Below are 57,671 nucleotides of genomic sequence, written 5' to 3'. Positions count from 1 at the left end.
ATGAATTATTGAATTGATTTTTATGTACATCAAGTTCTTTTTGTGACAATGTAGTATATAACTTAGATTGATTAGCTTCAATAGTAATGTCTTTATTCCATTTTTGTAGCTCTTTACCTTCAAAATCTAATAAGCTAATTGTAAGTTTTGCATTTTCATTTTTGAGCGCATCTGTTGCTACGTACAACTTAATTTGATCCTCTTTCTTGTCAAAAGAAATGATAGTTTTCTTAAATGATTTTTTTACTCCATAATGTAACGCTTTCCACTTTCCATAATAATCGATACTAGACCAAGATGCCACTGGCCAACAATCGTTAATTTGCCAGTATAACGATCCCATGCAGCGATACCTATTTTTTCGATGTGCTTCTATACCAGTAGTGATTCCATAGGCTTGCAATAAATGGCTTACATACAAGAAACTTTCAAAGTCCTTAGGTTTTTTATAATGTCTTAACATGTACTCTTCAATAGTACCATTACCAATACTAGAGCGTTGATGCGATTTCATTACTTCAGAAAAAATATCATGATCTTCTACAGTAGCATACTTATTAACGGTTGATATATCTGGAAAAGATTGAAAACCAAACTCAGACATGAATCGTGGAATTTTCACATTGTAATTTTCAAATGGTTCTTTTCCCCACCAAACACCCCAATAATGAGCATCTCCATCGGTATGTGATTCTGGAACACCCAATTCACTACTTGGAGAAGAAGCCCAGTATTTTCGGTCTGAATCATATTCATTAACTACTTCAGGTAGCACTTTATGGAATATATCAGTATAAGCTTTCCAAATAGTATTAGCAGCTTTTTCAGACTGTTTTTCTGTTACTTGTTGTTTCCATCCCCAACGCTCCCAAGCAGATAAAACTTCGTTGTTTCCACACCATAAAGCAATAGAGGTATGATTTCGTAATCGTTTTACATTGTCTATAGCTTCCTGTTTCACACTTTCTAAATAATCTTTATCTCCAGGATACATGGCGCAAGCAAACATAAAATCTTGCCAAACTAACAATCCTTTTTCATCACATAAATCGTAAAATTCTTTACTTTCATAAACACCACCACCCCAAACTCTGATCATATTCATATTGGCTTCTTTGGCAGAATTTAAAATATGTTCGTAGTTTGATTGTTTAACTCTCGGCAGGAAAATATCTTGAGGAATATAATTAGCTCCTTTCATAAAAGTAGGATATCCATTGACTTTAAAATAAAAAGAACTTCCTATAGAATCTTTTTCTGTAACTAATTCTACAGTACGTAGTCCAATTCTATGCTGTATAGTATCTATATGCTTTTTACCTTTTACTTTTACAGATACATTATATAAATGTTGATCTCCCATACCGTTAGGCCACCATAAAACTGGATTTTCAATTTCAAAAGGAATTTGAATTTGATTCTCTCCAGTAGTTAATACTTTGTTTTCCGTTTTTACAAGCTGCTCACCAACATAAATTTCAATGGTAGCGTTTTCAACAGATTGTGTACAGTTAATTTCCAATTGTGCAGTTAAGTTTGCTTTTTCTTCAATACTTTTTTGACGGATAAAGGCATCTTCAATTTTAAAAGTATTCCAGCTCTTTAGTTTAACAGACCTCCATATTCCAGAGGTAACTAGGCGAGGACCCCAGTCCCATCCAAAATGATAACCAGCCTTTCTAGAAAAAATACTGACTTTTTTTTCACCTTCAACTTGTCCTATTTTAGCAAGATCATTATCTGAAACTGTAATTTGATAGTCAATAGCATCATATTTCTCAATTCCTTTTTTGATAGGAGATTCTAATACAATCCTTAATTCATTTTCTCCTTTATTGACAAAAGGTTTTACATTGACTTCATATTCACGGAACATATTGTCTGTAACTAAGATCTCTTTATCATTGAGGTAAATTTTACCATAGGTGTCAATTCCATCAAAAAGTAAATCAATATTTTCTCTATCAAATACGTCATTGGAGATGTTAAAATTAGTTTTGTATTCCCAATCACTTTTATCAATCCACTGAACATCATGTTCATTTAATCTGTAAAAAGGATTTTCAATTTCTTTAATGGCCAATAAATCTGTATGTACTGTTCCAGGAACTGTAGCAGGTTTCCAAGTAGAATCTTGCACTTTTTTAAAACTCCAGTTATTAGTAATTTCCATTTGGTGTACAGTTGAATCTTTGCATGCCCAGAAAGAAGAAAACATGAGAATGCATAACAACGAATATTGAAATAATCGCATATGATGTATAGTTAGTAATTTGGTTCGCTTTAAATGTAAAAAATACTAACAACCTGCAGTATTACTTTTATGACATAGTTTTAAAAAAAAATGACTAAAAAGAAGAGGTCTAAAAAATATCATCTGAGAAGACATCTTTTAAACCTCTTTTTGAATTGGAGCATTAATTAACTTAATTGTAAGTGTTTTTTAGCTTTTTCCAATTGGTATTGGCAACTTTTACCAACTTTTTATTATTGTTTTCTTTTAACCATAGTTGTTTAGCATCTAATTCTACGTTATTAAGAAAAAGGTAATATTTGCCATTGTGTACTAAGAATTTGTTTGGATCAACTCTAAACTTAGCTCCTGCATAAGTACCAAATGCGCAGTATCCTCCATACTGTGGTAAATACTTTTTAGGATTTTTATCAAAACTAGCTTTTTGTTCAGTAGAGGTGAAATAGTATACAACACCTTCATGAGTAGATTTATAATTTTTATTGCCTCTTTGTGCTAAATTTAAATCGAGATAAGAGACAGGGCTATAGCCTTGAAGCGCGATATTACTATTATCGATATTGTTAGCCTTTTTATCTTGGCTAAATGTTGACATACTCACTAAAAAAAGAGCAATAATTGTTAACGATTTTAAAATTTTCATGATGTTTGTAGTTTATAATTTGAGTTATTAAATACTTGTTTGTGGTTTGTGAGCGCTTACAACTAAAAGTACAGTGACTCCATTAATCCAGTAATAGTAGGCGTCAATGCCTTTAAAAGAAAGAAGAAAAGGAACTAATACAAATGTGAGTCCTACAATAAAGTCAACAGTTAAATGAAGTTTATAGGATACTATTTTAATAATGCCTAAATGATGATCTGTTAGAACAGTTAAAATAAAAGCTGCAATACCTGTGAGTACTGAAATCCATAAAGCAAGATTATTGGTTTGTCCTAATCCGAATAGAAAGGGTAATGCTATTAGTGCTATAGCAACTGGGTAATCTAAAAATGCGTGAATTCTTTTAGTAACAAATTTCATAATAATTAATTTTTAATTTGCATTGAAATATTCTTCTTTGATAACTTGACCTTGATCATTCCACTGACGTTGAATAATTTCATGCCAGTAAATTTTTGAACCATCTTTCATATTGAAATCAAAAGTGAATTCTGAGACAGAATTTTGACCATCAACTATAGTTTGGTGATGTGTTATACCATTAACATTTGCAATTGCACCTAAAAAGCCTTCCATTTTTTCAACCATTTCATTTTTAGTATTTGTAGTTGAGTTTTCATAATCCGAAGTAGTAGCATTTTCTGCAAAAAAAGTTTTCACTGCGTTTACAATATCTCCTTGAGATACCATATTATCCATACGTTGTACTTGATCTTTAATATTCATTTTAAAAAAAATTAAATAGGTTTGTAATTCTGATACAAAGATCAATCAGAAGGAAAAGGTAGAGGGTACAAAAAAGGAGCTACTTATTGTACTTTTTTAAAAATTGTGTAGGGGTAAGTGTAGTATGATGTTTAAAAAATGAAGAGAAATGGTTAGCCTCATCAAAACCTAAAAAGTAAGCAACAGTTTTAATTTTTTCACCATCTAGTAACATTTCTTTTGAAGTTCGAATGATTTCATATCGTATCAATTGTCCCATAGATGTATGCAACTTTTGACGTACTTTTTGAGCTAATGTTTTTTCAGAAATATGCATTTGATCTGCATAAAAAGAGAGTTTTTTTTCGGAAGTATGATATTCTTGAATCAGTTTAAAAAGATCATTTTCGAAATGATCATCAAGTTGATATCCTATTTGATCACGGAACTCACTAGGCGTAATTCCTGTGTTCTTTTTGAAGTTTTTGTTGAAATAAGCAACATCTTTATAACCTTGTTCATAAGCAATTTGTTTGATGGAACTATCCGTAAACGCTATAAGTTTTTGATCTTCTATTAAACGTTTTTTAGTTTCTAGCTTCTTTACCGTAATTCCAATTTTGTTTTTAAGTAAATAATTAATGTTGTTATTGTTTTTACTTATCTTTTGAATCAATTCTTGAACAGAAAGATGATTTTTAAATTCTTGATCGATTACTTCTTTAATATCAAAAATAATTTGATACTCTTTTTTATCAGCATTAAAAGGATTTTGCCAATACCATTGATTAATTGAAATATCTATGATATCTTTTGGGGAAGTAAATAATGTATTTTGTAAGTACTCCTGACAATCTTTACATTCCAAGTAGTCAATATATCCAAGAGAGACTAAATGTTTAAATAAAATTCGAACATCTTGATTCTGGAATAAAATTTCATTGTCGAATTCAATTTTTCTTACAACAAAAGAATCAGAAGAGAACTTAATATACTGTCCTTTTTCAAGAAAAATTAATTTATCATCCCAGTTCAAATAGTTTTTAAAGTCAACCTCTATAGTACCATTTCCCTCCAAAATATGAAATAGTGTATATTCTTTTATAAAATATACTTCATTAGCTTTAGGAGTTATTTTTTTTACCATAGTTAACAATAGAGCTCGTAAATAAGAAACTTAATTATACTATAAGAGTAGACCTAATGGTTTTATATTCTTTAAGCCTCTTATTTGTCAAACTTATTAAAACTATAAGAAAAAAGTAAAGTTTAAAAGCAAAATGTTTCCAGACATCAACTTCAAATATTATCTGAAGTTGATGGTATATGTATAGTTTGGTAGTCGTTTACTTACTCCTACAACTTCATTTTTAAAGCCTTTACAGTTATCAGGATATTCACAATCTCCACCTGTGAATTGAATATCGTTATAAGAATCTTTATTCAAGTCTACAAAACTCATTTTTTTATAGCTAAAACCCCCATCACTGCTTGCAGCAGATTCATGGAAAATATTTTTGTTAGTAACCAGATTATATTTTGGAATAAAATGAAGGTAAGTATCAAAATCATATTCGCTTTGTAAATAAATTCTAACCATATGAAAAGGAAAAGAAGTATCAGAATTTAATACTTCTTCAGCATGAAAATCTATATAATCAGAATGTTCAAACAGAGCTACTTTTTGTGCTTCACTTGAAGTTAATAGTACATCATTAAACAACATATTTTTATCAAGAACATACCCACGATTTGGAGTTTCTTTAAATTGAAAAGCTATTTTTTTATCCGATTGCTTTGGTATAATAGTATCTTGAATAAAATTTTTGAATGTAGAATCTGCAAAATTAAACTCAATATCAGAGATACATAAGTCAGCATACTGACTACCTTTTTCTATATCATTTACTCGAATCTTTAATGTTTTTACAAATTGATTTAATTGTAGAGTTTTAGATTTTTCAATTTCATGATCTAATGAATGAATTAATGTTTTCTTTCCATTTATATATAGAGTAAATGAGCTCATACGATTATTCCTTTCATAAGTCTCTTTAGATTTTTGATATCCGTTATGAATAGTCATATCCTTTATAAGTTGTGTTTTAAGGAACGTAATTTGAATCCATTCATTTGTTCCATCTCCTTCGTTACCTTCAACCCAAGCAGTAGTGATATCATTATCAAAAGCATTTTCAGGTGCATATTGACCATCAGATTTACCTGTTAATTCTGAAGAAGCGGTAACCGTATATGCTCTATTTTCAAAAGGAATGTTTGATGTGATAGTTTTGATATTTGAAGCTATCTTTTTTGATTCTTGTTTTTTGCATGAAAATATTAATAGCGCAAAAAAGAATATAATGTATTGGAATTTCATTTTATAGTTTTTGGTTTGTTGTCTTTTGTTGTAAATCATTCAAAACATAATTAATAGTGTTAATTCTGAATGAGTTACAAAACTATAGACAAAAAGAATCATTTAATTCACTGAATTCAGTGAAATCAAAGATCAACTGCAAAAAGAAACTATTTACATATGAAATTCATAGATGTTTTATCAATTTAATAACGTTAATAGGTTTAATGTAATTGTTGAATTTACATTAAAATAAGATTGTTAACTTATTAAATACCATATGATTTAATGAAGTGTTTTTGATTTTATTTGTTGAAGAAATAATTTAATAGCACCAAATATAATTGCGATAAAAGAAAATAAGAATTTCCAAAGCACTACAACTGCAGTTACTACCAATCCTCCAAAAAATATGCGTCCCCCTAATATCATAGTTACTATAGCCCAATAAATAACTAATAAACAGAGGATAGTTGCAATAACCATAGCAAGAATAGAGGCTAGATCATCTCCGCCGAATTTAGTTTTTAAACTAGCATATTTTAATCTTCCAATATTCAGATTTTCATCAGCTATCATGGCAATATTTGATTCAGGCGTGTAGTCTTTTTTTTGTTTTGTAGGATATATTCTATATACAGTATTTCCTTTTTGTAGTCGCTTAATCTCATTGAAATTATCATCATACATTATAATTGATGTATTTCTTAATTGGCACTTTTCCCATTTACAGGCATTTTCATAATCGATGTAACCTGTTTTATCTGGTGATATTTCAATAATTAACCATAGTATACTATTCTTAAATGTAGCATCAACCCAGTTCACAAAATCGCCCAAATTTAATTCACCGATAACATTAGAATCAGTAGAACTTGATTCGTAAATCTTTGTGTTTTCCAGTATAGTTGCTTTTTTGATCATAAATGCTTAATATTTATCAATAAAAATGGCTAAAACTTCATTCTAAGTTTAAGGTTTAAAACCCTGCCAGTCATAAAATTAGGAACACCAAATTGAGTGCTGCTGAATACATCTCTAACCCAAGTATTGGTAATAGAATTTTGTATATCAAACATATTAAAAAGCTCAATACCAGCTGTAAATTCCTTAAAATGACTAAGCATTCCACTAGTTGATTTTTTATTTGCATCTACAAAAACATAAGATACCCCTAAATCAGCACGTCTGTAATCTCTTAGTCTTCCTTGAAATTCATATGGATCAGCATAAGCAGGTGCTCCACCAGGTAAACCAGAATTGTATACAATATTTAAATATGCTTTTAAATCAGGTAAATTAGGTACATAATCTTGAAAAAGAACTCCAAACTTAACTCGTTGATCAGTTGGTCTAGCAATATAGCCTCGATTATTGATGTTCTCTTCAGTTTTAAGATAACCAAAACTCACCCAACTTTCACTACCAGGAACAAATTCACCATTAAGACGAACATCTAATCCATAGGCATACGCTTTAGTAATATTATCTGCTCTATATCGAATACGAACATTATCAACCTGATATGCATTAACATCACTTAAATCTTTATAATATAATTCTGTAGTTAATTTAAAAGGTCTATTCCATAAGGTAAAACTGTAGTCGTTACCTAATACAGCATGTATAGATTTTTGAGCTTTTACATTTGGATTTAGTTTTCCATCAAAACCTCTTAACTCTCGGTAAAATGGAGGTTGTGAGTAAAATCCACCAGAGATTCTAAATAACATATCTTTTTCCCAATCTGGCTTTATTGCCAATTGTGCTCTAGGACTCACAATAAATTGTGCTACAGGGGAGTTTTCTAAAGTATTGACAGACCAATGTTGAGCTCTTACACCAAGATTAAACCAAATTTGATTGTCTCTCCAATATGTTTTTCTACTAAATTGTAAATAACCAGATACTCTACTTATATTAACTTCATTTTCCGCTCTTACACTCTGAAATGGTTCTATTGGTCCAGTAAAAGGAGCATAAGGTTCTTCATTTATAATATTAGTAGCAGGAGGTCTAATTGAAAAACCAACACTATCTATAATTTCCCACTCGCGAACTCTATCTTTAATATTCTCAGTTTGAATTTTAAATCCTGCTCGCCATTCATTATTATTATCTTTTAGTACTGCGCGTATTTGCGCATTACTAATTAAAGCATCTAAATCATTTCTAGCATGATTAATTTGTGAACCAATGCCTTGAGTAAATTCAGCTTCTCCAAAATTTTCATCACCAATATTAGTATTTACTTCACCTAATCTATATGCAGCAGCAATATCAAAACGTTCTTCTTCTTGTGTATTGAATGAAGAAACCGTAGTGGTAATAGTTAAATTATCGGTAGGTTTATAATCCAAAGAGAATGCTCCAAAAAGGGTTTGAAAACGATCCCTTTCTTGTCCGTTATAAAATATAGCAAGTTCTACTGTATTTACAACAGTTCCAAAACGAGTTCTTCTTACTAAAGGCTTATAATTGTAATTATTTAAAGAAAAGTTACCTAAAAAGTTAAGATTCATTTTAGAGCTTAATTTATAAGATAGATACGTTTGTAAGTCTGTGAAATTAGGTTGAAAGTCTACTTCAGTTTCTTTATTATTAACTAGTAAACTATTATCTCTATGTCTGGCACTGAATGTAGCACTTAACTTATTATTAAGTAATAAATCTTCAACAGTTAAACTAGCACCTAATAAGCTTAAATCTACTTGAGTTTGAAATTCTTTAGGTTTCCTGTAGGTAATATCTAAAACAGAAGATAACTTATCACCATATCTAGCTTGGAATCCACCTGCTGAAAAATCAATATTTTGTACCAGATGTGGATTTATAAAACTTAATCCTTCTTGTTGTCCAGAACGAATCAGAAAAGGCCTATATATCTCAATTCCGTTTACATACACTAAATTCTCATCAAAATTACCACCTCTTACATTATATTGTGTACTTAGCTCATTGTTATTGCTTACACCAGGCAAAGTCATCAAAACATTTTCTACTCCAGCATTAGCTCCAACAGCCGTTTGAACAGTTTTAACATCAATTTCAGTAATCCCTTTTACTTCCTTTTTCCTGTTTTTAATAATTACTTCTTCTAAGTTCTCATTTTTTATCGTAAGAGTAGGAGAGTAGTTAATAGTTCTTTTACCTCGGGTAGTAAATTTTTTGGTAACTGTTTTATAAGATACATGCGAGAAGGTAACAGTAATAGTTTTACGAATTGGAATTTGAAATTCATAATTTCCGTTTTTATCAGTAATAGTACCTTTTTCCAAATAAGAAATAGCTACACCTTCAATAGGATCTTTAAATTTATTGATAATTTTTCCTTTGACAGTTGACATTTTCTGAGCAAATATCAATGTGGGGAACAGAATGAGAAGTAAAAGTTTTTTCAAAATGATTTATTATGGTTTACGATAAAATGTTGAAGTATATTCTTTTGTATTACCAACATTATCTGAAACTACAATTTTAAAAATATGTTTGCTACCAACCAATTTTTTATCGGAAAAATCATAAGTTAAAATTCCTTTTTTATGATTATACTCCATTAAAACCCAGCTATTATCTATATATCCTCTAAAATCTTTAATTCCAGACTCGCTATCTTTTATTTTAACTTTCAGGGTTTTATTTTTAGAAATCCATTGTTCACCTGAAAAATTAACAGGAGTAACTGTAGGTAAAATAGAATCTAACTTTAATGTATAACTTCCTAAAGTCTTTTGATTTGTATATACTTTATTTTCCTTTTTCTTAGTCCTAACATACTTAGGATACTTTTTATTGTTCACATTAGCGATATAAACTTGTTGTTTTTCTTTAGATGAAAGTGTTGAAGTATCAAATGTGAGCGTAAATTTTTTATCTAAAGGGATAACTGGTTCATGAATTTTAGCAGTATCATTCTTTACTTCAAAATCAAGATAAGTATCATAATAAAATGAATTTTTAGGAAAAGCTATGGATACTCCGTTTTGTTCAAACTTATTGAATTGACTAGCAGTGATTTTATGTGCTGTAGTGTCTTTTTCTATAAATATTTGATTACTTGCAACTCCTTTAATTGGAATTCGTAAGACTGAAGCGTTGCCTTCAAAATCTTTGGCAATAATTTCAACATTATAATTTTCTTGAGGTTGAATAGTTAATTTTCCATCATCAATCAAATCCTGATATAAGCTGAGTTTATTTTTTTCTACTTTATGTGTTTTTTGAAAACGAGTTTTGTATTTACCATATTGTTCATAATCAATTAAAAGGTTGATGTATTTACTTTCAGCAAAAGAAAAAGTTTCTACATCATGGTAGTATACTCTTTTTCCATTCACATTCATTTCTAAACTATAAATTCCATTTCTGTTCATAGCCCCATCTTGTCTATCAAAAGTACTAATACCTAAACCGATACTACCACTAGCATTGAATCGTTCAGCGACATATTTTCCTTTAGATAGTTTTTTGATTGGAATAGTAGTTTTCTGATAAGAATTATTAATTCTAGAATCCGAATCTAATGGAAATGCCATTAATTTCTCTATAATAGGGTGTCTAGTATCGGCAGCAACTAATCCAAAATGCATTGGATTTATAATCTTATCAGTTTTAGAGTTGCGTATTTCATAATGTAAGTGCGGACCGCCAGAACTTCCTGTATCACCAGAATATGCTATAACTTCACCTTTTTTTACAGGAAATTTTTCTGCTTCAGGAAATAAATTCCCTGTGTAATAACTCTTTTTATTGTACTGAATATTTTTAACGTACTTCTGTATTTTAGGAGCAAATCTTTGCAAGTGTGCAAAAACAGTCATATAGCCGCTTGGGTGCTTAACATAAAGTACTTTTCCAAATCCATATTGTGCTACTTTAATTCTGTAAACATATCCATTAGCCGGAGCTAAAATAGGGATACCTTCTTTTTGCTGAGTTTTAATATCAATTCCTGAATGAAAATGATTGCTTCGTAATTCTCCAAAAGTTCCAGCAACAACTATTGGAATATCCATAGGATTAGCAAAATAACTTTGAGGATATTTTTTTTGAGCATAGCTCAGCTGGATACTTAAAGCTAAAAATAAAATAAAAAAATGTTTCAAGACACGTCAATTTGTAAACGAAAGTACTAAAATTATACCAGAATTGTATGTGTTTGAAAATGAGTATAATTGATAAAAAAGCAATAAAGAGTTGTAATTGTTAAAAGAGATTGTTAATTTTGTTGAAATAGTTTATTTTCACTAGTAAATGAATAATACATTAGAAGCAATTCATCTATTGGAAGTTAAGTTGAAAGAGTTGCTTTCTAGATATGAATTTCTAAAGGAAGAAAATGAGATTTTGCTTCAGCAGAATGGGAAGTTACAAATTTTATTAAGTGAAAAGGAGCAACAGATAGATGATCAAAAAAAACAATTTGAACTTTTAAAAGTTGCCAAGACTATGGAAGGCAGTAATGAAGATACGAGAAATACTAAACTCAAAATAAATGCTTTAATTCGAGAGATTGATAAATGTATTACACTCTTGAATTCGTAAAGTTCTTTTAAATGGAAAAATTAAAAGTTAACGTAGTAATAGCTGGTAGAACCTATCCATTAATAGTGGCTTCAGAACAAGAAGAAGAGGGAATGCGAAAAGCAGCGAAAAGCATTAACGATTTAATTTTAAGTTTCGAACAAAGCTATGCAGTTGCTGATAAACAAGATGTTTTAGCTATGTGTGCTTTGCAATTTGCATCAAAATTAGAGATTAATGCTCTTAAAGCATCAGATGAGTCGGTAAAAATAACAAATACATTAAGTGAACTAACAAGTTTGTTAGATCATCATTTAAAATAAGTTCATTACATAATAATAAACATACTGCCTACATTAGTATTATAGTTTAATAAACTCAACACTATACTTTTAAAAAGAATGAGTCTTGGTTAGTAAAGCGCGCCGATTATTCGGATTCTTGATCAACCAGTTAGTTCTAAACCTGTTTTTCAGGAGTTTATAAAACACCACTACTAATGTGGGCTTTTTTTTTAAATCAAATAAAGGAATTTATTCAAATCATTGACATGGAAGATTTAGTTATACCAATATTGGTTGGTGTTGTTGGAATTATAGTAGGCTTTGTTGTAGCGAAAATGTTAGAAAAAACAAAGGCTAATAAATTACTAAAAGAAACGAATAAAGAAGCTAGGAATATATTAAAAGAGGCTAAAGTAGAAGCTGAAGCAATCAAAAAAGACAAAATATTACAAGCAAAGGAAAAATTCATTGAGTTAAAAGCAGAGCATGAAAAAGTAATTTTAGCTAGGGAGAAAAAAATGTCTGATGTTGAAAAAAGAATCAGAGATAAAGAGTCTAGAGTTTCTTCCGAATTAGATAAAAATAAAAAACTATCACAATCTTTAGAAAAGAAAAGTGCTGATTTTGATTATAAATTAGACTTTTTAGATAAAAGAGAATCAGAAGTAGAAAAACTACATAAACGCCATGTAGATATGCTTGAACAGATTTCTGGTTTTTCTGCTGATGAAGCAAAAACGGAATTAGTAGCTTCTCTAAAAGAAGAAGCTAAATCTGACGCTATGAGTTTTATTCAAGAGACTGTTGAAGAAGCAAAAATGACAGCACAACAAGAAGCTAGAAAAGTTGTGTTAAATACTATACAAAGAGTAGGGGTAGAGCAAGCTATTGAAAATTGTGTTTCAGTATTTAATTTAGAGTCTGATGATGTTAAAGGGCGTATAATTGGTAGGGAAGGTAGAAATATTAGAGCATTAGAAGCGGCTACCGGAGTAGAAATTATAGTAGATGATACGCCAGAAGCAATTATTTTATCTTGTTTTGATCCTGTTAGAAGAGAAATAGCTCGTTTATCTATGCATAAGCTAGTAACGGATGGTAGAATTCACCCTGCTAGAATTGAAGAGATTGTTCGAAAGACAGAAAAACAAATCAATCAAGAAATTATAGAGGTTGGTAAGCGTACTGTTATAGATTTAGGAATTCATGGTTTACATCCAGAATTGATTAAAACTGTAGGAAGAATGAAGTATCGTTCATCATATGGACAAAACTTACTACAACACTCTAGAGAAGTTGCTAATTTATGTGGTATAATGGCTGCAGAAATGGGACTAAATGCCAAAGCTGCTAAAAGAGCTGGTTTACTTCATGATATTGGTAAAGTGCCTGATACAGAGAGTGAATTACCACACGCTTTACTAGGGATGCAATGGGCAGAAAAATATGGTGAAAAGAAAGATGTATGTAATGCGATTGGAGCTCACCATGATGAAATTGAAATGAAGAGTTTAATAGCTCCAATTGTTCAGGTTTGTGATGCTATTTCTGGAGCACGTCCAGGAGCACGACGTCAGGTGTTAGATAGTTATATCCAAAGATTAAGAGATTTAGAGGATATTGCTTTTGGATTTAACGGTGTTCAAAAAGCATTTGCAATTCAAGCAGGTAGAGAATTAAGAGTAATGGTGGAGAGTACAAAAGTAAATGATGAGAAAGCTGCTGAGTTATCATTTAATATTTCTCAAAAGATACAAAATGATATGACGTATCCAGGTCAAGTTAAAGTTACAGTAATTAGAGAAACAAGAGCTGTAAACGTAGCAAAATAAGTTTTCTACACGTAATAAAATAAAAAAGGTACAAGCATTTGGTTTGTACCTTTTTTATTTAATATCTTGCTCCAAAATTAAATTGTATAATTATGAAGAAGCTATTCTTATTATTTTCTATTGTTTTATTATCAACTTTTAAAGGTTTATCTCAAACGTCTTATGGAGTATCTGCAGGGTACCACAATTTTATACTTTCTGCTAGTGTTGAAGGTCTTCCTGGAAGTGGTTCTGAAGGACTATCAGGTTTTTATGTTGGTTTTTATGTAGATATAAATGTAGCGAATAAATTAGCATTTCAGCCTGAAATACAATTTGCACAATCGCATAACCAAGGACAAGCTACTGAATCTATACTTTTTCCGATGCTATTTAAGTATTCAGTATTGGAAAGATTTAATGTTCAAGCAGGACCTATATTTGACTTTGTTTTGGATGATGAGCAAGATGTGTTAAATAAATTTGGAGTAGGTTTAGCATTTGGAGCTGCGTTTCGTATTGTTGAAGATTTATCTTTAACAACAAGGTATAGTGTGGGGCTAAATGATAGGTTTAAAGAAAGTGTTTTCGATGGTATCACTGACTTTGAAGTTAGCACTAGATTCGATTTTTTCCAAATAGGTTTAACATATAACCTGAATTAGAAATAAGTATTTCAAATAAAATTTTACTTAGAATAAAAAAAGAGTCGTTTTAAAACGACTCTTTTTTTATTTATCTTCTAGGTTTTCTACCTCTATTATTATTTCTTCTTCTATCGGAAGATGAGTTATTTTGATTTCTAACTCTACCAAATCCTCCTTTATTTGAAGAATGTCCTCCTCTTCTTCTAGAGCGTTTTCTATCTTTACGTTCTTTGGTAATTTCTATATTCACTCTTCTACCATTAAATTCTGGAGAATTGGATTCAAAAGCTTCTAAAGTAAATGATTCGAACTCACGGTCAATTTCAAAGAATGAAAAGGTATCTAAAATATCAATAGCTCCTATTTCTACATTTTTATTAATTCCTTGTTCATTGATTAAGCCCATTAATTTTGGAGGGTTTAATTTATCTTTCCTACCTAAATTAATAAAGAATCTGGTCATATTTTCACGAGAAGATCTACCTGACGAACCACCCTCTCTATCTCTAGAAGAGATATTATTTAAATCAGGTGCATTTTCGTAATATGATAAAAATGAATTAAACTCTAGTGATACAAATTTTTGAATTAGCTCTTCTCTAGAAAAATCATTTAATTTCTCATATATACTTGGTAAAAAGCTATCAATTTCTGAAGTATTCACTTCTGATTTATGAATTTTATCAATCAAGTGAAAAAGTTGTATTTCACAAATCTCCTTTCCTGTAGGAATAGCAGTTTTGATAAACTTCTTCTTTAAAGTACGTTCTATAGGATGTAATTTTCCTTTTTCTTTTCTATTTACTAAAGCTATAGAAACTCCTTTGTTACCAGCTCTACCAGTTCTACCACTTCTATGGTTGTAATTTTCGATTTGGTCTGGTAGTTTATGATTAATTACGTGGGTAAGATTGTTAACATCTAATCCTCTAGCAGCAACATCAGTAGCTACTAACATTTGTATATTCTTTTTACGGAATTTATCCATAACAGCATCACGTTGAGCTTGTGACAAATCACCATGTAATGAATCAGCATTATATCCGTCTTGAATTAACTTATCTGCAATTTCTTGAGTTTCTCTTCTGGTTCTACAAAAAACAATAGCATAAATATTTGGGTTAACATCAGCTATTCTTTTCAGTGCTGCATATCTTGTTTTTTCAGTAACTTGATAAAATTCGTGAGTTACATTATCTGAACCTTGATTTTTTTGTCCTGAAGTAATTTCAACAGGATTATGCATGTAATTTTTTGCAATAGCTTCTACTTCTCTAGGAAAAGTTGCAGAGAATAATAAAGTTTGCTTCGTATCTGGAGTCGCTTCAAGAACTTGATCAAGTTCGTCTTTGAATCCCATATTCAACATTTCATCAGCTTCATCTAATACCAACCATTTGGTATTGCTTAATTTTAAAGCTTTTCGTCTTATTAGATCAACAGTTCTACCCGGTGTACCAACAACTATTTGAACTCCCTTTTTTAATTGTCGTATTTGTTGCTCAATATTGGCACCACCATAAACGGTTGTAACCTTTAAATTTGGGATGTACTTAGAAAAATCTTCAATGTTTTTTCCTATTTGTACAGCTAATTCGCGCGTAGGTGATAAAATTATAGCCTGAGTGTTTTTATCATTTTCATTTGCTAACTCAACTATTGGTAAACTAAAAGCTGCTGTTTTACCTGTACCTGTCTGTGCAAAAGCTTTTAAATCTTCGTCGGAAGAAAGGATTTGAGGAATTGCTTTTTCTTGTATTAAAGTTGGGTTTTCATAACCTAAATCTATTAAAGCATCATTTATAGGCTGCTTTAAACCTAAATCTGAGAATGTTTTAGACATACTGTGAAATTAAGTGAATTCACAGATGCCCTATCTATGAACTCTTTAATATTATTTACTTTTTGGACGCTGCAAAAGTAGTTATTTCTTTGAGAATAGGAAATTTAAATGGTTAAATTATAAATCAGCGATCTGATTTTCAATTTTTTTGGAGTTTAAATTACAAAATCCGTTAATAACTCTCCCAGAATCATTGACTAGAATCATTCTTGGAAATTTACTGGTTAAGAATTCATGTGCTTCACTATCTCCGTTTAAATAAAACTGATGTTTAATTCCTAAATCCTTAATGTATTCATCTTTGTTATCGTTAATATTTACGACCAAAAACTGAATTTCAGGATTGTTATGAATTAGATAGTTCATTCTAGAAGCTACCCAACTATCTGAAGAAAATCTCTTATTTCTAAAATAAATAGCTGTACTTCTTTTTTTTAGAACCCGATGTATTGAAACTTTAGAACCGTCAGGAGAATTCAACTTGAAATCTGGGATAGAAGTATTTTTTTTAATCTTTTTAGCATCTTTTAAAAGTAAAGCTATCTCTTTCTTATCATCTTCATTTGTTGAAAAAGAAGAAAAGGTTTCAAAAGCTTTTTTATTGATAATACAACTAGATTTATTGTAAAAATGACGTATTGTAATCTTCTTTAAAAGATTGTTTTTAAACTTTTGCGATGAGATTTTTGTATTAATTGCATTTAGTAATGCGATAGTAAAATCATCACTTTCATCATGAATGTTTTGCTTGTATATATCGCTATATAGATTATTATATACATAATCTCTGTAAGGCGAATAAAACATTAAATTTTCATTATTCAGTGTAGCTACATTTCTATGGCTGATAAAAGACTTGTCTAAAACCTCTGGTTGTGCTTTTAAACTATTGTCTATAATAAAACTCTCTAGTTTTGTATATAAGGGATAATGTAAAGCAGTTTTTAAAATTGATAGAAAGTTTTCAGAAGTTTCATTACTTCTTAGTTTGTAGTTTTCTAAAAATGCTTCTTTGATAGTACTTAAAGAATCGATTTTACTTTTAAACTCTTTTGCTGGAAGTTTGTAGTATTTATAAAAATTCCTATGTTGCTCTTCATTAGACAGAAAAGTTTCGATTAATAGGTTATTCCTAGTAGCATTGGTACCACTAAACACTAGTGATTCATCAAAATCCCAAGTATTTAGACGGAGCAACAAGCTGTCTTTAGGTTCCAAATAAACGTACTGCAACTCTGAACCGTGCTTAAAATAATATAAGCCAGACTTAATGTTTTCTAATTTTCCTAAAAAAGTGTTGTCTTTACTTAATTCTATTGAATCGATAACCTTTTCATTATCATCAAAAACAATGACATGATCATCTTTAGGATTGATAATTTTCCCACCAAAATAAGTGAAACTCTCATCTTTAGAGGCAGTACAACTTATTAAGAAAAATGGAATTAAAGCAAAAATATATTTAATCATATTTTGTTAAAAAGATGTATCTATACAGCCATCAAAAATAGAAATATGAACCAAATCATGATGTTAATTCAATGTTAATATTAGTGAAATTAAGGGATTTTTAACGTCGTAAATAATTTTGTTGAAATGCCTGAAAAGCCTTTAGATTTCATACTTTTGCATCGAAATTTAAAAAGCTAAAAATGTTATCAGTTTCTAATCTTTCTGTTCAATTCGGGAAAAGAGTTTTATTTGACGAAGTAAATACAAAGTTTACACAAGGAAATTGTTATGGAATTATTGGTGCCAATGGTGCTGGAAAATCAACATTCTTAAAAATATTATCAGGTAAGATAGATCCTACTTCTGGAAATGTACATTTGGAACCCGGTAAAAGAATGTCTGTTTTATCACAGGATCACTATGCATTCGATGAGTTTCCTGTATTGGAAACCGTAGTAATGGGAAATAAAGATCTTTATAAGATAAAGAAAGAAATAGATGCTTTGTACGCAGATTATACTGATGAAAATGCAGAAAAAATAGGAGAATTACAGGTTCAATTTGAAGAAATGAATGGATGGAATGCTGATTCTGAGGCTGCAGCAATGTTATCTAACCTAGGTATTAAAGAAGACTTACATTATTCTTTAGTTAAAGATTTAGATGGTAAGCAAAAAGTACGTGTACTATTAGCACAAGCATTATTTGGAAGTCCCGATGTATTAATTATGGATGAGCCTACCAATGATCTTGACTTTGAAACAATAGCTTGGTTAGAGAATTTTTTAGCAAATTATGATAATACTGTTATTGTAGTATCTCACGACCGTCACTTTTTAGATGCAGTTTGTACTCATATCTCGGATATTGATTTTGGAAAAATTAATAATTATTCAGGGAATTATACGTTCTGGTATGAGTCTAGTCAATTAGCTGCGAAACAAAGAGCACAACAGAATAAAAAAGCAGAAGATAAAAAGAAAGAACTAGAAGAATTTATTCGTCGTTTTTCTGCTAATGTAGCTAAATCGAAACAAGCAACATCTCGTAAGAAGATGATTGAAAAGTTAAATGTTGAAGAAATTAAACCTTCTAGTCGTAGATATCCAGCTATTATTTTTGATAGAGATAGAGAAGCAGGGGATCAAATTTTAAATGTAGAAGGACTTTCTAAAACAGATGCAGAAGGAGAATTGTTATTTTCTAATATAGATATTAATTTAAATAAAGGAGATAAGGTAGCTCTAATTTCTAAGAACTCTAAAGCAACAACTGCTTTTTATCAAATTATAGCAGGTAATGAAGAAGCAGATGCAGGTAAATTTTCTTGGGGAGTTACTACTACACAGTCATATTTACCATCGGATAATTCTGAATTCTTTCAAAATGGAGAATTGAACCTAGTAGATTGGTTACGCCAATATGCTAAAACAGAAGAGGAGAGGGAAGAAGTATTTTTAAGAGGTTTCTTAGGAAAAATGATTTTCTCTGGAGAAGAAGCATTAAAAAAGAGTAATGTTTTATCAGGAGGAGAGAAGGTACGTTGTATGCTATCTAGAATGATGATGACAAGAGCGAATATTTTAAAATTAGATGAACCAACGAATCACTTAGATTTAGAGTCAATTCAATCATTAAATAACTCATTAATCAATTTCAAAGGAACAGTTTTGTTTACTACTCACGATCATGAGTTTGCACAAACAGTTGCGAATAGAATTATTGAAATTACACCGAAAGGAGTAATAGACAAATATTCAACTTTTGATGATTATTTAGATGATCCGAAAGTAAAAGAATTAAGAGAGAAAATGTATTCTTAATTCATTAGATGTATTAAATAAAAAAGAGAGCTTTTGCTCTCTTTTTTATTTAATTACTTCGTATAGGACTTATAATGTCTACATCACTAAAAGCAATAGCACCTCTAATGATTCCATCAATATTGGATTTTAATGCTTCAATCAATTGCATTTTTAATTGAGACTTATGATAAATAAGACTTACTTCTCTTGCAGGAGGTGGTGTGTGAAACTCTCTTAAGTGTTTTTGATCTTCTTCTGCTAAATCTAATGTATTTAAATAAGGTAATAACGTCATGCCTAAGCCATCCTTAGATAATTTTATAAGAGTATCAAAACTACCGCTTTCTAAATGGAATTTTTTATCCTCGTCCTTCTTATTCATCTTACACAAATTAATCACACTGTTTTTAAAACAATGTCCATCTTCAAGTAATAGGATATCTTCTAGTTCTAAGTCTTGAACTTCTAACTTAGATTTTTCAAATAATCGATGCTCTTCAGGTATTAGCCCAACAAAGGGTTCATAATATAGTACACGTTCTTTAATAGCTTCATTACTTAAAGGTGTTGCTGCAATAGCTGCATCAATATGACCATCGGTAAGCTTTCTTATAATTTCATCTGTAGTTAATTCTTCAATAATAAGTTGAACTTTCGGATATGTTTTTGTGAAATTCTTTAAAAACATAGGAAGTAATGTAGGCATAATAGTAGGTATAATACCTAATTTAAACTCACCACCGATGTAACCTTTTTGTTGGTGAACTATATCAATAATTCTATTACTTTCATCTACGATTACTTTAGCTTGTTCTACTATTTTTTTTCCAACAGGAGTTAATTCAATAGGTTTTTTAGATCTATTAAATATTTTAGCATCCAACTCTTCTTCTAATTTTTGAATTTGCATGCTTAATGTAGGCTGCGTCACAAAACAATATTCAGCGGCTATAGTAAAATTTTTATGCTCAGCTACAGCTAGAGTATATTTTAATTGTGTTATCGTCATTGATAATAATTTTCGATAAATATATTAAAACTATCAATTATACTAATAGTTGAAGACGTTTATTTTGAAGTAATTTTGAGTAAAAATTTAAAACAAAATTTATGAGCGTTACAATATTAGGTTTAGATCAAGAAAAAACAATAAAAGAAGTAAAAGAATTAAATAGATTACTAGCTAATTATCAAATTTTTTATCAAAGTTTACGTGGTTTACATTGGAATATAAAAGGGAAGAACTTTTTTGAATTACATGTAAAATTTGAAGAATTATACTTAGATGCACAAGATAAAATAGATTTAATAGCAGAACGAATTTTAACCCTTCAAGGAACACCAATTCATACTTTTGAAGATTATATTAATGAATCTGAGGTTTTAGCTGGGAAAAATATAAATAATGATGAGACAGCTGTTCAATTAATTATAGATTCAATAGCTGTTCTATTAAAAATAGAACGTACTATTTTAGAACTATCAGATGAAATATCTGACGAAGGAACAAATTCTATGATGAGTGATTTTATCTCTGAACAAGAGAAAACCTTATGGATGTTTAGAGCTTGGTTAAACTAAAAATAATTATATATTTGATAAAAAAGTCACTAGTGAAAAATAACTATTGGCTTTTTGTTTTTTTAGAAAATAGATCTATTTAAATTAATTCTAATTATTAATATTTACATCATATAGGTAACTTTTTAGTAAAAAGAAATTAAAATAGAATACACCTAAAGTTTAAAGATGAATCCTTGTTTTGTACTCGAATATATATTAATCAAAAACTAAATAAGGACACATGAAAAATTTAAAATTAAGCCTATCGATATTATTGGCTATGTCTATAGCTTTTACATCGTTTGTATCTTGTGAAGATGGTACAGATGGTTTAGATGGTATCAATGGTAAAGATGGTAATGACGGTCAAAATGGAACTGATGGTCAAGATGGATCTGATGCTGAAGTATTCTTAGCATCTTCAAAAACTCCAAACTTTTTAAAAGTAACTAACGAATTTTTAGGATTAAAAATTACTCCAATTTTATCTTCTGAAGATGTTATTCCTAACACGCCTGATTTCGTATACGGATCTATGGCTGATGGGGCTGGTTTATTAGCTGAAGCAGATGGAACATTTACTTTAATCAACAACATTGAGGCTGATTATTCTATCGCAAGAATTAAATTAAATAAAGATTTAAGACCAATTGCTGGAGATTATATCTTAAATGCTGCAGCTACTGCTGAAACTGCACAATGTTCAGGTTCTATGATCACTATGGAAGAGCATGGTTTCGGACCATTATACTTATCTGGTGGAGAATGGGGTGGAGCCTCTAAAGGAGTTTTCGTAACTGATCCTTATAAAGACGCTTCTGAAGCTGGTACTGCTAAAATGTTAACTGCAATGGGACAATGGTCTACTGAAAATGCTGTAGCAATAGGTAAAGATGCTTATGCTGGTAAAACTGTAGTTTTCATTGGAGATGATGATTCTGATGATAATGTACCTCAAGGTCATTTAGGTATGTATGTAGGTGATCAAGGAGATTTAGAAGGTGGAGATCTTTATGTATTAAAAGTAAGTGATGCTGGTATTACTTATGAAATGGACATGGTTGAAGGAACTGAGTATAACGCTGAGTTTGTTAAAATGTCTGAAACTGAAATTGACGCTTTAAACACTGAAGCTATGACCGCTGGAGCTATGGGATTCTCTCGTTTAGAAGATATCGACTGGAGAAGAGGTTCTGGAGCTAACCAAAGAGAGATTTACTTTGCTGTAACTGGACGCGAAAAGCCAGGTTTAGTAGGTAAAGGAACTGCTGCAGGAAGAATTTATAAAGTAACTTTAAATGATACTGATCCTACTGGAGCTGCAAAAATTACTTGTGTTTTAGATGGTGATAAAGTTGGTGGTAAAGCTCAAGGTTTCCACTCACCAGATAATATCTTAGTAACTGAAAACTATGCTTATATCCAAGAAGATCCTAACGGAATTTCTACAGCTACAGCTGGAGTATATGCTAAATTATATCAGTATAACTTAAATACAGGTGACTTAAAAACTGTTTTAGAGTGTGACCAAGATAGAGCTGCTGCTTTAGGATATGGACCTAACACTAGAAACTGGGAAATCACTGGAATGATTGATGTAACTGAAACGGTAAACAACGGTAAAAATACATTCTTAATCATTACTCAAAATCACGGATGGGAGCCTGCAGATGGTACTTCATTCACAGATCCATTAGCTAATCCTGATTTAGCAAGAAGAAAAGAAGGATCTGTTTTACATATTTTGACTGGATTAGAAAGATAAAAATGAAGGACTTATTATATAGTCTAGCTAAGACATACCTTTGTGTATGTCTTTTGCTTTTCATAGTTGCTTGTAATAATTCCAAAGGAAAATCATACGATTCTATTGATAAATCTCCTGAGGAAATTTCTGCTTTATATAGTGATTATTTAGTTAAGGCAGTTAGCAATTTAGATAAAATAGACATAAGCAAAATAGCAAAAGAAGATCAGAAGAAATACTATAAAGAAGCTAGAAAATATTTTAAATTACTAGAGCCTATTTTAGCATATTCTGATAAAAATAACTACAAATCTCTTAATGCACCTAATATTATTCAAGTAAAAGGAGAAACCTCAATGGATACTAGAGTTATGGATCCTATAGGTTTCCAAGTGATTGAAGAGAATTTAGATGAGGAGAAAATAGATACATTGACATTAAATAGAGCAATTAATGTAACAAGTGCTAGATTAAAACTGATTCATAAAAATTTATCTCTTTCTTTAAAGGATCATAATATTATTTGGTTAATAAGAGATCAGATCGTTAGAATAGCAACTACTGGAATTACAGGTTTTGATTCTCCAGTATTAAACCAATCATTATTAGAAAGTAAGTATACATATCAAACATTAATTGATATTGTAAATATATGTCAAGCTAAATTTTCTTCAAAAGAGATAAAAGATAAATTCATTGTTGCATTAGAAAGTGCTCAAAAGGATTTAGATCATGATTTTGACACATTCGATCGTTTTAATTTTATAAAAGATCATACAAATAATCAATTAGCATTATTGGTTGAAGTTCAAAAAGATTGGAAGGTGAAATTCCCTTTTGAAATGGCGTTGTCTAACACAATGACTTCCTTGTTTTCAAATGATGCATTAAATGTGTATTATTTTTCAGATCATTTAAATGATACGACAAAGATTGTTGAAAAGCAGCAGTTTGGTAAAGAATTATTTAATGACGTATCACTTTCTAAAGAGAATAATATGGCTTGTGCTACCTGTCATGTTAAAGATTTAGCTTTTACTGATGGAAGAAAAACGTTTGACAAAAATCAAACAAGAAATACACCAACGGTAACATATGCTGCATATCAACAAAGTTTTTTTATGGATGCAAGAGCAGGAAGTTTAGAAGGGCAAGTAGTTGGAGTGGTAAAAAATCATAATGAGTTTAATATGACTATGGATTCTGTTGTGAATAGAGTGCTTAAAAATAAATCGTACAAAAAGAAAATAGCAGATTTATATAACAACAAAAGAATTGGATTAAATATTAGACATGCCATAGCTTCCTATATTAGAACTTTAAACACATTCAGCTCAAAGTTTGATAAAAACATAAGAGGAGAAGAATCTAATTTAACTGAAGAAGAAAAATTAGGATTTAATGTGTTTATGGGGAAAGGATTATGTGCTTCATGTCACTTTCCACCTGTTTTTAACGGTACTGTTCCGCCAAATTATAATGATACTGAGTTAGAATTTATAGGTACACCAGATTCTAAAGATACTATTAACCCAAAATTATCTTCAGATTTAGGTAGATATCTTTTGTATAAAACAGAAGAAAAAAAGCATTTCTTTAAAACACCTACGGTTAGAAATGCTGCTGTAACAGCGCCATATATGCATAATGGAGTATATACAAATCTTGAAGAAGTAGTTGATTTTTATAATAAAGGAGGAGGAGCTGGTTTAGGTATAGCAAATGAGTATCAGACGTTACCTTTTGATAATCTTAAACTTACTCAAAAAGAAATTGACGCAGTAATTGCATTTATGAAAACGCTTACTGATGAAGAATACTAATGGTAGTTTAGTATTTGAAAGCTTAATATATTGTTGTAAAAAGTCTCATTTAGAATTTGAATGAGGCTTTTTCTATTTTAAATGAAAAGAAAAAATATAAATTGTAATTTTTGAATAAACCTTTCGACTGATTTTTGATAAACTATAATTAAAATGAAAAAACTAATCTTACTTTCGGTATTATCTTTAGCAGTAATATCATGTAAACAAGAAGCCAAAAAAGAGGCTGAAACCCAACCAAAACAAGAGGAAACCAAAAAAGTAGATAATTTTCCAAAAGCCTTAGGAGAAGTATTTGAAAAACATGGCGGAATCGATGCTTGGAGAAAAGCAAAAACATTATCATATAAAGTAAAAGGAGAAACACACTCTGTAGATTTACATTCTAGAAAAACAGTAGTCAATGCTGATAATTATTCTTTAGGTTATAATGGTAAAGACACTTGGTTAAGCCAGAAAGATTCAACAGCATTTAAAGGAAATCCTGAGTTTTATTATAACTTATATTTTTACTTTTATGCAATGCCATTTGTATTAGCTGATGATGGAATTATATATGAAGATGTTGATGCAATAGAGTTTGATGGGGTAAAATATCCTGGGTATAAAATTTCATATAAACCAAATGTGGGTATCTCACCAGATGATAATTACTTTGTATATTATCACCCAGAAACAAAACAAATGGCTTGGTTAGGGTATACTGTAACCTATTTCACTAAAAAGCCATCAGACAAGTTTAATATTTTAAGATATAATGATTGGGAAAATATTAACGGTTTTGTTTTACCAAAATCTATAACTTGGTACAAAAAAGATGATAACGGTAAGCCTGTAGAACCAGCGAAAGAACCAACAGTATTTTCAGACGGTTTAGTAACCCAAGCACCATTAGCAGACAATTTTTTTGAAAAACCAACGAACAATTAACTTTAGAACAATTTAGTATGAGTAAAAAGTATATATGGAAAAAAGAGTACACAGCTGTACTATTAGCCAATTTAATTTATATTGTCATCTTTTTTATCATAACAAACGTATATACTAAATAACATTACTCATGCAAACTTTAGATTGGATTGTACTATCTATTACTTTATTGTTTATAGTGCTTTATGGAGCTTGGAAAACAAGAGGTAGTAAGAATGTAGAACAATATATTAAAGGAGGAAACGAAACAAAGTGGTGGACTATCGGTTTGTCAGTTATGGCAACACAAGCTAGTGCCATCACTTTTTTATCTACCCCGGGTCAAGCTTTTCACAGTGGAATGGGATTTGTACAATTCTATTTCGGTTTGCCTTTGGCAATGGTAATTATATGTTTAGTGTTTATACCTATTTATCATAAACTAAATGTATATACTGCTTATGAATATTTGGAAAGTAGGTTTGATCTTAAAACCAGAACTTTAGCTGCTATTTTATTTTTAATTCAAAGAGGATTAGCAGCAGGGATTACCATTTTTGCTCCTGCAATAATATTATCTGCAGTTTTAGGTTGGGACTTAATAACCTTAAATATAACCATTGGACTTTTAGTGATTATTTACACCGTTAGTGGAGGAACTAAAGCGGTTAGTGTTACTCAAAAACAGCAAATGGCGATTATTTTTTCGGGAATGTTTATCGCCTTTTATTTGATATTACAGTATTTACCAGACGGAATTACATTTTCAAAAGCATTAGAAATTGCTGGGGCTAGTGATAAAATGAAAGTCCTTGATTTTTCTTGGAATTTAAACAATAGATATACAGTTTGGACAGGTTTTTTAGGAGGTACTTTCCTAATGTTATCTTATTTTGGAACTGACCAAAGCCAGGTCCAACGATACTTATCTGGAAAGTCAGTTAGAGAAAGTCAATTAGGATTAATCTTTAACGGATTATTAAAAGTACCAATGCAGTTTTTTATTTTATTGGTAGGGGTAATGGTGTTTGTGTTTTATCAGTTTAATGCATCTCCCTTGAATTTTAATCCAAAAGCACAAGAAGCTGTAATTAACTCTGAATTTGCACAAGAATATCAAATATTAGAAAAAAGACATAAAGAAATTGAAAGTGAAAAGAAGTCTATTATACTCAGTGGAATAACAGAAACTAATAGATATAAATTACTCCAATTAAATGAAGAAGATAAGTCTTTAAAAGAAGAAGCAAAATCAATTATCAGTAAATCCAATCCTAAAGTAGAAACAAATGATAAGGATTATGTTTTTATTCATTTTATTTTAAATAATCTTCCAAAAGGGTTAATTGGTTTACTATTAGCCGTTATTTTATCGGCAGCTATGTCTTCTACTGCGTCAGAATTAAATGCATTAGCTTCAACTACTGCCATTGATTTATACAAAAGAAATCAAAATGAAGAAAAGAGTGATCAGCACTATGTAAACATGTCTAAATGGTTTACTCTGGGATGGGGAGTATTAGCCATTTTAGTTGCTTGTGTAGCTAACTTGTTTGATAATTTAATCCAATTAGTAAATATTATCGGATCTATATTTTATGGAAATGTATTAGGTATTTTCTTATTGGCCTTTTTCATAAAATTTGTGAAATCTAATGCTGTTTTTATAGGAGCCATTATTACTCAATTCATAATAATAGTAGTTTGGTATTTAGATTGGTTACCTTATTTGTGGTTAAATTTATTAGGCTGTGTATTGGTAATGTTAATAGCCGCTATAATTCAGAAATTTTCGCAATTAAAAGAGCCTAAATAACTTAGATTTGAGGTAAGTCATAGGAAGGAAAAGCATATTACTTTCAAGTTAAATTTTTGATATACTTAATGTTAATTTCAAGAATGAGAATCTTATTTAATTATGAGACTATCACCTCGAGTTAAATTCATTAAGGTAGGGCGGAAATAAATTTTGTATTTCGACTATAGCCAGTAAAGCTATAGAGAAGTAAAAATAGTGTTTTCGATAGTTCCGCTTAACTGTATTCAGTATAAATTAACTTCATTATAATTCCATAAAATCACTCGAACTGATAATTAGATCATTAATGTTGAAAATAATAAATTCAGCTCCTAATTTATTACATTGAACCTCCTTAAAATAAGTCGTTTTTCATCAACTTATTTTAAGGAGGTTTATGTAAACTAACTTTTAATTTGTAATAGACTTTATTTTTTCAATATCCTATAAGTGAAATTACCCTTATTAGAGTATATCTTCACAAAATATAATCCTGTATTTAAGTCATCTACAAAGATTGACGAACTGTCTTGAATTCTTCCAACTACTTTTTTTATGAGTTTCCCTGACTGATTCAATACATCAATTCTGTTTACCTCTATATCGTTAGATAATTTGTAAGAAACAAATAATTCATCAGAAACAAGGGTTGGATATATTTCAAGTAATTCAGAGTTAAATGCGAAATCACTATTGGGTACAGCTATTGTTCGATTATTTGCTGTGGTACATTCAAATGTTTTTGGATCTAATAATTTCCATAACTGATTGTCTTGGTTATTCTCATCTAAAACTATAGCATTACCATTAGGGGTAGATGTTAAAAAACGTGGATTAAATTTTCCTTTTATTTTAAAATAACCATTTCCATAATCTATAATCTCCCATTGTTGCCAATCTTTATTATTAGAGGCATAAATAGTAGCATCATCGCCATTAGATGGTCTCTTTGTCCATGCTTCTAAAGCACGATCGGCAAAATTATTTAAAATTTTATGAAAACCATTCCCTCTATCTGATATCGTCCATACTTGACCCTGATGTAAACAACCTCCTAAAGTTACACTTGTTCTATTAGCTGTTGTATTTACTTGTAAGGTCTTATTTTCGTTAGATTTTGCTACTAATATAGCTTGTTGATTAATTGATGGCGGAGCGATAACATCTCCCTCAATATTAATAATTATAGCTGAAGATGTTCCTTCATTTACACGTTTATCTGGGCCAAATACAAATTGATTTAACACATCTACATCATAAGTGAAAGATGCTGTATTCCCTACAAAACCAGATGATGGCGTAAACACAACTTTGTCATTTACTATCTTTACCGTACCATTGATTGCATTGCCAACATCTGTTAATGCTATAGTAACTGGTCCACCAAAATTACTAGCTGTATCATTAGCTAATAAATCACTAATTGCTATTGAAATTGGTGTATTAACGTCTGTTGTGTATGGTCCATCTATTCCTAAATTTAATTCATCGATAACATCTATTATAGTTAGAGTTATTAGTGCACTTGATGTTTCTAATCCATTACTTATAGTATATGGAATATCTATTTTACCATTGAAATTTACCGCCGTTCTAAAGATGATTTTTCTATTTGATCGATCATCTTCTATAGTACCTGGAAACTTGCTGAAATCAAAAGATATAATGTCTATATTAGTACCTATATCATTCGCCAAAAAGGCATCATAGGAAAAAGATGTCAATCCTATATCCTCTCTAATTGGACCTAGTATATCGTTATTAGCAAATTTTTCAGTTTTCTCCACGAAGGTTTTAGGATCTAATAATTTCCATAACTGATTGTCTTGATTATTTTCATCTGCTACTATAGCATTACCATTAGAGGTAGAGGTTAAAAAACGTGGATTAAACTTTCCTTTTATTTTAAAGTAACCATTTCCAACATCTATAATCTCCCATTGTTGCCAATCTCTATTGTTAGAAGCATAAATAGTAGCATCATCACCATTAGATGGATTTCTTGTCCATGCTTCTAAAGCACGATCAGCAAAATTGTTTACAATCTTATGAAAGCCATTGCCTCTATCTGATATCGTCCATATTTGCCTCTGATCTAAATAATCTCCTAAAGTTACACTTGTTCTATTAGCTGTTGCATTTACTTGTAAGGTCTTATTTTCGTTAGATTTTGCTACTAATATTGCTTGTTGATTAATTGATGGTGGAGCGATAACATCTCCCTTAACATTAATAATTATAGCTGAAGATGTTCCTTCATTTACACGTTTATCTTGGCCAAATACTAATTGATTTAACACATCTACATCATAAGTAAAAGATGCTGTATTTCCTACAAAACCAGATGATGGTGTAAATACTACTTTATCGTTTACTATTTCTACAGTACCGTTGACTGCATTACCAACATCTGTTAATTTTATTGTAACCGGCCCACCAAAATTACTAGCTGTATCATTAGCTAATAAATCACTAATTGCTATTGAAATTGGTGTATTAATATCTGTTGTGTAGGGTCCGTCTATTCCTAAATTTAATTCATCAATAACATCTGTTATAGTTAAGGTTATTAGTGCACTTGATGTTTCTAATCCACTACGTATAGTATATGGAATATCTATTTTACCATTGAAATTGACCGCCGTTCTAAAGATGATTTTTCTATTTGATCGATCATCTTCTATAGTACCTGGAAATCTGCTGAAATCAAAAGAAACAATGTCTATATTGTTACCCATATCATTTGCTAAAAAGGTATCATAAGAAAAAGATGATAAGCCTATATCCTCCCTAATTGGACCTAGTGTATCATTATTTGCAAATACTGTGGCATTATCATTTATCTTAGTATAAGTCATTTCCATAAGATTGAATTCTGAATTATTTTCAGTATTTCCACTATCATTAATACTAACATTAGCATATGTTGGACGATACCTAGGAGGTCGACCTACCGGATAGCCCCATTGAGTAGCTTCAATTTCTATTCTGGATATGTTTTCATTACCTGTTTCTAAAGCAAATCGATATGATCCTTTTGATCCAGGGAGTAAGCCTTCAATTGAAAATTGATCCAGCATTATACCAGTACCTATTTGTTGGTTATGAGAATTATAAGCAGTCCATTTACCAGACTCATCAGATCCACTTGGTCCCTCATTAGGATCCATTTGACCAACTTGTAAAATAACACTATGAACAGGTGTCGGAAAATTTATAATTAATTTTTCGCTAGCATCGACACGCTCACCTTGATAATCTTGATAATAATCTATCTGCTCCCAACGACCTCCTGCTACTCCAAATCCATCATCTGTAAAACGACTTTCAAAAGCCACCTTCCCAGGGTCTCCATTAATTTTAAAAGCTTGGAGTGTCACGCCGTCACCCCAATTTTGTAGACCAGAGCCATCACCTGTAATTATATTGGCTTCCGCTTTTAATGTGTTTTGAGCTACTGCTAGAAGAGTAGACCAAATAAATAAAGAGAAAAAGAAAATTTGTTTCATGTATTTATGATTTAAATAAAATAAAGTTTGAAATATTGGTTAATGTTTTATGATCAGTTAATTATTTTTGGTATTGGAATTTTCAAGATTTTGAAACGCTCTATTCACAAATATTGTAGTGTTATGTTTTACTCCATCAAGAATTTCAGCTCATCACAAGTTTTACTAGGTACAAATTCAATCAGTTCATAATTTGCTAATCCATTTTTATGAAAAGGATCTTTTTCAAGGATCTTTTCCAATTCAAGTTGTGGTGTAACATTCGATAGAATTATTCCTCCAGTTCTAGGTACTTTTCGACCTGAAGCAAGAAAACTTCCTAATTGATATTGTTCATTTAGGAATTCAATATGGTCGTCAATAAAATGGTCAACTGTCTTTAATTCAGTTTTATAGGTTAGGTTGATGATAAACATTTAGATTTCTGTTTTCGATTATTTTAAATTCAATTTTACTTTGGTACGATACAAAACGTTATTGTAAAGAATTAATGTTAACAGTAACCTTTCATCCCTCTAACATAATATTATAGATATTAGCAAAGACTCTAAAGTTTCTAATAGTAACGTTATCTTTAATTTTCTTCAATAAAATTACTTGGAAAAAGAGACTTATTTACCCCTGTTTTCAGCCATTTTTTAGAAGTTTTAAAGTTAAAATAAAGTAGAAGAGGTGTGGGGTAAAACTCTGAATAAAAGAATTTTACTATAGTTTTGTCTTTATGGTTATTGGCTTTCTATATTAAATTGATCCTTCTTGTAAAGGAGTTAATCTGTCAGAAAGTGATAACTTGATGTGAATGTTAATTGCATTCTAATTAAGAAAACTTAATTAACCTTTATAGACTGTATGCGCTTATTGTGAATTCACTTTAAATTGCAAGTTTATTTTTTTATTAGTTTAAAGGATCCTTTATAACCTTTTATTTTTAGAAAATACAAACCTGTACTTAAGGTATGAGTATAAATAGTAGAGTTATGTTTTAGTATACCATTTATTACTACAGAACCTTTCAAATCTATGATTTCGTATTTTACAGGTTCTTTTATTCCTGAAATATTAAAACGTTCTTGAAATGGATTTGGAGATAATTTGATACCTTCATTAGAGAAGAATTCTTCTGTGCTTAATACAGCTTGAGTAGATCTTTCATAAGAAAAACCACCTCCATTATCTCTACTTGTCCATGATAAAAATTTAATATCTATATAAATATCATCAGAAATTAGATGTAGTACCATATTTTTATTAATTGTGCCTTCAGGATTTTTATCATGCGTTTTAAACCAAGTATCAAAAGTCAATGTAGCAATATCATCTGTAGTACCAAAAGCCCATTCTGTATCTGCTGGACTAGTATCAATATATCTTGATTCAGAGAAGAAATTAAAAATTCCTCTAAGACTTTGCCTCGTAAGCCATACTTTATCAGATATTCTATCTTGATTGTCTACTAAAGTCCAGTCAGAAAAATTGTTTTTTGTAAACGTAGTTTTAGGACCATTCCATATTGTTTGAGTATAAAGAGCTTGAAAATGGCTAATAAAAAGGATAAATAAAGTGAATTGTAAAGCTTTCATAATTAGTGTAATTACACATAAAATTAGCTTTAAGATGTTAATAGAATGTAATCTGCATATTTAAAAAAGAATAAATATTTTTTAGAGATATGCTTGTAATAAAAAACTCGAATCATAACTTATGATTCGAGTTTACACTTTTAATTTAATTTAATATACTAAGCTCCCCACTCCTTCAGAGAATCTTTGTTCATTTTAACGTAGTCAGCATTATTTGCTTTTTCAGCATGCATTAAAGATGCTTTAGCAGCCTTAATAGCTCCTTTTTTGTTTCCAGCTTTAGCGTGAATTAAAGATTGTTTACGTAAAAACCAAAAACGAGGTTGGTCTTTAGTCATATCTACAGCTTTATCAATCCACTCAACAGCTTTTTTGATATCCTTACCTTCTGCTAAATAGTAAGAAGCAGCACTGTAATAATCATTAGCAGCAGGACCAGCCATTACCTTATCAATACTAGCTACTACAGCTTTGTCTGTAGGAACTTCAAATTTAATTCCAGCATAAGAGTTTTCCCATAAAATTCCTAAAACAGCAGAACCATTCATAACATCATCAATAGTGATAGTGAATGTTTCAATAAGCATAGGCATTTTTTGAACTTTAGCAGTAGTAGTTAAAGCTACTTTAGAATCATCCCATTTTCTCGGAGTTCCCCAGTTGTTAGTATCACTGTAGAAAATAACTTCCCAAGAAGAAGCGCTAGGCTTAGTAAAAATAGCATATGATCCTTTCTTTAACGTCTTACCATCTATAGTGACATCTTCGCTAAAAGTGATCATTGTATTTTTATTTGCTCCTGTTCTCCATAATTCTCCAAATGGTACTAAGTCACCAAAAACCTTTCTCCCCTTAACTCCTGGTCTAGAGTATTCTACGGTAACATCAGTTAATCCTACTTTTTGCTCTAATTTAGATGAAGGACTAGGTTGAGGTGTCTTTAATTGTGCATTAGAAGAAAAAGAAAATGCAGCAACAATTAAAGCTAAAATTACTTTTTTCATGATATAATTATAATTGATTTAGTTTGTATAAAATTACGGCGAAAAGAAGTTATTAATGTTAACAAAAACTTAAAATAGCAGATTGTATCTTTGCAAGCATGAAAAAATATATATCTGAATTTGTAGGAACTTTTGCACTTATTTTTTGCGGTACAGGTGCTATGACAATTAACGAAGTAACTAACGGAGCTATAGGTCATATAGGTGTAGCAATTACATGGGGATTGATAGTAATGGCAATGATTTATGCTTTTGGTGAAATCTCTGGAGCACATTTTAATCCTGCTGTATCGATATCTTTTGCCTATGCTAAAAAGTTTCCTTGGAAAGAAGTACCTAAATATATTATAGCTCAAGTTTTGGGTGCTGTTTTTGCAAGTTTAGTTTTATGGTTTTTATTTCCTAATAGTGAATTTTATGGAGCAACCATTCCTTCAACCGATGCTATGCGCGCTTTTGTTTTAGAACTATTACTTACATTTTTCTTAATGGTAACTATAATTAATGTTTCTACTGGTAGTAAAGAAGTAGGCGTGATGGCTGGAATTGCAATAGGAGGAGTAGTATTACTTGAAGCTATGTTTGCAGGACCAATAACAAAAGCTTCTATGAATCCTGCACGTTCACTAGCACCAGCATTAGTGTCAGGTCATTTTGAACACCTTTGGCTATATATGGTTGCACCAGTAATAGGAGCATTATTAGCCGTGGCTACTTGTAAATTGGTGAAAGATGATAACTGTTGTGATGAAGGATGCTGATTCTCAGTTTTAAAATGTCGGTAATCATTATTAGTTAGTAAGCATTTAAAAGTAACCTTTTGAGAGAAATTATATCTAATTGATAAAAATGTTACAAATGAAAAAAGTAAATTTAATTTTAATACTATTTACTATAATTTTCCAAAGTTGTGGTAATAAGGATTGTGATGAATGTTTTACACCACCTCAGAGTTTTCAATTTGAGATTGTAAACAAAATAAGTGGAGAAAACCTATTTACTAATGGAACTTATCAATCTGAAAATATAGAAATAACTAACAACTTGAATAATAATGAATCAATAGAATTCACATTTATTTCTGAGGACAATAATAATCTGATTGAAATGAGTTCTATTGGTTGGAAAACAGGAGTCACAGACCTGAAAATCAATATTTCGGGGAATCATATCTTTGATTTGTATGTTGATGCTGAAAGAAAAATGGGAGATTGTTGTAGTTATACAGAATATAACGAAATAACAATTGGAGAATCTGAATTTGAATTAGACTCTCAAAATGGAATTTATAAAATTCTTGTAGAATAAAACGATTTGCACAGTGGTCTGTTATGAATTTTAGCTCATAATGATACAAGCTCATTTGTACAGTTTATTTTTATTTCAATTTATTTTACCTAATGAAATTTAAATTTTCAAAAGTTTCATTTGGTACAAGTCCTTTATTAGTCCCAAAGTATATTTCATCTTCGTGATAAAACAAAACTGCCCAATTTAAACTTTGGTCAATTATTGTTAAGTCATCTGAAGAACCGTAGTAAAAACTATCAAAATATTTTATTAGTAATTTCCAAGGAACTATCATAGCATCTTCTGATTGCCAAGAAAGAAAAACCTCCTTTTCAAAAGGTAATCCTCTTTGGTAAAGCCATTTTTTTATCTCTTTTTTGTTTGAATCTAAAATTTTTACTTTATCTATTGTGTTGAAAAAATCCTTCTTAAAAGGAGTTTCATTATGCATTCTTGAGTTTGAAATAAAATCCCAAATAAACTTCGATGCTTTTTTATTTAGAGGTTTTAATTGTTCGAGATGTATTTGGGGTAAAATATCATACTTCTTTTCTGTAAATCGCCATTTCAATCGGAATTTTTCCATTGGAACTATTTGATCATAAATATTATCAAATCCGATTTTCATGATTAATTTCGTGTTTTTTAAATTCGTTTTGTTAGTCTACAAACTGATTAATGATAGCATATAAATTCTCTAGTTATTTAATATTGATCACTGCTTATTGATAACAGATTACTGATTTATTGGTATTTCTTTTTTCTCCAAAAGTTGAAGCCTAGTCCAAAAACTAATAATAGAAGTAGAGGTAAAGCAATATTAAACACTTGCCAGAATTTTCGTTCACTATAGGCTTTTTTCTTATCTAAGACACGAAGTTGAATTGATTTATTTTTTAGTTGAATCAATCCATTATCATCTAAAAGATAATCCACAGTGTTGACTAAGAAATCTTTATTTCCAAAACGTTGTTGTGTCCATTTATCTACTGATAAATCATAAGGTTTCCCTTTAACTAATTGATTTTTTCCAATATCACCATCAGCAATGACAACCATTTTATTTGAAGTTGATTTTTTTTGATAGGTTTTAAAATCAAAAGGTTTTATTCTATTCTCATAGGCAGATTCAAATTCACCTTCTAATAATACAGCTAATAATTGATTTCCTGCAGCGTATTCTTCTTGAGAAGGCTCCTTAGTTACACTTTCCAATTCAATGATTTTAGGAGTACCTGAAAGTTTTGTTAATACAGAACTAATCAATAAAGGAGTCTTCTTAATATTTTTCTTTAGTGTATCAATTTGAGTGGTAAACTGTAACCTAACAGGTAAAATATTTTTAGTAATTGGATGATTTGGATTTCCAGCAGCTAAAGGGTGATAAAACCAATTGAAACTTTCAAATTGAGGTTGATTCCCAACCATACCAGCAGCAAGTGTGAGTTTAGATGCATATAAATCCTGCACTAATTTATTGTTAATACGCACTCCATAACTAAATAATAAATCAGTTAAATTTAAATCTCTAGGAAAAGCTAACATTTTTCCTTCATTGTATAAGCTATCTGTATCAGCACTCAAGTTATCAATCATCCACAATGTCTTTCCACCATTCATGATATACTGGTCTAAAACTAGTTTTTCCTTTGAAGTGAATTTTTTAGTAGGTTTAGCAATTATGGAAAGATCAAATTTTTGTAATTGTTGTAAGGTTTTATCAGGTGTGTTTTCCACAGAATCTAAAGTGAACTTAGCCAAGCGATATTTTTTACCTAATTCGCTCAAAAAACTAAATAATTTTAAATCTTCTAACTCACCATTTCCTGACAATACCGCTATTTTCTTTTGATCCGTTTGAGTGATTAATTGTATACCGTTTGCAAAAGAATGTTCAATAGCCGCAATTGCATTTTGCAATTGCTCTTCTTGTGAAGATGCCATGCTATTAGGTAATAATGAAACTATTTGCATTTTTTCACCATAAAATAGCTCAGCCCAAGGGAAAATGATAGCCTCAGAAAGTTTTCCATCTTCTTCAACGCTCAATTGACTTGGCATCATGCCATTTTTAATTAATTCTTCTCGGATTCCATCAGGATTGACAAATCGGAAACGAACATTGTTATTTTTAGCTTCTAATTCTTCTAAGAATTGACGTGTTTCAATCTGTAAACGTTGAAATTCTGTAGGAAAGTCTCCCTCCAAATATACATTGATGATTAAATCTTGTTCGAGATTATTTACTAAATCTGAGGTGATTTTAGATAAAGTATATCGTTGATCTTGAGTTAAATCAAAACGTTTAAAAAAGGAAGTACTTGCAAAATTTACAAGTAAAACTCCTATAAGTACAAAACTGATATTTTTAATGTTTTTATTCATTTTCTAAGCGTGTTTTAGTGATGAATAAAAAAAGGAAAGTAATAGACACAAAATACACTAAATCTCGAGTATCAATAACGCCTCTACTGATACTTTTGAAATGTTCATTAAATCCAAAATAACGAACATAATAGTTAGAGTTAGTTAGTAAATCTGCTATGGCATCAAAGCCATAAAACATAAAAAAAGAAATTACAATTCCTAAGATAAAAGCTACAATTTGGTTTTTAGATAGGGTAGAAGTAAATAATCCTATGGCAGTATAAGATGAGGCTAAAAAAAGTAACCCAAAATAAGCCCCCAATAAACTACCAGTATCTAAATTACCTTTAGGATTCCCTAATTCCTTTATAGTATATACATAAGTTAAAGTTGGGAGTAAAGCAATTACAATTAAAAGTAAACAAGCTAAAAACTTACCCACTACAATTTGCCAATTGGTGATTGGTTTAGTTTTTAAAATTTCTATAGTTCCAATATGAAACTCATCAGCAAAACTTTTCATAGTAATAGCAGGAACTAAAAATAAGAATAGCCATGGTGCCAGATAAAAAAATGAATTTAAATCAGCATAACCTGCATTTAAAATATTAAAATTATCTTTAAATACCCATAAAAATAGTCCGTTTACTAATAAGAATACTCCAATAACTAAATACGCTATTGGAGATCCAAAAAATGAATTGAGTTCTTTTTTTAAAATAGATTTCAAATATTTATTTTTTTGAGATAATTTAATAATTAATATTCACTTCCAACTTCTCAGTCCAAACTTACAACTTTATCAACACTCCAAGCAAGTGGTTTATCGTTAAAAAAGACTTTAGTTTCAGCCCAAATCCCTTTAAAAAGTTCAGAATTTCGATAATTCTCTAAATCTTGTTCATCTTCCCAATAGCTATAGGTGAAAAAAATATTAGGATTTGTTTTATCTCTATACAATTCTAATAAACGACAACCAGGAAAGTTTCGTATGAATTCTTTTTTTTGATCAAAATTAGCTAAGAAAGTTTCAATTTTTTCAGGCTGAAAACTCATTTTTACAATACGTACAAACATAGTATAGGATTAAACAGTTACAAAATCTGGTTTAGGATTGTCATGAAACTCTATAGAAATGGTATCTCTATAATGTAAACCTAACAATGAAGAAGCACCACCAACGGTATTTAAATTACTTCTGTAAATGGCAATTTCTAAGTACCCAGCAGTATTGAATAGTGCTAATTTATTACCATCAAATTGACGAATATCATCAGATGTATAATCTACAATCTCATTGTATTTATTCAATATTTTAGAGAATGAATAACGCCTAGCTGTAATGGTAAATTTTCTTCCTTTTCCAATATCGTCAAAAGCTTTTTTACTAATATTACTAATTACATTACCATAATTATCAATATAAATAACACCACCAACAATTAAATTACGATCTTGATTTACCTTAGGCTGTATTTCAATCATTTTCTTATAGGATTGAATCTCTTTTCCAATCACATCCAATTTTCCTCCTTTGGCAATAAAAGCAGCAACTTTTACAAACACATCTAAAACTGGAAAACTACTTTCAATATGATTATGAATAGTGATTTCTACAATTTTAGCAGGATTGACTTCTGAAGCAATCATAGAAATTACACCATTATCAGGACAAACAAAATAATGATCATCCAATTCAATAGCGATATGCTTATTATGTACACTTAACTCAGAATCTACACCAATAATATGTATAGTACCTTTAGGAAAGCTCTTGTAAGCATTTTTAACTATGTAGGCAGTTTCAGTAATATTAAAAGGAGAAATTTCATGAGTAATATCAACAATAGTAGCTTCTGGTAATTCAGTATAAATGGCTCCTTTTATAGCGCCAACAAAATGATCTTTAATGCCAAAATCTGTAGTTAAGGTAATAAAAGCCATTTGATGATTAATTGTTAATTATTTTGTGAAAAACTCTATTGAAAATTAAGGCAAAGCTACATAAATGAATAAAATAATTACTACATTTAAGCATAATAAAATTAAAAACATAGCATTTGAACGAAAGAGTTATTGAATTAACAGAGATCAATCCAAATGAATTCTTTGGAGCCCAAAACAGTACCATATCACTATTAAAAACATACTTTCCTAAAATTAAAATTGTTGCAAGAGGAAATAAACTTAAAGTTTATGGAGATCCTGAAATACTAGATGAGTTTGAAAGTAGACTGGAACGTCTAATTAAGTATTATAACAGATACAATAAATTAGATGAAAATAGTATTGAACGTATTTTAACTTCTAACGGAAAGGAAGATGAAGAACGTAAGTTTGGAGATAAGAGCGATATTCTAGTACATGGTGTTAGTGGTAAGCTGATAAAACCACAAACAGAAAATCAGCGAAAATTAGTAAATCTGATGAAAGATAATGATTTACTTTTTGCCGTAGGACCTGCTGGAACTGGTAAAACATATACCGCAGTAGCTTTAGCAGTTAAAGCATTGAAAGAGAAAGATGTTAGGCGGATTATTTTGACAAGACCTGCCGTTGAATCAGGTGAGAATTTAGGATTCTTACCAGGTGATCTTAAGGAAAAACTAGACCCGTATATGCAACCTTTATATGATGCATTAAGAGATATGATTCCTTCTGAAAAACTTCAAGTGTATTTAGAGAACGGAACAATACAAATTGCACCTTTAGCATTTATGCGAGGTAGAACGTTAGATAATGCATTCGTAATTTTAGATGAAGCACAGAATACTACTCATGCACAAATGAAAATGTTCTTAACGCGTATGGGTAAACACGCTAAATTTATTATTACAGGAGATCCTGGTCAAATAGATTTACCTCGTAAACAAGTATCTGGTTTAAAAGAAGCGTTACTAGCGTTAAAAGATATTAAAGGTATAGGCCAAATTTTCTTAGACGATAAAGATGTGATTCGTCACAGATTAGTGAAAAAAATTATCACAGCTTATAAAAGTATTGAGACTGAATAAAAAAGTTAAATACAAGCTATTTAAAATGTAGTAAAGTGAATCTTGAAAAATTAAAAATCAAGATTCACTTTGTTTTTATTTAGTTTGTTGGTGGCTTAATTTCATTACCATCTAAATCTATATTGTTTTTCCAAACACCATAATCACGTCCATCTTTATAATACCTAAAATTACCCCATGTATTGTCGCCCGCAAACACATTATCTTTTAAGATATATCCTCCACCAGAGATGTACATGGTGTATCCAGCTCCCTTAAAGTAATTATTAGTAATAGTCCAATGCTTAGTAACAGAATTAAAACCAATAGCTGCAGTTTTTTGACCAATAAAAGGTTCTATAATAGAATTTCCAGAGAAGATAATTTTAGTTTTATCTGTTAAAGCCAACTCATCATCCCATGAAGGATATTGAAATGCATCTGCATGATTGCCATCATCGTCTTTTCCCCAATCATACAAGTAACTTTCTGTTACTTCAATACCATGTGGACCACATCTTAATAAATCAAAGAAGCTATGAATATAAGACTTATAAATAACAATATTAGATCCAGCTCGAGTAGCATTTACACCAATACCCGGATGTGGTTTTCCTGTTTCAGTATCTTCACCACGAACCTCACTATATTCAATTCTAACATTTTTAGCTTTATTTTTTATAGATACATGTCCATTTATAATACAATCCACTAGGGTGACATTATCCGATTCAATAGTAATGTAATTTTTAAAATAGAAACCTTCATAGATACCTGGTTTGTCAATTAAGTAATAATCTACCTTTAGATAATTATTGTATTTCTTTTCAAAATTTTCTTCTGCATTTTTTAAATCTGGTTCAAGAATTCGACTTCCTTTTATTGTACGTTCATGAGGAAATAATTTGGATTGATCTTGAGATTCAGATCCATTTTCAATCTCTACACTATTAAGGGTATCTGATTCTTCATTTTTTGAACAACTATATAAAACTGATAATAGAAATAAGGTAATAAGGAAAAAATTGATTTTTAGTTTTTGATTTTTCATTTTTTGAGGGATTATCTGATTTAATGTTTGTATCAAAATTAGACTATAATAAAAGATTTACTCACCCTGAATTCCGTGAAATTTATCTCATATTTTTTGTACTATTTTTTTATTCAATTGTTGGTTTTTTTTATGAATAAAAATCTGTTTATCATTATTTTAGATTCTTGATTAAAATTATAGTAGAAATTTATTAAAATCAAATTAACCTCATTAAAATAAATAAAATGAAAAAACTAAACTTTTTAAAATATGTCTTACTGTGCATTATCATATTTGCAACAGGATGTCAAAAAGAAGATGAACTAATTACAGAACAAGATGCAATAAGTAGTAATGAATTACAAACAGATACAGATTTTGAGAATGATGTATTTGTAGATGGTGTTAACCAAACTTTCCTTCAGGAAACTGGAATGACAGTTGAAGAGTTAGAACAAATGGTAGCCCAGCAGGCAGCTGAGGATCAAGCAGAGTTTACTACTGTATTAGAAAAGCAAGCTGCTAATTTTTCATCATATAAGTATTCGGAAAAAAAATTCACTTTTGATGAAAATGAATTAGCAGGAGCTGTAGGTGCTTTACTGTTCGATATTCAGCAAAATGCTGATAAATATTTTGAAGCTAGCATTGGATTAAATACTTCGTTAGGAAGTTTTTTAGAGTTGGGATTATCTGAGCAATTAATTAAAAATGCAGTAGCAGCATTTCCTACAGTAAGAAACCATACGAGTAAGCAAAAGTTAGATTTACATGGTTTTTCATTGGAGTCTTTAGAAGCTTCTGGTACTACTATTAAAATTAAATTTAAAGGAAACGCTAGATATAGACACTATATCAAAATTTTTAAAAAATATAGAAAAGTTTTAGATAGAAGCGGAAGTGCTCATGTAGAATTACCATTGTATTTTAACACAAGTAGTAATAAGATAACTTCTGGAACTTTAAAAATTTCTAAAATTAATATTAAAAATAAATTTATAGATATTGTGTTTTTAATAAAAAGTACAATTATCAAATTGATCATAAATAAGTTTGTTGTAATTAAAAAGGATATTAATTTGGATATCTCTTATGACTTTATTTCTAAATTTTATGTAGACTTCAAATATTTCTCAAAAAGGAATGGAAAAGTCTTCTTCACCTTTAAAATTAAGACAGATGACCTGATTGATTCAATAAAGACCTTATTGAAAAACGCAGGTATTATATAAATCATAAAAATATATTCTTCAGATTTTAAATTTAGCTATAATTTTGAAGTCAGTTTGGTAATACTAAACTGGCTTTTTTCTTTAAAAAGATGTAATTAGTTATCTTCTAGTTTAGCATAAGTATGAAAAAAGGAAAGTTTAATTCGAAGGGCAATAAATTAAAACGTAATTTTTTTATTGTCAAATACTATAATTCTTTTCAAGTGATGTAAAATTAGCATTATCTGTTGTTTAGATGTTAGTTTTTTAACATTTACAGATACTTTCAATTGTAATTTTATTGCGATGTAATAGTCAATAATTATAAAAAATCGTGCAAATTAATTATGAAATTACAACAACCAACCTATTAAAATGAAAAAAATGAAAAACACACACTATTTAAAATTAACTTTATTGTGCATCACCTTATTATTTGGATGCCAAAAACAAGATGAAAATCTTATTGAAGAAATCTCTACCGAAGATAACACAATTATAAATCAGTCATTAGAAGAGGATACAGATTACAAAGATGATGTATTTGTTGATGGAATTAATCAAACCTATTTAGAGGAGACAGGTATGACTAGAGAGGAGCTTGAGAAAATGATTCAAAAAGAAAGTTTAGCTGAACTAGAAGCTTTTCAGAAAGAACTAGATAAACAAGCGAAAGCTATTTCTACACATCAATTTTCTGCTAATAGAGGTTTTGATTTTGATAGAGGTGAGCTCGCTGGTGCCATAGGGTATTTATTATATGATATCCAACAAAATGCTAAAAAATATTTCAATGCTAAAGTAATCACTGATGATGATGGTGACTCTAAATTATTTTTTGGATTATCTAAGCAGTTACTTAGAAATGCAGTATCTAAATTTCCTGAGTTAAAACAATACTCTAAAAAACAAAAAATTAATTTATGGGGATTCTCTATACTAAGTATTGATGCTTCTGGAACTACCCTTAAAATCAAAATTAAAGGGAATGCTAGATTTAGATGGTACAAGAAAATATTATGGAAATATAGAAAGTTAGTAGATAGAAGAGGAAGTGCTGAAGTTGAATTACCGTTGTATTTTAATACCCAAACTAATGTAATTACTTCTGGAACTCTTAGAATTTCTAAGATAAAAATTAAGAACATAAGATTCTTCGATATATTATTTCCTATACATACTACAATAGCTAGATTAGTACTTGCAAAGTTTGTTGTAATAAAAAGAGATATTAATTTAGATATTTCATATAATTTCCTTTCTAAATTGTATATGGATTTTAGGTATTTCAGCCCAAGTCATGATGATAAAATTAATTTAGTTTTTGATCTAAAAACAAGCGGTGGCTTTATACATGATTGGCTTAGGAGAGAAGGTATACAGTCCCAAAGAATCATAAGAGATTAGATAAAAGATGACATGAGTTTTTAAATTTATCGATTATTACATCACTGAATAAAGTTGGTTTAGAGTATCTAAACTGACTTTTTTATTTAAAAAGAGTTTCATAATTATAAAAAAAGTTAATTTTGCCACTTTAGAACAACGCAACATAAATGAATACAATAAACGAAACAAACTTTAATTTTCCAGGTCAAAAATCAGTTTACAAAGGAAAAGTTAGAGAAGTTTACAATATTAACGATGAACAATTGGTAATGATTGCTTCTGATAGATTATCAGCTTTTGATGTAATTATGCCGAGACAGATTCCTTTTAAAGGACAAATTTTAAATCAGATAGCAACAAAAATGATGAACGATACTGCTGATATTGTTCCAAATTGGTTAGTTGCAAATCCTGATGAGAATGTAGCAGTAGGACATTTATGTGAACCCTTCAAAGTAGAAATGGTAATTCGTGGATATCTATCTGGTCATGCTGCTCGTGAATATAAAGCAGGAAAGAGAATGCTTTGTGGAGTTACCATGGCAGAAGGAATGCAGGAAAATGATAAGTTTCCAGAACCAATTATAACTCCGTCAACCAAAGCTGATAATGGTGAGCATGATGAAGATATTTCTAGAGAAGAAATTTTAGCTAAAGGAATAGTTTCAGAAGAAGATTATATAGTATTAGAAGAGTATACAAGAAAATTATTTGAAAGAGGTACTGAAATTGCAGCAAAGAGAGGATTGATTTTAGTAGATACAAAATATGAATTTGGAAAAACCAAAGAAGGAAAAATTGTTTTAATTGATGAAATTCATACTCCAGATTCGTCTCGTTATTTTTATGCTGATGGTTACGCAGAAAGACAAGAAAAAGGAGAAAAACAAAAACAATTATCTAAAGAATTTGTGCGCCAATGGTTGATAGAAAATGGATTTCAAGGTAAAGATGGACAGCAAATTCCTGAAATGAGTGATGAAAAAATTCTTGAAATATCAAATAGATATATAGAATTATACGAGCAGATTACAGGAGAAAAATTTATAAAAGCAAATACAGATAATATTCTAGATCGAATAGAGAAAAATGTAAAAGAATTTTTACTATAATAAAAAAGAGAAGCTACTAGCTTCTCTTTTTTTCTGTAAGACTAACTCTTATTTTTCTATTCAGGCATTACAACTGTGTCAATTGCGTGTATTATTCCATTGTTGGCTTCTACATCAGCAATAACAACCTTAGATATATTCCCTTTTGCATCCTTTAAAATTACATTACCATCTTTAATCATAGCAGTTAGTTTATTACCTTGTACTGTTTTAATTACAAATTTCCCACTATTTTCTTTTATAGCCATCATAACTGCTTTCGCATCAAATTTTCCAGCTACTACGTGGTAAGTCAATATTGATGTTAGTAACTTTTTATTTTCTGGTTTTAATAATGTAGCTATAGTTCCTTCTGGAAGTTTACTAAAAGCATCATTAGTAGGAGCAAATACAGTAAATGGACCATCACCATTTAATACTTCAACTAAATCTGCTGATTTCACTGCAGTTACAAGCGTGCTAAAATTTTTGTTAGATGCAGCTACATTAACAATAGTTTTTCCGTCTTTTCCCTTTTTTATTGGGTTAGTTTTTGTTGTGTTATTTGCAAAAGCAACTGTACAAGAAAGTAAAAATAACACGATTAAATTTTTGGTTTTCATAATGTTAAGATTAGAATTTCTACGAAGTTAGTTTATTAATCAATTCATTTTGTTTAATATTTTGTTAAAAAAAGTAAACAAAAAATTATCTTAGCTGAAATAATCATAAAATGCAAATGACTAAAAAAGATATTCGTCCTAAATTAGAACTAACAGGAGCTACAAAAAATGAAAAGTTTCAAAATGAAGTATTAAGGCCTATAATAAAACTACAGCATGAAATTTTGATTTTAGTATTCAAGAATTGGTGTGTAAAGCAAAAAATCAAATTAGGTAATACTAGTAAAGAGGAATTTGAATTACTATTAAAAAAATCATTTTCTAAAAATATAGCGATTCGTAATCTTATATTAGGAATTATTATTGGGCATTATACTGAAGATGAATATGTAACATATCAAAAAAATACATCTGAATACAATAAAAGAATATTTACAATGACTAAGAAAAGACTTTTTGATAGCTTTGAAGAAATTAAGAAAGGTAATCATATATGAAAGCAGCTTCTATAAAAATTATAAAAGACGAGCTAAAGCATAAAACTTCTTCAGAATTATTAGAGTTATGCCTTACATTAACACGTTTTAAAAAAGAAAATAAAGAGTTGTTGACGTATTTATTATTTGAAGCTCATAATGAGGATCGGTATATAGAAACGGTAAAATTAGAAATTGATGATATGTTTAGTGAAATAAACACAAAAAGCTTTTTCTACATCAGAAAAAGTGTCCGCAAAATTTTGACGACTATCAAAAAACAAATCCGTTATTCTAAAAAGAAAAGTACAGAAGTAGAGCTATTACTATATTTTTGTTTAAAATTAAAGAATTTTAAACCATCAATACAGCTAAGTCCAAGACTACAAAAGGTATTGGAAACTCAAATGAGACTAGCGAAAAAAGCTATGGCAAGTCTTCATGAAGATCTACAGTACGATTATAATCTAATAGTAGAAGAGATAGAAAACTAATTTTTTTGATTTAATTGGAATCATGAATCCTATCATACTCGTCTAATTCTTGTTCGAATTTTTTAAGTCTCCACGAAACAACTTTTTCTATTCTATATAATCTATTAGATAATTCAGGTGTATAATTACATCTAGATTTTTGAAAACCGATCCAATCAGGAAAATACTTTTTAGCTAAATAAAAAGTTCTTTTATATTTATCATTTAAATGTTTAGTTCTACTTTCATAATTTGGGTATTTTAATAGCTTAGTTCTGTAAACTATGGCAAAACCTAATATATATGATAGCTTGTGTAATAAACGGTCTTCATATTCATCTTCCCAAATCACACCTCCCGGCATAAAGTAATATTCCATCTTAGGATTCTCTATTTTAGATAAGCGAATTAATTGATTTCGATATCTTAAAAGATACCATCTAGCAATAAAAATGATGTAAAAACATATGAAAATATCAGATAATTTTTCTTGAATAATATATTTCTTGTAGAGTTTTGTGTTTTCAACCAATTTATACATTTTCAAAACTTTTTTCTTTTACACTGATATAACAAAGGTAATATTTAATCAAATTTGTTTGTGAATTTTGATGATGTTCTAATAAAAACAATAAATTTATAGAACAAATCAATCAAATATGAGTAATTACCATATCAAAAACTTAGAAGAATATTTTCAAGTATATAGAAGATCAGTTAGAAATCCTGAAAATTTCTGGGAAGAGATTGCTGAAGAACATTTCTTATGGAGAAAAAAATGGGATAATGTATTAAGTTGGGATTTCACCAAGCCTGAAGTAAAATGGTTTGAAGGAGCACAATTAAACATTACAGAAAACTGTATTGATAGACATTTGGTAACAAGAGGAGATAAAACGGCTATTCTATTTGAACCTAATAATCCAAATGAAGATGCAGAGCATATTACCTACAAAGAATTATATAAACGTGTAAATCAATTTGCTAACGTTTTAAAAGATAAAGGAATTAAAAAAGGAGATCGTGTATGTATTTATTTACCAATGATTCCTGAACTAGCTATTTCTTTATTGGCCTGTGCAAGAATAGGAGCAATTCATTCTGTAGTTTTCGCTGGATTTTCCTCAACAGCATTAGCTACTAGAATTAATGATTCTGAATGTAAAATGGTAATTACTTCTGATGGATCATACCGTGGAGCTAAAACTATCGATTTAAAAAGTATTGTAGATGAAGCTTTAGAAGATTGCCCAACAATTACTGATGTTTTGGTTGTAAAACGAATTCATTCAGATATTACTTTAAAAGAAGGAAGAGATGTTTGGTTACAACCATTATTAGACAAGGCTTCAACGGAGTGTACTGCAGAAATAATGAACGCAGAAGATCCTTTATTTATTTTATATACATCTGGATCTACAGGAAAACCCAAAGGAATGTTGCACACCACCGCTGGTTATATGGTGTATACTGCATATACTTTTAAAAATGTATTTCAATATAGAGGAAATGATGTGTATTGGTGTACAGCAGATATAGGTTGGATCACGGGGCACAGTTATATCGTATACGGACCCTTAGCCAATGGAGCTACTACTGTGATGTTTGAAGGAGTACCAAGTTATCCAGATTACAGTCGTTTTTGGCAAATTGTAGAAAAACATAAAGTAAATCAATTTTATACAGCACCTACCGCAATTAGAGCTTTAGCTAAAGAAGGATTGTCTCATGTAGAATCTAATGATTTATCATCATTAAAGATCTTAGGAACAGTAGGAGAACCTATAAATGAAGAAGCATGGCATTGGTACGATGACAATATAGGAAAACGAAAAAGTCCAATTGTAGATACTTGGTGGCAAACTGAAACCGGTGGAATTATGATTACACCAATTCCATATTCAACACCAACAAAGCCAACTTATGCTACTTTACCTTTTATAGGAATTCAACCTGCCTTAATGGATGCTGAAGGTAATGAAGTAAAAGGAAATCAAGTTGAAGGAAGGTTATGTATAAAATTTCCTTGGCCATCTATGGCAAGGACAATATGGGGAAACCATCAACGCTATAAAGACACATATTTCTCATCATTTGAAAATAAATACTTTACTGGTGATGGTGCACTTAGAGATGAAGTAGGATATTATAGAATTACAGGTAGAGTAGATGATGTGATAATAGTATCAGGACATAATTTAGGAACAGCTCCTATAGAAGATGCGATTAATGAACATCCTGCTGTTGCAGAATCAGCAATAGTAGGATACCCACATGATATAAAAGGAAATGCTTTGTACGGATATGTAATACTAAAAGACACAGGAGAGTCTAGAAATCAAGAAAATTTAAGGATAGAAATCAATCAAATCATTACAGAACAAATAGGACCTATCGCAAAATTAGATAAGATTCAATTCACTCAAGGTTTACCAAAAACCCGTTCTGGAAAAATAATGAGAAGAATTCTTAGAAAAATAGCATCTAACGATATAAGTAACTTAGGAGATACAAGTACTTTATTAAACCCTGAAGTGGTGCAAGGTATTATTGATCAAGTTTTAGTGTGACAATAAATATCGTATAAGTCTATTGAATTACTTGTGTTTGTAACATTACCTGAGTTTATCGTGTTACCTAAGCTTGTCGCGTTGCCTGAGCTTGTCGAAGGCAACATCATTAATATTAAATAAATCTTAAAAGAAGTATAGTTGTCTTTAGACAACTATATTTTTTGTACCTTATTTCCTGATTAATAAACTAACGAGACAAATGCCAACCTATAATCTAAAAATCAATGGTAAGCAGATTACTGTAACTGCTGATCCCGACACGCCTTTACTTTGGATATTAAGAGATGAATTAAATTTAGTAGGAACTAAATTTGGTTGTGGAATAGCACAATGTGGTGCATGCACAGTGCATGTAGATGGCGTAGCAACAAGAAGTTGTCAATTACAGGTAGCTTTACTTGATAAGGAAGAGATTACTACAATTGAAGGATTATCTGAAGCAGGAGATCATCCACTACAAGAAGCTTGGAAACAAGTAGATGTTCCTCAATGTGGGTATTGTCAAGCAGGACAAATCATGACAGCTGCTTCTTTTCTAAAGCAAAATCCCAATCCAACAACTCAAGAAATAAGAGAAGCAATGCACGGTAATCTTTGTAGATGTGCTTCGTATAATAGAATAGAAAAAGCGGTTGCAATGGCTGCTGAAAAAATGTCCTAAAAGTATAGCCATGAAAACAACAAAAAGCAACTTAGCATTTAGTAGAAGAAATTTTTTAAAAACTTCAGCTTTAGCTGGAGGAGGTATGATCATAGGTTTTAATTTATTTACTGCTTGTAAAACAGAAGCCAAACCATCTATAGATATTGAAAATCTTAATTTCAACGATTTCAATGCATTTATTAAAATAGCAGATAATGGTTATGTAACTATTTTTTCACCAAATCCAGAAATAGGTCAAGGTGTAAAAACAGCTATGCCAATGATTATAGCAGAAGAATTAGATGTAGAATGGGATAAAGTACATGTAGTACAAGCAAAATATAACAAAAAAGAATACACTCGTCAGGTAGCTGGAGGAAGTCTGTCTATCCGATTTGGTTGGGACGCTTTACGACAAACGGGAGCAACCACTAAGCAAATGCTAATTAATGCAGCAGCAGTAAAGTGGGGAGTAGATGCTGCCACCTGTTCAGCATCTAAAGGAATAATTACCAATGCAAATGGAGAAACATTAGGATATGGAGAAGTGGTAAAAGAAGCATCAACATTAGAAGTACCTGAAAATGTAAAATTGAAAAAACCTTCAGAGTATACCATAATTGGTACAGATGCTATAAATGTTGATTTAGATAAGATAGTAACAGGTAAACCATTATTTGGATTAGATTATAAAGCGGAAGGTATGTCTTATGCTTCTGTACTAAGACCACCTGCTTTTGGACAAAAATTAGAAAGCTTTGATGATACCGAGACAAAAAAGGTAACAGGAGTTACTGATGTGATAAAGTTTGGAGATAAAGTAGCAGTACTTGCTTCCAATACTTGGGCGGCTATGAAAGGTAAAAAAGCAATAAAGGCTATTTGGAGTAGTGATGAAAAATTAGAAAGTACTGAAAATCATGACAAGGAACTAAATGATATTCTTGATGGAAATGATTTTACAATTAGGAGAGAAGATGGAAATGTAAAGAAAGCATTCACTGAAGCCGATAAAATAGTAGAAAGAACATACGACTCACCTTTCTTACCTCACAACTGTTTAGAACCAATGAATTTTTATGCAGATGTTACACCTGAAAAAATTCACTTGGTAGGGCCAATCCAAACACCACAATGGACTGCTGGTAGAGTTGCTAAACTGTTAGAAAGGAAGAAAGAAGAAATAGAGTTAGAAATGACTAGAATGGGTGGAGGATTTGGAAGAAGACTCTATGGAGATTTTGCGTTAGAAGCTGCAGAGGTTTCAAACTTAGCAAAAAAGCCTGTTAAAGTAGTGTTTTCTAGAGAAGATGATATGACTGATGGAATTTATCGTCCAGCGATTAAGTATAGAATAGCAGCATCAATTAAAGAAGGAAAAATAACAGGATATCATTTAAAAGAAGCTGCTATAAATAGTAATATGTATGATTTGATACCTAATTTCTTCCCAGCAGGTTGTATTCCTAATTATAAAGTATCTACTAAAAGTTATAAGAGTGATATTACCACAGGAGCGTGGAGAGCACCTTATACCAACTTCTTAGCTTTTGCTGAACAAACTTTCTTTGATGAATTAGCACAAGAGTTAGAGAAAGATCCTGTAGAATTGAGATTAGAATTGTTACAAAATGTAAAAAATACTACAGATGATAAAATAGAGTACTCTGGTCAGCGAATGGAAAATACAATTAAACTAGCTGCTGAAAAGAGTAATTGGAGTGAAAATAAGGATGGTGTTTATAAAGGTTTTGCAGCTTATTATAGCCATAATACACATGTAGCTGAAGTAGCGGAAATAGAATTGAAAGATGGATTACCAGTAGTTAAAAAAATTATTGCAGCAGTAGATTGTGGAATTATTATTAATCCAACTGGAGCTATAAATCAAATTCAAGGTGGAGTATTGGATGGAATTGGTCATGCAATGTATGGCGATTTATCATTTAAAAACGGAAAGCCATCACATCGAAACTTTGATACGTATAGATTAATTCGAATGAACGAAACTCCAGAAGTAGAAGTTCACTTTGTAAAAAATGAATTATCACCTACAGGATTAGGAGAACCAGGTTTGCCACCAGCTGGAGGTGCCGTAGCAAATGCGATCCATAAAGCATTAAGTAAAAGATTATATAAACAACCTTTTATAAAGGAGTTACAAAATAGTAAAACAGAAGTTTTAGGGTAAAAATGAATTTTTTAGACTAAACTAACTTCAAAATACGAACAAAAAGATGCTTTTTTTAGCATCTTTTTTTAGTTCATAAGCATTGTTGAAATCTCATGTTTGACTATAAAACACTACGAAATCGTTTTCTCACCCACACAAATTTTATGAATTTGTTAAATAATTATTTTTCTTCATACAAATTGCAGGTTTTCTTTAAAAAAAAAGCAAATTAAACTAACTTTGAGCGATCATAAACAACAAGCCAGATATAATGAACATTAAAAAAGTATTAGTAGCTAATAGGGGAGAAATTGCAATTAGAGTTTTTAGAGCATGTGTAGAGGTTGGGATAAAAACTGTTGGAATATACACGTATGAAGATCGATACTCTTTGCATAGGTATAAAGCGGATGAATGTTATCAAATTGGTAATGATAATGAACCATTAAAACCCTATTTAGATATTGATGCTATTGTTAAGGTAGCAAAAGAGAATAATGTAGATGCAATCCATCCTGGATATGGTTTCTTATCTGAAAATGCAGAGTTTGCTCAAAAATGTGAAGATAATGGAATCATTTTCGTAGGACCTAAAGTATCAGTATTAAAAGCTTTAGGAGACAAAATCACAGCAAAAGAAGTAGCAGTAGCTAATAATGTTCCAATCATTCAAAGTAGTGATCAAGATTTAACGTCTGTTGATATAGCAATTGAAGAAGCAGAAAAAATAGGTTATCCTGTAATGTTAAAAGCAGCGTCTGGAGGTGGAGGAAGAGGAATGCGTGTAATTAGAACAGAAGAAGAGTTAAGGAAAGGATATCCTGAAGCAAGAAGAGAATCATTAAAAGCTTTTGGAGACGATACTGTATTTTTAGAAAAATTTGTAGAAAACCCTAAACATATAGAAATTCAAATTGTAGCCGATACTCATGGTAACATGGTACACTTATATGAAAGAGATTGTTCAGTACAAAGAAGATATCAAAAAGTAGTAGAACTAGCACCTTCTTATGGATTGCTTGAGCAGACTAAAAATGATCTATATAAATATGCACAGGATATTTGTAAAGCAGTAAACTACAACAATATTGGTACAGTTGAATTTTTAGTTGATGAAGACAATAGTATATATTTCATAGAAGTAAATCCAAGAATACAAGTAGAGCACACGGTTACGGAAATGGTAACCAGCTTCGATCTAGTAAAAACACAATTATATGTTGCTGGTGGATACAAACTATCTGATCCAGAAATAGGGATGACTAGTCAAGATATAATTGAAGTAAAAGGATATGCATTACAGTGTAGAGTAACTACTGAAGATCCTGGAAATGATTTTAAACCTGATTATGGTACAGTAACAGCGTATAGAAGTGCATCAGGATTTGGAATTCGTTTAGATGCTGGTAGTGTATATCAAGGAGTAAAAATTTCTCCTTTCTTCGATTCTATGTTGGTAAAAGTATCTGGACAAGCAAATACATTAGAGGGCGCTTGTAAAAGAGTGAGAAGAGCATTAAAAGAATTTAGAATTAGAGGAGTAAAAACTAATATTGCCTTTGTAGATAATATTCTGAAGCATCCAACTTTCCAAGCAGGAAAGGTAACAGTGAATTTTATTAAAAATGAACCTTCATTGTTTGAGTTTGTTGAACCAAGAAACAGAGCAAATAAATTAATTGAATTTTTAGGAGAGACTATAGTAAACGGAAATCCAGATGTAAAAAAGATAAATCCAGAACATACATTTACTAAACCAGTAATTCCTTCATTCCCTAAGTTGAAAGAACATCCGAAAGGAACAAAAGATAAATTAACCGAATTAGGCCCAGAAAAATTTGCAGAGTGGTTAAAGAATGAAAAGAAAGTTCATTTTACAGATACTACTATGCGTGATGCACATCAAAGTTTATTAGCCACTAGAATGCGTACTATCGATATGATGAAAGTTGCTGAAGGCTATGCAAAAAATTTCCCAGATATCTTCAGTATGGAAGTATGGGGAGGGGCTACTTTTGATGTATGTTTACGCTTCTTACAAGAGAATCCTTGGGAAAGATTAGCATTATTAAGAGAAGCAATGCCAAATGTATTATTGCAGATGTTAATCAGAGGTTCAAATGGAGTAGGGTATAAAGCCTATCCAGATAATTTGGTTGAAAAATTTGTAGAGAAATCTTGGGAGACAGGAGTTGATGTATTTAGAATTTTCGATTCTTTAAACTGGATGAAATCTATAGAACCATGTATTAAACATGTTCGTAATAAAACTCAAGGGCTAGCAGAAGCGTCTATATGTTACACAGGAGATATTTTAAATCCAAGTAAAACGAAATACGATTTAAAATATTACATCCAATTAGCAAAAGACATAGAAAATGCAGGAGCTCATATTTTAGGAGTAAAAGACATGGCAGGTTTATTAAAACCTCAAGCAGCATATGAATTAATATCTGCATTAAAATCTGAAATAAATATTCCAATTCATTTACATACACACGATACATCTTCAATCCAATCAGCATCTTATTTAAAAGCAATAGAAGCAGGAGTAGATGTAGTTGATGTGGCTTTAGGAGGATTATCAGGTTTAACATCACAGCCTAACTTTAATTCAATGGTTGAAATGTTACGATTCAATGAAAGAGAAAATCCATTAGATACTCAAAAACTAGCAGAGTATTCTAATTATTGGGAAGTAGTCAGAGGATATTACTATCCTTTTGAATCAGGATTAAAAGCAGGTACCGGTGAAGTATATGACCACGAAATTCCAGGAGGTCAATATTCAAATTTAAAAGGTCAAGCTATTGCCTTAGGCTTAGAAGATAAATTTACTGACGTAACAAAAATGTACGGAGAGGTAAACCAAATGTTTGGAGACATTATTAAGGTAACTCCAAGTTCTAAGGTAGTAGGAGACATGGCTCAATATATGATTAGTAATGAGTTAACAGTTGAAGATGTAATGGAACGAGGAGACGCGATATCTTTCCCACAATCTGTAATCAACTTTTTCAAAGGAGATTTAGGTCAACCAGTAGGAGGTTTTCCAGAAAAACTTCAAAAAATCATACTTAAAAACGAAAAACCGTATACAGACCGTCCTAATGAGCATTTAGATCCTATCGATTTTGATACAGAATTTGAAGAATTTAAGAAAGATTTTACTAAAGGGATGGGAAGAGATCTAGAAATTACCGATTTCTTGTCTTATAAATTATATCCGAAAGTATTTACAGATGCATACAACAAGCATTTGAAGTTTGGAAATGTGATGAATATTCCTACGAAAAATTTCTTCTTTGGAATGGAGATAGGAGAGGAGATCATGATTGATATAGAGCCTGGTAAAAAAGTATTAATATCATTAGTACATAAAACAGAAGCAGATGAAAATGGAAATGTAACTGTATTCTTCAAAATCAATGGGCAAATGAGAGTAGTGTCTATTAAAGATACTTCTGTTTCAGTTCAAAAAGTAGAAAATACAAAAGCAGATGAAGCTGATGAAAATCAAATCGGAGCACCATTGCAAGGTTTACTTTCTTCTGTTTTAGTAAAAGAAGGAGACATCGTTCAAGAAAATCAACCATTATTTATCATAGAAGCGATGAAAATGGAAACTACAGTTACAGCTGTATCTAGAGGTATTATAGAGAAAGTCCAATTACAGTCAGGAACTTTAGTTGATTCTAATGATTTAGTTATAAAAATAAAGTAGAATTAGGTAAGTCTTTGAAATACTCTGAAAAAAACTTAATTTTGCCACCCAAATATGAAACATAGATATGGTAAAGGATTTATTTGATAGAATTAAGAATGATAAAGGACCATTAGGAAAATGGGCAGACAAGGCAGAAGGGTATTATGTTTTTCCAAAACTTGAAGGCCCTATATCTAATAGAATGATGTTTAATGGAAAACCTGTCGTTACTTGGAGTATCAATGACTACCTTGGCTTGGCAAACCATCCTGAAGTATTAAAAGTTGATGGAGAATCAGCTGCTGCTGATGGTATGGCATATCCTATGGGGGCTAGAATGATGTCAGGACACACAAAATATCACGAACAATTAGAGAAAGAATGTGCCGAGTTTGTTGGTAAAGAAGCTTCATATTTAGTAAACTTTGGATATCAAGGTATGGTTTCTGCTATCGATGCATTAGTTTCAAAAGATGATATCATCGTTTATGATATGGATACCCATGCATGTATCATTGATGGTGTTCGTTTACATGCAGGAAAAAGATTTGTGTACAGACATAATGATATTGAAAGTTGTGAAAAAAATCTAATGCGTGCTACAAAAATGGCAGAAAAAACTGGAGGAGGTATCCTTTTAGTTTCTGAAGGTGTTTTTGGAATGCGTGGTGAGCAAGGTAGAATAAAAGAGATTGTAGAACTTAAGAAAAAATACAACTTTAGATTATTAGTTGATGATGCGCACGGATTCGGTACCTTAGGTGAAGGAGGAAGAGGTACAGGTTTTGAACAAGGAGTTCAAGACGATATAGATGTATACTTTGCAACATTCGCAAAATCTATGGCAGGTATTGGAGCGTTTTTCGCAGGAGATAAAGATGTAGTTCAGTATTTACAATATAACATGAGATCTCAGATGTTTGCAAAATCATTACCAATGCCAATGGTAAAAGGAGCATTAAAGCGTCTAGACATGATTCGTACTATGCCTGAATTAAAAGATAAGTTATGGGAAATAACGAATGCTTTACAGTCAGGTTTAAGAGAAGCTGGTTTTGATTTAGGTACAACTCAAACTTGTATTACTCCAGTGTATTTAAAAGGAGATATTCCTGAAGCTATGGCAATGGTACATGACTTAAGAGAAAATCATGGAGTCTTTTGTTCTATAGTAGTGTATCCTGTTATTCCTAAAGGAATGATAATTTTAAGATTGATTCCAACAGCACGTCATACAATTGAGGATGTTAAAGAAACAATAACAGCATTCACTGCTATCAGAGAAAAGTTATCAAGTGGAGTTTACAAGAGAATAGCAGAAGCTATTATGACAGCCTAAATAAAAATTTATATAAGAATTAAAACTCGTGAGCCATTCACGAGTTTTTTTTTTGACTAAAATAAAATACCTTTGGAATCGTTTTTGCGTATACAACACCATGAAAAAGTTTTTTATACTATTTACAATTATATGTTTTCCATTAATTAGTTCTTCTCAAATAAAAGATACGTTACCAGAATTTTCTGATGAACATTTTTTAGTTAAAGATGGAGACACTTTAATGATAAAGTTAGACGAAGTTTCAGTATTACCTAAACATAAATTTAAGTCTAGGGAAGATGTAAATTATTATCTATGGTTTAGAAAGAAAGTATTTAAAGCATATCCTTATGCTGTACTAGCTTCAAAAAGAATAGATAGCTTAGAGGCGAGACTAAGTAGAATAAAATCGAAAAGTAAAAAACGTAAGTACGTTAGAAGAGTACAAAAGTATTTAGAAGAAGAATTAACAGATCAAATAAAGAAAATGACCAGAACAGAAGGAAGAGTTCTGATCAAATTAGTACATAGACAAACAGGAAAAACTGTTTTTGAAAATATAAAGGAGTTAAGAAGTGGGTGGAAAGCATTTTGGTATAACACAACAGCTAATGTTTTTAGCTTATCATTGAAAGATGAATATCATCCAGAATCTATAAATGAAGATTATTTAATAGAGGATATTTTACAAAGAGCATTTATTGATGAAACTTTAGAACAGCAAATTCCGAAACTAAATGTGAATTCTTTCTCTATACTAGAAGCAAAAAAAGGAGATATAAATGTAGAAGAGTACAAAGCAATGTTTGCTAAATTGAGAAAAAAGAGAAAAAGAAAACAAAAAAAGAAGAAGAAAAAATGATTATTTCTATCTTAATACCTCTATTGAAAATTAAATTAGCTATGAAAATTACTTCGGATTGGATAAATTTAGATAGTACTAAACTATACAATGAAGTATTATAATTGATCAATTCCGAACTAGGAATTACTACCTGAATTATTCATTACATTTTAGCTTCATTTTTT

48 protein-coding genes and 1 other RNA gene (1 of these 49 running past the window's edge) are annotated in these 57,671 nt (G+C 30.3%); 25 read left to right on the top strand and 24 right to left on the bottom strand.

The window, feature by feature from the left end; genetic code table 11:
• The 9 genes from BVC87_RS16045 to BVC87_RS16005 form a co-directional block, all read right to left on the bottom strand.
• On the bottom strand, positions 1-2,173 hold the 5' portion of the coding sequence (locus BVC87_RS16045; RefSeq protein WP_234974689.1) for a beta-mannosidase. Its footprint begins 344 nt before the window's first position; only the first 2,173 of its 2,517 coding nucleotides appear in the window; its start codon is at positions 2,171-2,173; the stop codon falls past the left edge of the window.
• A 253-nt stretch (positions 2,174-2,426) separates the two neighbouring features.
• The gene (locus BVC87_RS16040) at positions 2,427-2,897 is read right to left on the bottom strand and encodes a YHS domain-containing (seleno)protein (protein ID WP_075343414.1); all 471 of its coding nucleotides are present in this window, start codon (positions 2,895-2,897) and stop codon (positions 2,427-2,429) included.
• Between the two features lie 27 nt (positions 2,898-2,924).
• On the bottom strand, positions 2,925-3,278 hold the full coding sequence (locus tag BVC87_RS16035) for an SPW repeat domain-containing protein (RefSeq protein WP_200799204.1): 354 nt from the start codon (positions 3,276-3,278) through the stop codon (positions 2,925-2,927).
• A gap of 12 nt (positions 3,279-3,290) precedes the next feature.
• Positions 3,291-3,644, bottom strand: a complete 354-nt coding sequence (locus tag BVC87_RS16030) for a hypothetical protein (protein ID WP_075343428.1) — start codon at positions 3,642-3,644, stop codon at positions 3,291-3,293.
• 79 nt (positions 3,645-3,723) lie between these two features.
• The gene (locus tag BVC87_RS16025; protein ID WP_075343412.1) at positions 3,724-4,770 is read right to left on the bottom strand and encodes a helix-turn-helix domain-containing protein; all 1,047 of its coding nucleotides are present in this window, start codon (positions 4,768-4,770) and stop codon (positions 3,724-3,726) included.
• A 159-nt stretch (positions 4,771-4,929) separates the two neighbouring features.
• Entirely contained in the window at positions 4,930-6,003 is a 1,074-nt protein-coding gene (locus BVC87_RS16020) for a discoidin domain-containing protein (RefSeq protein ID WP_075343411.1), read from the bottom strand.
• A 264-nt stretch (positions 6,004-6,267) separates the two neighbouring features.
• Positions 6,268-6,906 (bottom strand): hypothetical protein, encoded by a 639-nt coding sequence (locus BVC87_RS16015; RefSeq protein WP_075343410.1) that lies wholly within the window; start codon positions 6,904-6,906, stop codon positions 6,268-6,270.
• A gap of 29 nt (positions 6,907-6,935) precedes the next feature.
• The gene (locus BVC87_RS16010) at positions 6,936-9,329 is read right to left on the bottom strand and encodes a TonB-dependent receptor (RefSeq protein WP_234974688.1); all 2,394 of its coding nucleotides are present in this window, start codon (positions 9,327-9,329) and stop codon (positions 6,936-6,938) included.
• 63 nt (positions 9,330-9,392) lie between these two features.
• Entirely contained in the window at positions 9,393-11,087 is a 1,695-nt protein-coding gene (locus BVC87_RS16005; RefSeq protein ID WP_234974687.1) for a M23 family metallopeptidase, read from the bottom strand.
• Positions 11,088-11,235: 148 nt separating this feature from the next.
• On the opposite strand from BVC87_RS16005, the gene BVC87_RS16000 reads away from it, so the two are divergent.
• The 5 genes from BVC87_RS16000 (at position 11,236) to BVC87_RS15980 (ending at position 14,265) form a co-directional block, all read left to right on the top strand.
• On the top strand, positions 11,236-11,526 hold the full coding sequence (locus tag BVC87_RS16000; protein ID WP_075343408.1) for a hypothetical protein: 291 nt from the start codon (positions 11,236-11,238) through the stop codon (positions 11,524-11,526).
• 11 nt (positions 11,527-11,537) lie between these two features.
• On the top strand, positions 11,538-11,828 hold the full coding sequence (locus BVC87_RS15995; RefSeq protein WP_075343407.1) for a cell division protein ZapA: 291 nt from the start codon (positions 11,538-11,540) through the stop codon (positions 11,826-11,828).
• 53 nt (positions 11,829-11,881) lie between these two features.
• Positions 11,882-11,987: non-coding RNA, 6S RNA (ssrS, locus tag BVC87_RS15990), on the top strand.
• Positions 11,988-12,055: 68 nt separating this feature from the next.
• Positions 12,056-13,621: a ribonuclease Y gene (rny, locus tag BVC87_RS15985; RefSeq protein ID WP_075343426.1), complete on the top strand. Its 1,566-nt coding sequence runs from the start codon at positions 12,056-12,058 to the stop codon at positions 13,619-13,621.
• 92 nt (positions 13,622-13,713) lie between these two features.
• A complete protein-coding gene (locus BVC87_RS15980) occupies positions 13,714-14,265 on the top strand; it encodes an outer membrane beta-barrel protein (protein ID WP_075343406.1) in 552 nt (183 codons plus the stop codon).
• A 70-nt stretch (positions 14,266-14,335) separates the two neighbouring features.
• Here BVC87_RS15980 and BVC87_RS15975 read toward each other — a convergent pair whose 3' ends face one another.
• Together BVC87_RS15975 and BVC87_RS15970 are read right to left on the bottom strand one after the other, a co-directional pair.
• Positions 14,336-16,090: a DEAD/DEAH box helicase gene (locus BVC87_RS15975; RefSeq protein ID WP_075343405.1), complete on the bottom strand. Its 1,755-nt coding sequence runs from the start codon at positions 16,088-16,090 to the stop codon at positions 14,336-14,338.
• A 117-nt stretch (positions 16,091-16,207) separates the two neighbouring features.
• Positions 16,208-17,560 (bottom strand): TlpA family protein disulfide reductase, encoded by a 1,353-nt coding sequence (locus BVC87_RS15970; protein ID WP_075343404.1) that lies wholly within the window; start codon positions 17,558-17,560, stop codon positions 16,208-16,210.
• Between the two features lie 182 nt (positions 17,561-17,742).
• Between BVC87_RS15970 and BVC87_RS15965 the strand changes: the two genes are divergently transcribed.
• Positions 17,743-19,365, top strand: a complete 1,623-nt coding sequence (locus BVC87_RS15965) for an ABC-F family ATP-binding cassette domain-containing protein (RefSeq protein WP_075343403.1) — start codon at positions 17,743-17,745, stop codon at positions 19,363-19,365.
• A gap of 49 nt (positions 19,366-19,414) precedes the next feature.
• Here the strand turns inward: BVC87_RS15965 and BVC87_RS15960 are convergent, their stop codons facing one another.
• Positions 19,415-20,356 (bottom strand): LysR family transcriptional regulator, encoded by a 942-nt coding sequence (locus tag BVC87_RS15960; protein WP_075343402.1) that lies wholly within the window; start codon positions 20,354-20,356, stop codon positions 19,415-19,417.
• 101 nt (positions 20,357-20,457) lie between these two features.
• On the opposite strand from BVC87_RS15960, the gene BVC87_RS15955 reads away from it, so the two are divergent.
• From BVC87_RS15955 to BVC87_RS15935, 5 genes are all read left to right on the top strand, one after another.
• Entirely contained in the window at positions 20,458-20,928 is a 471-nt protein-coding gene (locus BVC87_RS15955) for a Dps family protein (protein ID WP_075343401.1), read from the top strand.
• Positions 20,929-21,151: 223 nt separating this feature from the next.
• Positions 21,152-22,675, top strand: a complete 1,524-nt coding sequence (locus BVC87_RS15950) for an alkaline phosphatase PhoX (RefSeq protein WP_075343400.1) — start codon at positions 21,152-21,154, stop codon at positions 22,673-22,675.
• A 2-nt stretch (positions 22,676-22,677) separates the two neighbouring features.
• The gene (locus BVC87_RS15945) at positions 22,678-24,480 is read left to right on the top strand and encodes a cytochrome-c peroxidase (protein WP_075343399.1); all 1,803 of its coding nucleotides are present in this window, start codon (positions 22,678-22,680) and stop codon (positions 24,478-24,480) included.
• A gap of 153 nt (positions 24,481-24,633) precedes the next feature.
• On the top strand, positions 24,634-25,410 hold the full coding sequence (locus tag BVC87_RS15940) for a DUF6503 family protein (protein WP_075343398.1): 777 nt from the start codon (positions 24,634-24,636) through the stop codon (positions 25,408-25,410).
• Between the two features lie 130 nt (positions 25,411-25,540).
• On the top strand, positions 25,541-27,205 hold the full coding sequence (locus BVC87_RS15935) for a sodium:solute symporter (RefSeq protein WP_075343397.1): 1,665 nt from the start codon (positions 25,541-25,543) through the stop codon (positions 27,203-27,205).
• Between the two features lie 410 nt (positions 27,206-27,615).
• Here the strand turns inward: BVC87_RS15935 and BVC87_RS15930 are convergent, their stop codons facing one another.
• The 4 genes from BVC87_RS15930 to BVC87_RS15915 all read right to left on the bottom strand — a co-directional run bounded on the left by BVC87_RS15930 (position 27,616) and on the right by BVC87_RS15915 (position 33,280).
• A complete protein-coding gene (locus BVC87_RS15930; protein WP_075343396.1) occupies positions 27,616-30,696 on the bottom strand; it encodes an Ig-like domain-containing protein in 3,081 nt (1,026 codons plus the stop codon).
• Positions 30,697-30,824: 128 nt separating this feature from the next.
• The gene (locus tag BVC87_RS15925) at positions 30,825-31,112 is read right to left on the bottom strand and encodes a YciI family protein (protein ID WP_075343395.1); all 288 of its coding nucleotides are present in this window, start codon (positions 31,110-31,112) and stop codon (positions 30,825-30,827) included.
• A 468-nt stretch (positions 31,113-31,580) separates the two neighbouring features.
• A complete protein-coding gene (locus tag BVC87_RS15920; protein ID WP_075343394.1) occupies positions 31,581-32,276 on the bottom strand; it encodes a T9SS type A sorting domain-containing protein in 696 nt (231 codons plus the stop codon).
• A 158-nt stretch (positions 32,277-32,434) separates the two neighbouring features.
• Entirely contained in the window at positions 32,435-33,280 is an 846-nt protein-coding gene (locus BVC87_RS15915) for a DUF2911 domain-containing protein (RefSeq protein ID WP_075343393.1), read from the bottom strand.
• 98 nt (positions 33,281-33,378) lie between these two features.
• Here BVC87_RS15915 and BVC87_RS15910 point away from each other — a divergent pair, with 98 nt between their 5' ends.
• Positions 33,379-34,041: an MIP/aquaporin family protein gene (locus BVC87_RS15910; protein WP_075343392.1), complete on the top strand. Its 663-nt coding sequence runs from the start codon at positions 33,379-33,381 to the stop codon at positions 34,039-34,041.
• 97 nt (positions 34,042-34,138) lie between these two features.
• Entirely contained in the window at positions 34,139-34,588 is a 450-nt protein-coding gene (locus BVC87_RS15905) for a hypothetical protein (RefSeq protein WP_143569804.1), read from the top strand.
• Between the two features lie 85 nt (positions 34,589-34,673).
• On the opposite strand, the gene BVC87_RS15900 is transcribed toward BVC87_RS15905, so the two are convergent.
• The 5 genes from BVC87_RS15900 to BVC87_RS15880 form a co-directional block, all read right to left on the bottom strand.
• The gene (locus BVC87_RS15900; RefSeq protein ID WP_075343390.1) at positions 34,674-35,198 is read right to left on the bottom strand and encodes a hypothetical protein; all 525 of its coding nucleotides are present in this window, start codon (positions 35,196-35,198) and stop codon (positions 34,674-34,676) included.
• A gap of 116 nt (positions 35,199-35,314) precedes the next feature.
• Entirely contained in the window at positions 35,315-36,955 is a 1,641-nt protein-coding gene (gene gldG / locus BVC87_RS15895; RefSeq protein WP_075343389.1) for a gliding motility-associated ABC transporter substrate-binding protein GldG, read from the bottom strand.
• On the bottom strand, positions 36,948-37,667 hold the full coding sequence (gene gldF, locus BVC87_RS15890; RefSeq protein ID WP_075343388.1) for a gliding motility-associated ABC transporter permease subunit GldF: 720 nt from the start codon (positions 37,665-37,667) through the stop codon (positions 36,948-36,950). The genes gldG and gldF overlap by 8 nt, the downstream gene beginning before the upstream one ends.
• Positions 37,668-37,717: 50 nt before the next feature.
• Positions 37,718-38,014 (bottom strand): putative quinol monooxygenase, encoded by a 297-nt coding sequence (locus BVC87_RS15885; RefSeq protein ID WP_075343387.1) that lies wholly within the window; start codon positions 38,012-38,014, stop codon positions 37,718-37,720.
• Between the two features lie 9 nt (positions 38,015-38,023).
• Positions 38,024-38,881 (bottom strand): SAM hydrolase/SAM-dependent halogenase family protein, encoded by an 858-nt coding sequence (locus tag BVC87_RS15880; RefSeq protein WP_075343386.1) that lies wholly within the window; start codon positions 38,879-38,881, stop codon positions 38,024-38,026.
• A 116-nt stretch (positions 38,882-38,997) separates the two neighbouring features.
• Here BVC87_RS15880 and BVC87_RS15875 point away from each other — a divergent pair, with 116 nt between their 5' ends.
• A complete protein-coding gene (locus BVC87_RS15875; protein WP_075343385.1) occupies positions 38,998-39,951 on the top strand; it encodes a PhoH family protein in 954 nt (317 codons plus the stop codon).
• Between the two features lie 79 nt (positions 39,952-40,030).
• Here the strand turns inward: BVC87_RS15875 and BVC87_RS15870 are convergent, their stop codons facing one another.
• Positions 40,031-40,981, bottom strand: coding sequence for a hypothetical protein (locus BVC87_RS15870; protein ID WP_075343384.1), 951 nt, complete (start codon positions 40,979-40,981; stop codon positions 40,031-40,033).
• Positions 40,982-41,208: 227 nt separating this feature from the next.
• Between BVC87_RS15870 and BVC87_RS15865 the strand changes: the two genes are divergently transcribed.
• From BVC87_RS15865 to BVC87_RS15855, 3 genes are all read left to right on the top strand, one after another.
• Positions 41,209-42,195, top strand: coding sequence for a hypothetical protein (locus BVC87_RS15865; RefSeq protein WP_075343383.1), 987 nt, complete (start codon positions 41,209-41,211; stop codon positions 42,193-42,195).
• Between the two features lie 363 nt (positions 42,196-42,558).
• Positions 42,559-43,581, top strand: a complete 1,023-nt coding sequence (locus tag BVC87_RS15860) for a hypothetical protein (RefSeq protein ID WP_143569803.1) — start codon at positions 42,559-42,561, stop codon at positions 43,579-43,581.
• A 149-nt stretch (positions 43,582-43,730) separates the two neighbouring features.
• Positions 43,731-44,675: a phosphoribosylaminoimidazolesuccinocarboxamide synthase gene (locus BVC87_RS15855; RefSeq protein ID WP_075343381.1), complete on the top strand. Its 945-nt coding sequence runs from the start codon at positions 43,731-43,733 to the stop codon at positions 44,673-44,675.
• 56 nt (positions 44,676-44,731) lie between these two features.
• On the opposite strand, the gene BVC87_RS15850 is transcribed toward BVC87_RS15855, so the two are convergent.
• A complete protein-coding gene (locus BVC87_RS15850; RefSeq protein ID WP_075343380.1) occupies positions 44,732-45,277 on the bottom strand; it encodes a fasciclin domain-containing protein in 546 nt (181 codons plus the stop codon).
• 110 nt (positions 45,278-45,387) lie between these two features.
• Between BVC87_RS15850 and BVC87_RS15845 the strand changes: the two genes are divergently transcribed.
• Positions 45,388-45,774 carry a glyoxalase gene (locus BVC87_RS15845; RefSeq protein ID WP_143569802.1) on the top strand — a complete coding sequence of 129 codons (387 nt, stop codon included), beginning with the start codon at positions 45,388-45,390 and terminating at the stop codon, positions 45,772-45,774.
• Positions 45,771-46,247, top strand: coding sequence for a hypothetical protein (locus BVC87_RS15840; protein ID WP_075343378.1), 477 nt, complete (start codon positions 45,771-45,773; stop codon positions 46,245-46,247). Before BVC87_RS15845 ends, BVC87_RS15840 begins: the two co-directional genes overlap by 4 nt.
• Before the next feature lie 10 nt (positions 46,248-46,257).
• Here the strand turns inward: BVC87_RS15840 and BVC87_RS15835 are convergent, their stop codons facing one another.
• On the bottom strand, positions 46,258-46,767 hold the full coding sequence (locus BVC87_RS15835) for a hypothetical protein (protein WP_075343377.1): 510 nt from the start codon (positions 46,765-46,767) through the stop codon (positions 46,258-46,260).
• A 118-nt stretch (positions 46,768-46,885) separates the two neighbouring features.
• On the opposite strand from BVC87_RS15835, the gene acs reads away from it, so the two are divergent.
• The 6 genes from acs to BVC87_RS15805 all read left to right on the top strand — a co-directional run bounded on the left by acs (position 46,886) and on the right by BVC87_RS15805 (position 57,504).
• Entirely contained in the window at positions 46,886-48,796 is a 1,911-nt protein-coding gene (acs, locus tag BVC87_RS15830) for an acetate--CoA ligase (RefSeq protein WP_075343376.1), read from the top strand.
• A gap of 202 nt (positions 48,797-48,998) precedes the next feature.
• Positions 48,999-49,460, top strand: coding sequence for a (2Fe-2S)-binding protein (locus BVC87_RS15825; RefSeq protein ID WP_075343375.1), 462 nt, complete (start codon positions 48,999-49,001; stop codon positions 49,458-49,460).
• A 10-nt stretch (positions 49,461-49,470) separates the two neighbouring features.
• Complete coding sequence (locus tag BVC87_RS15820) at positions 49,471-51,633, top strand: xanthine dehydrogenase family protein molybdopterin-binding subunit (RefSeq protein ID WP_075343374.1); 2,163 nt, start codon at positions 49,471-49,473, stop codon at positions 51,631-51,633.
• Between the two features lie 253 nt (positions 51,634-51,886).
• A complete protein-coding gene (locus BVC87_RS15815) occupies positions 51,887-55,339 on the top strand; it encodes a pyruvate carboxylase (RefSeq protein WP_075343373.1) in 3,453 nt (1,150 codons plus the stop codon).
• A gap of 67 nt (positions 55,340-55,406) precedes the next feature.
• A complete protein-coding gene (locus BVC87_RS15810; RefSeq protein WP_075343372.1) occupies positions 55,407-56,660 on the top strand; it encodes an aminotransferase class I/II-fold pyridoxal phosphate-dependent enzyme in 1,254 nt (417 codons plus the stop codon).
• 100 nt (positions 56,661-56,760) lie between these two features.
• On the top strand, positions 56,761-57,504 hold the full coding sequence (locus BVC87_RS15805) for a DUF4294 domain-containing protein (protein WP_075343371.1): 744 nt from the start codon (positions 56,761-56,763) through the stop codon (positions 57,502-57,504).
• The last annotated feature ends 167 nt before the right edge of the window (positions 57,505-57,671 follow it).

This window comes from Tenacibaculum agarivorans (genome assembly GCF_001936575.1).
Lineage (GTDB): Bacteria > Bacteroidota > Bacteroidia > Flavobacteriales > Flavobacteriaceae > Polaribacter > Polaribacter agarivorans.
This window is presented reverse-complemented; position numbering and strand designations above follow the sequence as displayed.

Bases quoted from the DNA above. Each gene is read 5' to 3' on its own strand.
- BVC87_RS15940 (WP_075343398.1), top strand. From the start codon at position 24,634: ATGAAAAAACTAATCTTACTTTCGGTATTATCTTTAGCAGTAATATCA.
- BVC87_RS15825 (WP_075343375.1), top strand. From the start codon at position 48,999: ATGCCAACCTATAATCTAAAAATCAATGGTAAGCAGATTACTGTAACT.
- rny (WP_075343426.1), top strand. From the start codon at position 12,056: ATGGAAGATTTAGTTATACCAATATTGGTTGGTGTTGTTGGAATTATA.
- BVC87_RS15915 (WP_075343393.1), bottom strand. From the start codon at position 33,280: ATGAAAAAAGTAATTTTAGCTTTAATTGTTGCTGCATTTTCTTTTTCT.
- BVC87_RS15865 (WP_075343383.1), top strand. From the start codon at position 41,209: ATGAAAAAACTAAACTTTTTAAAATATGTCTTACTGTGCATTATCATA.
- BVC87_RS15920 (WP_075343394.1), bottom strand. From the start codon at position 32,276: ATGAAAGCTTTACAATTCACTTTATTTATCCTTTTTATTAGCCATTTT.
- BVC87_RS15815 (WP_075343373.1), top strand. From the start codon at position 51,887: ATGAACATTAAAAAAGTATTAGTAGCTAATAGGGGAGAAATTGCAATT.
- BVC87_RS15960 (WP_075343402.1), bottom strand. From the start codon at position 20,356: ATGACGATAACACAATTAAAATATACTCTAGCTGTAGCTGAGCATAAA.
- gldG (WP_075343389.1), bottom strand. From the start codon at position 36,955: ATGAATAAAAACATTAAAAATATCAGTTTTGTACTTATAGGAGTTTTA.
- BVC87_RS15840 (WP_075343378.1), top strand. From the start codon at position 45,771: ATGAAAGCAGCTTCTATAAAAATTATAAAAGACGAGCTAAAGCATAAA.
- BVC87_RS15820 (WP_075343374.1), top strand. From the start codon at position 49,471: ATGAAAACAACAAAAAGCAACTTAGCATTTAGTAGAAGAAATTTTTTA.
- BVC87_RS15945 (WP_075343399.1), top strand. From the start codon at position 22,678: ATGAAGGACTTATTATATAGTCTAGCTAAGACATACCTTTGTGTATGT.
- BVC87_RS15900 (WP_075343390.1), bottom strand. From the start codon at position 35,198: ATGAAAATCGGATTTGATAATATTTATGATCAAATAGTTCCAATGGAA.
- BVC87_RS15855 (WP_075343381.1), top strand. From the start codon at position 43,731: ATGAATACAATAAACGAAACAAACTTTAATTTTCCAGGTCAAAAATCA.
- BVC87_RS15835 (WP_075343377.1), bottom strand. From the start codon at position 46,767: ATGTATAAATTGGTTGAAAACACAAAACTCTACAAGAAATATATTATT.
- BVC87_RS15905 (WP_143569804.1), top strand. From the start codon at position 34,139: ATGAAAAAAGTAAATTTAATTTTAATACTATTTACTATAATTTTCCAA.
- BVC87_RS15935 (WP_075343397.1), top strand. From the start codon at position 25,541: ATGCAAACTTTAGATTGGATTGTACTATCTATTACTTTATTGTTTATA.
- BVC87_RS16025 (WP_075343412.1), bottom strand. From the start codon at position 4,770: ATGGTAAAAAAAATAACTCCTAAAGCTAATGAAGTATATTTTATAAAA.
- BVC87_RS15885 (WP_075343387.1), bottom strand. From the start codon at position 38,014: ATGTTTGTACGTATTGTAAAAATGAGTTTTCAGCCTGAAAAAATTGAA.
- BVC87_RS15845 (WP_143569802.1), top strand. From the start codon at position 45,388: ATGCAAATGACTAAAAAAGATATTCGTCCTAAATTAGAACTAACAGGA.
- BVC87_RS15850 (WP_075343380.1), bottom strand. From the start codon at position 45,277: ATGAAAACCAAAAATTTAATCGTGTTATTTTTACTTTCTTGTACAGTT.
- BVC87_RS16020 (WP_075343411.1), bottom strand. From the start codon at position 6,003: ATGAAATTCCAATACATTATATTCTTTTTTGCGCTATTAATATTTTCA.
- acs (WP_075343376.1), top strand. From the start codon at position 46,886: ATGAGTAATTACCATATCAAAAACTTAGAAGAATATTTTCAAGTATAT.
- BVC87_RS15805 (WP_075343371.1), top strand. From the start codon at position 56,761: ATGAAAAAGTTTTTTATACTATTTACAATTATATGTTTTCCATTAATT.
- BVC87_RS16010 (WP_234974688.1), bottom strand. From the start codon at position 9,329: ATGTCAACTGTCAAAGGAAAAATTATCAATAAATTTAAAGATCCTATT.
- BVC87_RS15995 (WP_075343407.1), top strand. From the start codon at position 11,538: ATGGAAAAATTAAAAGTTAACGTAGTAATAGCTGGTAGAACCTATCCA.
- BVC87_RS16035 (WP_200799204.1), bottom strand. From the start codon at position 3,278: ATGAAATTTGTTACTAAAAGAATTCACGCATTTTTAGATTACCCAGTT.
- BVC87_RS16000 (WP_075343408.1), top strand. From the start codon at position 11,236: ATGAATAATACATTAGAAGCAATTCATCTATTGGAAGTTAAGTTGAAA.
- BVC87_RS16040 (WP_075343414.1), bottom strand. From the start codon at position 2,897: ATGAAAATTTTAAAATCGTTAACAATTATTGCTCTTTTTTTAGTGAGT.
- BVC87_RS15975 (WP_075343405.1), bottom strand. From the start codon at position 16,090: ATGTCTAAAACATTCTCAGATTTAGGTTTAAAGCAGCCTATAAATGAT.
- BVC87_RS16030 (WP_075343428.1), bottom strand. From the start codon at position 3,644: ATGAATATTAAAGATCAAGTACAACGTATGGATAATATGGTATCTCAA.
- BVC87_RS15880 (WP_075343386.1), bottom strand. From the start codon at position 38,881: ATGGCTTTTATTACCTTAACTACAGATTTTGGCATTAAAGATCATTTT.
- BVC87_RS15930 (WP_075343396.1), bottom strand. From the start codon at position 30,696: ATGAAACAAATTTTCTTTTTCTCTTTATTTATTTGGTCTACTCTTCTA.
- BVC87_RS15870 (WP_075343384.1), bottom strand. From the start codon at position 40,981: ATGAAAAATCAAAAACTAAAAATCAATTTTTTCCTTATTACCTTATTT.
- BVC87_RS16015 (WP_075343410.1), bottom strand. From the start codon at position 6,906: ATGATCAAAAAAGCAACTATACTGGAAAACACAAAGATTTACGAATCA.
- BVC87_RS15810 (WP_075343372.1), top strand. From the start codon at position 55,407: ATGGTAAAGGATTTATTTGATAGAATTAAGAATGATAAAGGACCATTA.
- BVC87_RS15860 (WP_143569803.1), top strand. From the start codon at position 42,559: ATGAAAAACACACACTATTTAAAATTAACTTTATTGTGCATCACCTTA.
- BVC87_RS15965 (WP_075343403.1), top strand. From the start codon at position 17,743: ATGTTATCAGTTTCTAATCTTTCTGTTCAATTCGGGAAAAGAGTTTTA.
- BVC87_RS15955 (WP_075343401.1), top strand. From the start codon at position 20,458: ATGAGCGTTACAATATTAGGTTTAGATCAAGAAAAAACAATAAAAGAA.
- BVC87_RS15950 (WP_075343400.1), top strand. From the start codon at position 21,152: ATGAAAAATTTAAAATTAAGCCTATCGATATTATTGGCTATGTCTATA.
- BVC87_RS15970 (WP_075343404.1), bottom strand. From the start codon at position 17,560: ATGATTAAATATATTTTTGCTTTAATTCCATTTTTCTTAATAAGTTGT.
- BVC87_RS15980 (WP_075343406.1), top strand. From the start codon at position 13,714: ATGAAGAAGCTATTCTTATTATTTTCTATTGTTTTATTATCAACTTTT.
- BVC87_RS15925 (WP_075343395.1), bottom strand. From the start codon at position 31,112: ATGTTTATCATCAACCTAACCTATAAAACTGAATTAAAGACAGTTGAC.
- BVC87_RS15910 (WP_075343392.1), top strand. From the start codon at position 33,379: ATGAAAAAATATATATCTGAATTTGTAGGAACTTTTGCACTTATTTTT.